We start from the raw sequence: 57,671 nt of genomic DNA on the forward strand, positions 1-57,671 counted from the left end.
GCCCAGCTCGAACATCCAGCCGTCGGGGTTCTTCAGGTAGAAGGAGGTGACGTGGTCGTTGATGTGCCGCCCCAGGGTGACGCCGATGCTCTCAGGCTTTTCCAGGGCCATGTCGTAGGCACGGCCGACGTCGTCGAAGTCGTTGTATTCGAGCATCAGGTGGTAGATCTTCGCCGGCCCGCCGGTGTGGGCCAGGCCGATGGTGTGGTGGCGCGGGTTGCAGTGCAGGAACTCGACCCGGAACGGCGCCTGGGTGTGATCGCTGACCTTGAAACCAAAGAGGTTGCGGTACAGGTGGCTCAGTTCATCGAAGTGTTCGGTGATCAGAGCGACGTGCCCCAGCCCCAGGTCGCCGGTGCGGAAGCCACCCAGCGGACGGCCCGGTACGAACGGGCTGGCCGCATCGCCCAGGCCATGGCAGACCTCGATGCGCACACCGTCCGGGTCGCGGAAGTGGTACATGCCCGCCACGCCGCGCCGGGCAATTTCCTCGGCGCTGCCGTCGGTGGCGGCGTAGCCGGCGGCCTCCAGCACCTGGCGCAGGCGCGTGTGTTCCTCGGCGTTGCTCACTTCAAAGCCCATGCCCATGCTCGCCTCGCCGCTCACCGCCGTCACCAACAAGCGCTGGATCTTCTCGTCGGCGCGCAGGCGCACGCACACCTGCGGCTCGACCACCTCGACCTGCAGGCCGACGTGGTCGCGGGCCTGGTCGATCCAGGCCTGCAGATGCGGCGTTTCGACCACCACATAACTCAATGCGTTAACCATTTGCGGGTTCTCCTGTAGGCAATCCGGGGCAGGCATCACTGCGCCGACATGCCGCCGTCGACCGACAGCGTGGTGCCGGTGACGTACGAGGCCTGTTCAGACAGCAGCCAAAGCACGGCGCGGGTGACTTCCTGCGCCTGGCCGATGCGGTGCATCGGCACGCCGGCGTCGTACATGTGGTCGTCGCCACCGGTGACGCGGTCGTAGCTCGGCGTCTTGATCGGGCCGGGGCAGATGGCGTTGACGCGAATGCCCTGCCGCGCGTAATCGAGCGCCACCGCGCGGGTGGCACCGACGATGCCGTGCTTGGACGCCACGTAGTACGCGGTGTCCGGCATGGCCTTGAGACCGAAGATCGAGGCGTTGTTGACGATGGCCCCGCCGCCGCTCTGCAGCATCGCGGCCGCCTCGTACTTCATCATGTACAGGATGCCCTTGAGGTTGATGTCGATGACCTCGCTCAGGTCCTCGTCGGGCGTGGCGTGAATCGGGTTGAAGTCGCGCTGCAGGCCGGCATTGTTGAAGGCGCCATCCAGGCGTCCATACCGCTGCATGGCCAGGTCCACCAGCGCAGCGCAATCCCCGGCACGGGAGACATCGGTGGCGCGAAACAGCGCCTGGCCTCCCTCGCCGAGTACCTGTTCGAGCAGCGCCTGGCCGGCCTCGGCATTGCGATTGCCGATCACCACCCGCGCGCCTTCGCGCGCCAGGCTCAGCACCACGTCGCGGCCCATGCCGCTGGCCCCGCCGGTGACCAGGATGACTTTGTCACACCAATTCGTTTGCATGCTCATGCTCGCTTCTCCTTGACTCAGGCGGGGCCGATACGACCGAACAGGCTTTCCAGAACCAGGCCGATGGCCAGCAAACGGCGGTCGGAGAAAGCCGGGCCATCCAGCTCGATGCCCACCGGCAGGCCGCTGCGGCTGCCCAGGCCGATGGGCAGCTGGATGCCCGGCAGCCCTGCGCTGGCACCTGGTTCGGTGTTCTGGATCAGCGCCTCGAAGTTGCTCGGCAGGTTGACGTCCGCGCAGGCCACCGGCGCGACCACGCAGGTGGTCGGGAAGATCAGCGCGTCGAGGGCATGGATTTCGAACAGGTCCTGATAACGCTCGCGCAGGACCTCACGGCCAGCGTCACGGGCCGCCTCGTAGATCGGTCTGACGTCCACCAGGGCGTCGCCGGCCGGCATCTTGCGCGGCAGCACCCAGTGTTCGTAGATGGCGCGCACATCGGGGCTGTGCAGCTTCCGTGCAACATCCTCGATGGTCATGGCGTGGCCGTATTCACGCAGGTACTCGACCATGCAGTCGTAGGCCTCAAAGATGACCACCGGGAACCCCACCGGCTCGTTGAGCGTGAGCAAGCCGGCGTCCGCGATCGGCACCAGCGTCACGCCATGCCGCTCGAGGGTTTCCAGCGCCGCCTCCGCACGCTCGCGCACATCCTCATCGAGGCTGGCCCAGCACTCGGCGGGCACGCCAAGGCGCAGCTGCTGCAGCTGCACCGGCGGCAGGGCGTGGTCGTCGGTCACCAGGCCATCGAGCAGCGCCACATCCGCCATGCACAAGCCCATCGGGCCGACGGTGTCGCGGCTGCGGGCAATCGGGATCACCCCACGGTCGCTGTAACGCCCCTGGCTCGGGCGTAACGAGGCGCAACCGTTGAGCGCCGGCGGAATACGCAGCGAGCCGCCGGTATCGGTACCCAAGGCCGCCAGGGCCATGCGCGCGCCCAGCGCCGCGGCGCTGCCAGAGGAGGAGCCGCCAGCGATGCGTGTGCTGTCGTAGGGGTTGCGCACGCCCACGTCCGGGCCGGTGTTGTAGGCGCCGTTGTAGCCGGTGGCGCCAAAGGCCAACTCGTGCATGTTGGTCTTGCCGAGGATGATCGCCCCGGCTTCGCGCAGCTTGTGGACCGTGGGCGCGTCTTCGCTCGGCAGGAAGCCTGCGAAGGCGGGCGAACCGGCGGTGCACGGCAGGCCGGCGCTGTGGATGTTGTCCTTGATCACCACCGGAATGCCGGAAAGCGCCTTTTGCGGCTCGCCACGCGCACGCGCGGCATCGGCGGCGCGTGCTGCGGCCAGGGCGCCCTCGGCGTCGACGGTGACGAAGATGTTCAGCGCGCGCCCCTCGTCAATGCGCTCCAGGCAGGCCTGCACCAGCTCCTCGCTGGTCAGCACACCGTCACGAAACGCCGCCTGGGCTTCGGCGATCGTCAGGTCACTGAGTACCTGACTGGAGAAAGAAGCAAACATGTTCATGGCAGCACTCCTGGGCTCAGTGACTGAACGCCGTGTCCTTGATCGTTTCCGGGCCGGGGAAGGCTGTCTTGCTGTGGGCCAGGCCCAGATCCAGGAGCAGCTCGCATTGCTTGTAGGCAATGACTCCGGGATTGAGCACGGGCACCGGCAGGTTGGCAGCCAGGTAGGCGTGGGACTGGTGCATGGTGGTGGAGCCGAGCACGATGACGTCGGCACCGTCCTCGTCTATGGCGCGCCGGGCAGCCTCCAGCAGCTTGGCGAAGACCACCTCCTCCTTGCCTTGCAGCAGGGCTTCGGTGTCCGGGCGCACGTCGATCGAGCGGATCGAGGCCAGCCGCGACTCCAGGCCGTACTCCTTGAGCGTCTTGCGGTACAGCGGGTACCAGCGCGGCCACATGGTCAGGATGCTGAACCGGTGGCCGAGCATGCAGGCGGTGTGGAATGCGGCGATGCCGGGCGCCAGCACCGGGATCGACAGGCGCGAACGCAGCGCGGCCAGGCCCGAATCGCTGACGGTGTTGATGCAGACCGCGTCGAAGCCCTCCTCCTCGGCCTTGATGCCGGCCTCGATTACCGCCAGCTCCATCAGCGCCATGTCGTAGTAACTGTCGGCCAGGGTCATCACCTGGCCGGCACCGACGAAGCTGACCTCGATGTCCGGCCGCAGCAGCGCGGCGGGCAGCTGCGACTCCACCAACGGGCGGGTGGCCTCACTCATGGGCACCGGAAAGATCATCTTGATGCGTTTGCTCATGGCAGCGTCTCCGCTCACAGGCCCAGCTCGCTACGCGGGCGGCTCAAGGTGTCGATCAGGGCGTAGAGGATCTTCTCGGCGCAGGGCATCAGGTCGGGGATATAGGTCGCCCCCATGCCGCCCAGCCCCTCGGCCACCGGCAGCGGCGCGCCGGTCGCCGGCCACGGCCAACCGATGCGCGCGGTCGGCACGCCGTAACGGCGCAGCGCGGCGCCGTCGGTCTGCCCGGCGAGCATGTCGGGGGTGCCGTGGGGGCGCTGTTCGATGAATTCCCAGCCGCGCTTGCACGACTGGATGATCCAGTTCTCCGGGTCGGTGCTGCCGCCCGGCACGGAGCCGTACTGTTCCCACTCCAGGTCCAGCTCGGGGAAGCGCGCCTCGAGGTCGGCGACGAACTCGGCGAACTGCGCCTTGACGCTGGCCGGGCTGACCCGCGGATTGACCCGCACGTCAAAGAAGATCTCGGTCACCGCGCTGGGGAAGGCCGGGCGCTCGACCTGGCCGCCACGCACGCCGGCGATCCAGCCATGGGGCTGGATCACGCCACTGGTGTTGCGCGCGGTGTAGTCGAGGATCCACTGCTGCAGTTCCTGGATCACCGTGGCCGCCGGCACCACCGAGCTGCGGAAGCCCGGAATGTCATGCGGCACGCCGGCATAGCCCAGGGTGCCCTTGACCTTGAGCTTGAACCAGGCCATGCCCGGCTCCTCGTGATAGACCCAGTTCCACGGCTTCATGATGATCGCAAAGTCCGGGTACATGCCGCGGTTGAGCATGTGGATCACGCCGTTGGACATGCCGGCGTTGCGCGCCCCGATGTCCACCGGCATGCCGCCGTCGGCCACGCCCAGCAGCAGGTCGCCCTTGAGCGGCGCGCCGGATTCGATCAGCGCGGTGGCCACTTCGGTGAGGGTGGCGATCATGCCCTTGGGGTTGGACGATCCCAGGCCGAACACCCAGTCGTCGACCTGCTGCGCGAAGGGCTGCAGGTCAGCCTCCTGGCCGTCGCCGGTGAGGACTTCCTCGCCCGGCGTGCGGTCGAGGTGGGTGTCGATCGGCGCGTACAGCAGCACGCTGGCACCGCCGCCGCTGCCCTTGAACTCGCCCAGCGCATTGCCGGTGATCTCGTTCATCGGGTAGTAGCGCGCCTGCATGCCGATGCCCTGCAGGTGGCGGGTCATGAACTCGCTGGCCTCGCGGGCGGCGCCGGTGGGGCTATGGATGTTGGTCAGTTCGAACAATAGCGTTTGCAGGCGCTGTGGATTGAGGCGGGCGCGTGCCTGCTCGTACCACTGGCTCTGCTCAGGGCTGAACGGTAGCGAAGTCGTGGGTTTCATGGGCGGCTCCTCAATGGCTGGCGACGAACTGTTCGGCGAAGATGTTCTCCGCCCGCACACCCAGCTCGATCAGGCGCTGGGTCGCCGCGTCGATCATCGGTTGCGGGCCGCACAGGTAGGCCACGGTGTCCGGGCTGGTGACGTCGCCTTCACGCAACGCGCTGACCGGGCTGCCCAGATGCAGCCCCTCGGTGGCTTCGCGGTCGACGCAGATGCGCGCCTCCAGGGTCGGCAGCCACTGCTTGCGCAACTCGATGTCGTCCAGGGAGAACAGCGCCTCCGGCACCGCGCAGCCGAAGCTGAGCAGCATCGGCGGTTTGCGCCCACCGCTCTGGCGCAGGGTGTCGATCATCGACAGGATCGGTGCCAGGCCGGTGCCGCCGGCCACGAAGATGTGGGGCGCGCGCTTGTGTTCCTCGCGCAGGAAAAAGGCGCCATAGGGCCCACTCAGGGTCAGCACCTGGTCCACCTCGACCTGGTTTTCCAGGAAGCCGGACATGGCACCGCCCGGCAGCAGGCGGATAAGGAACTCCATCTTCGGCAGGATCGCCTGGGTGCTCGACGGCGAATAGCTGCGCAGCACGCCCAGGCCCGGCACCACGATCTGCATGAACTGGCCGGGGAGAAATTCCATCCACTCGCCATCAGCCAACTCCAGGGTCACGCGCATGACATTGCTGGCGATGCGCTCGACCGAATCGACGAAGGCGTGCACCTCATGGGCGGCGCCGGCCCCCACTTCACTGCCGTAACCGAGGTTGAAGGTGCAGTCGGTATTGGCCTGGGATACGCACAACAGGCGCTGCCCCGCCTCGTACTCACTGCCCAGCAGTGAGGTGCTGGCGCCAGGCTGGGTGACCGCCTCGCCTTCGGCCAGACTGCAAATGCAGCTGGAGCAGCCACCGGAACGGCACTGGTAGAGCACCGGCATCTCGGAGGCGAGCGCGGCATCCAGGATATTGCCGCCCGGGGCGACACCAAAGGTACGGCTGACGCCATCGGAGAAGTTCAGGGTGATTTGGTGCAGTTGTTCATTCATGGCTGGATCCACCGAAACAGAAACCTTGCGGGGTGCGCCCGGACAGGCCGCAGCGCCTGTGTGAGCGCTGCGGCAGGGCCTGGCCTTGCCCCGATGTTAGGAAGGGCGAGCCAGCCATCGCGCTCCCTTGGGTTACGCGACTATCCCGGGAGCGCAATTAGTTGCGAGAGGCAACGCGGCAGCTTGCGCAAGACGCGGCGCGGCGCCCGCGCATGGCGGGCAGCGCAGTGCAGACACAGGGGAAAATGCGGTAGCCCCGGAAATGGCCAAAACCATGTCCGGGGCCACGCGTGGCAAGGCGCCTCAGCAGCCGTTCAAGGCGCTCGCGCTCAGGCGAACGCCGGCGGACGCAGGCGATGCCAGTCGCTGAGCTTCTGCACGGCCATGCCGGCACGGCACAGCACCGCCTCGCCGCCCTTGCGGGCAATGAACTGGCCGCCGATCGGCAGGCCGGCCTCGGTCAACCCGAGCGGCAGGCTGAGGCTGGGATGGCCACTGACGTTGAACGGTGCGGTGAACTGGATCAGCCGGCGGTTGGCCTCCGGGTCCAGCGCCAGGTTGGCCAGTTGCTCATGGGTCGGCGCGGCATAGGGCTGCACCGGCGCCAGCACCACGTCCAGCTCATGCAACAGGGCATCCACTTCACCGGTGAAGCGCTGTGCCGCGAGCAGGATGCGCTGGTAGTCCATGCCGCTCAGGGCACGGCCGCCGTCGATCAGGCGACTCAGCGCCGGGCCGTACTCAGCGGCACGCTGCGGATAGGTGCCCGCGTGCGCCACGGCGGTCTGCACGCCGCAGTGCGCCTCCCAGTTGCCGCTCACCTCGCGGGTGTCCGGCATCCGTACGCTGCGCAACTGGCCGCCGCCCTCGTGGACCATCCGCATGATCTGTTGCAGCGCGCGCTGGATCACCGGGTCGACCCCGTCGCTGAGCCAGCGTTCGTCGATGCCAACGCGCAGGCCACGGAAGCTGTCATCGATCCCCGGCACCTCCAGGCAGACGCTCGGCTGCGAGGTGGGGTCGAGCGGGTCGTGACCGGCGATGGTCGACAACAGGAACAGCGTGTCGCGGGCACTGCGGGTGATCGGCCCGACATGATCCAGGCTGGCGGCCATCTCGAAGGCGCCGAAGCGACTGACCCGGCCCCAGGTCGGCTTGAGCCCGGTCAGACCGTTGGCCGCACAGGGAAAGCGGATCGAGCCGCCGGTGTCGCTGCCCAGCGAGGCGTAGCACAGCCCCGCCGCCGTGGCCACGCCGCAGCCGCTGGACGAAGCGCCGGTCCAGTGATCGGCACCCCAGGGATTGACCGGCGGTGCGATGCTCGGATGGTTGATGGCGAAGGCGCCCTCGGTCATCTGCAGCTTGCCGAGCATCACCGTCCCGGCTTCGCGCAGGCGGGCCACCACCGTGGCGTCCTGCTGCGGTACACGGTCGGCGTGCAGCGGCATGCCGGCGGCGGTGACCACCCCGGCGGTGTCGAACAGATCCTTGAGGGCCAAGGGGATGCCATGCAGAGGGCTGTGGCAGACACCCTTGGCCAACGCCTGCTCGGCCTCGCGGGCCTGCGCCAGGGCCAGTTCAGGTGTGACGCGGGCATAGCTGCGCAGCGTGCCATCCAGCGCTTCGATCCGCGCCAGCTGGGCCTCGGTCACCTCGACCGGGGAGAGCTTGCGACTGCGGATCAGCAGCGACAGTTCATGCATTTCCAGGTAGTGAAGATCGCTGGGCAGGCTCATTGATCGACTCCGATAAATCCCAGGGCCAGACGATTGAATTCGTCCGGGCATTCGCTCTGCAGGTGGTGCGCGGCGTTGCCGAAGACGTGCAGATGGCCGTCGCGCAGGCGGTTGAGCATCAGCATCGGCACGTCGACGCTGCCGAACCAGTCGTGCAGTCCCCAGCACAGCAGGGTTGGCGCCTGCACCTGGTGCAGCAGCGGCAGCAGGTTCTCCCACTCGCCCAGGGCTCCCGGAGTACGCAGCAAGCGGATGAAGTCCGGGTTGTTGCTGGCCTCGAAGCGCAGGCGCAGGGTCTCGTCCTCCAGCCGGCTGTCGTCGTGCAGCTCGTAGCGCTGCAGCAGCACCCGCATCTTTTCCAGGCTGGGGCCGTCGCCCGCCAGGTAGTAATCGCTCATCAGGTTGGCGGCGTGCTTGCTGAACAGCGGCAGCGGCGCCAATGCCCCCTGATCGACCGGCTGCGAGCCGATCGCGATCAACCGGCCGACCCGCTGCGGATGCTCCGCCGCCAGACGCAGCGCCACCCCGCCCCCAAAGGACTGGTTGATCAGATGGGCACGGGCGATGCCCAGCGCATCCATGAAACCCAGCAGCTTGCGCGCATGCCAGGTGAACAGCGGCCCGTCCACCGGCACCCTGTCGGAGCCGCCGAACTGGGCGAAATCGAGGAAATAGCATTGCCGATTGGCGGCGAAGGCTGCCGCGCTCAGGCGGAAGTTGCTCCAGGCGGTACTGCCCGGGCCGCCACCGTGGGTGAAGATGACCGGCAGATGCCCGTCATCCTGCCCCAGGAGCTGATAGTGCAGGCGCACGCCATCGACCGAGACGAACCGGCTCGGGCCGGGAGAGATAGACGACATACAGGCTCCAGAAAGCGGAAAGCCAGCGCTCCATGAGGAGCGCTGGCTGGGTGGGAATCACTCTTCGATCTTGCGGACCCTGTAGCCCGGACGATGACCGTCGGCGGTGTCCTTGAAGATCAGGCTGGTGTCCTTGCGCGCACCGGCCACGCCGCGTCCCGGCTTGGCGATGCCGCGGTTCCAGCGCGAGGCCATCTTGCGCCAGGTGATCGGCGACACGTCGGTGGCCACCAGCTGCTCGTTGTCCCAGCCGGTGCCGTCGGAGTAGAAGTTCTGCATGGCTTCGCGGGCGTACAGGTCGCAGTCGTTGAAGCCGTGCAGGCACAGCGGCTCGTACATGTACTTGTAGCGGTAGTCGAATTTCGTGCGGTCTTCTTCGGTCGGGCACACACGCACCAGGATTTCCCAGTACTCGTGGGTGTCGTCGGTGATCGGCACGTACCACTCGTACTGCACGACGTGCTCTTCCGGCCAGTTTTCCACCATCAGCACGCCCGGCAGGACCACCGACGTGCGGTAGAAGCGACCCTTCAGGCCGTCGACCTTCAGACCCAGGGTCTCGTTCTCCAGGATCGGCTTCCACTTGTCGGTGAACAGCCACTGCATCAGGCCCTTCGGCCCGTTCTCGTCCTCGATCACGCTGATGCAGTCGTCGGCGGTCGGCAGGATGCCCAGCGGCAACACCCAGTCCATCGCATGGACGATGGCGTTGTCCTTGTGCACCAGGATGTGGGCGTTGTCGAAGCCGTTCTCGCAGGCGATCCGCCAGTTGCCATAACCGGTACGGTGCATGCCGCGAACCTGCGCGTTGTCGTCCAGCACGCTCGGCGAGGACGGCCACAGCGGGTGCGGGAAGCGATCACTGTTTTCCGGGAAACGGAACGGCAGGTCGTGGGACAGCGGCGGCACGTCCTCGTCGGGGAAGTCGTCTTCACGCACGAAGACGAAGATCATGCCGTTGACCTCATGCACCGGGTAGGTGGTGATACCGGTGGTGCCCACCAGCTTGTCGTCCGGGTTGGCGATGATGGTCACCAGCTCGCCGCTCTGCAGATCGAAGGTGAAGCCGTGGTACCAGCAGGAGATGGTGCTCTTGTTGAAGCACATCGGCTTTTCGGACAGGCGCACGCCACGGTGCAGGCACTGGTCCTTCAGCGCGAAGACCTTGCCGTTGACCCGACGCAGCACGATCGGCACACCGCAGATCTGCAGGCCTTCGACCTGGTCCTCGCCCAACTCGTGGGTGAACAGCGCCGGATACCAGTGGTTGATGAAGCCCCAGGCGGCATCCTTGTAAGGCTGGTACTGGCTCTGGGTCTTGGCGTTGTTGGTGCGGGCATCGCTGATACCGGTTTTAACCACACGCCGGCGGATGGTGGGCTGCTCGGACATTGTTGATCCCTCTGGCTGACTGCATGGCGCCGCCCTATGCGGCGCTGTTGCAGTCATCCTAAAAAGGCTGTTCGAGACTGACGCTCCCTAGACTGTGTGGCTTATCCCGCAAGCGCAGAAAGATGCACGAACCATAGGGGCATTGGCGCGCTCAGCCCATCCTACGAACTTCATCCTGCTAGTCGGGCAATTCGATCGTCAAAGGCAGAGCCGGTGACTCATGACCACAGCGCGGCAATCAACGTGCGAGCGTCTCCGACGGGCTCTCGCCGAAGCGGCGCTTGTAGTCGGTGGTGAAATGCCCGAGGTGGCTGAAGCCCCAGCGGAAGGCGACCGCCGTTACCGTGTCGCTGCCGGGGCTCAGGCGCTGCAGTTCCTCGTTGACGTGGCGCAGGCGAACTTCCTTCAGGTACAGCATCGGCGAGGTGTTGCGGTAGCGACGAAAGCCCGTGAACAGGGAGCGGCTGCTGACGCCCGCGTGCTCGGCCATGTCGACGATGGAGATCGGCTCGTGGGCGTGCTCCTCGATGTAGCGCTCCACGCGCTTGACGAACGAGGGCGCCAGCGAACGGCCGTCGGAACTCAGCTCGCTCGAATAATTGTGGGGGTGATTGGTCAGCAGCAGATTGACCAGACCGGCCTCCATCTGCGCCGTCAGCAAGGGCGACAGTTCATCGTCCACCGACAGGCTGTCGTACACCCAGCTGACCATGCGCAGCCAGCGCGCTCCGGCCTCGGTATCCAGCGGCAGGCTCGACTCGAACTCGATGTTGCTGCGCAGGGTACGACCGAGCAATTGCTGGCAATGCCGCTCGATCAGGCTGCGATCGACACGGATGATCAGCTTCTCCGTGTTCGGCGCATGATTGATCAGGATCGGCGTATGGGCGTTGATCACCGTGCCCATGCGCGAATTGCTCAGAACGCTTTTCTGCCCCTGCTCGATCCGCTCCTCGCCATAGATGGGCATCTGAATCAGCGCAAAGGTATCGAGCACGCCCGGCGTGATGGTGACGGCGCCGCCATAGCTCATGCGGCCGATGCCGATGCCGCCGAAGCGCCGGTAGTACACGCGGGCATCGACCGAGCCACGGCCATCGACACTGCAGAGACGGTTCGCGCAGAAGATCTTCTCACCGATCTGGCGGGCTTCTTCCAGGTCGCGGGTATGGCAAATTTCGTAGCGTGCAAGCACCGCTTCCGGTGGAGTAACCGGACGAAAAGTCAGCTGTTCCATGGGTCTACCTCAGCGGCCGGGCTAGGCAACCCGACCGGGCTATCTCACGATCTTTATGCGATCCGGGGTACATCTCCCCGGATCATTCTTGTTCTGGCAGTCGTTAGCTGAGCCTGGAGTCCCGATTCTCCGACGGGCGCTCCGGTTCAGTGCAAGGCTGGATAAAACCGCCGCTTCGGCGAGCACGTGCCCACTGCGGCCCCTGTACAAGCTCCTGTTTCCTATTCAGGTCCGGGGACTTTCCGAATCAAGCATTTAGCGGGCCAAGACGCTATCTGCCTGCCCTTTTCCCGACGAACATCGGCAGCACGACCTTTGCGTCATGAATGCGCCCATTCGTCGCGAAAAAAATGGCCAGGAACCCCCTCGCAGGCGTCCCTGGCCTTGACTTCCAGTCAGCTTATCGGCGCTCGGCACCGACCATGACGAACATCATGCGTGCCGGAGTGTTACCCGTGTTACGCCATGCGTGTCGGGTACCCATCTGCACCACCACATCACCGGCGTTCAGCACGGTCGGCTCGCCTTCATCCAGGTGCAGGGTCAGCTGTCCCTCGACGAGCACGCCGTAGTCGATGGTGTCGCTGCGGTGGAAACCGGGGGCATCCGCCTCGAACAGCTCCGCCAGCCCCGGCAGGCGAGCGGCCATCTCCTCACCCGCGGCCTGCAGTTGCTCCGGGGTGGGCATACCTGCCGACTCCGGCGGGAAGGTCACCAGCATGGCGCAGGTACCGCCGGCCGCTGGCAGAACCGACTCGATCCGGGCCAGGGGTTCGGGCTGGACAGCGCCCACCAGCGGCTCGGCCTCGGTCTTCCAGAACAGCGCGGCACTGAAGCCCGGGCTGTGCACGAAGGATTCGTCGCCGGCAATTGGGCCGGCGCTGACGATACGGGAACGGCCTGCACCGTCATGCCCGGTCACCACGCAATTGGCGCGCATCGGAAACCTCCTGGCGGTCACCGGTGAAGGATGTGGAAGTTGGTGAAACCATTACCCTGCGCCTGGATCGCCTCCAGCGCTTCGTTGAGCTTCTCCAGGGGATAGGCGCGCGACTCCAGTTGCGACAGATCGAGAATCCCCGACTCCACCATGCTCGCCATCTCTTCGCCCTCGCGGGTGGTGAACCACAGCGAGCCGATGTACTGGAGCTGCGCGCACATGAAGGGGTGCGGATCGATCGGAATCGGACCGGCCACGCCACCGATCTGCACGATGCGGCCGCCACGGCCGACGGCCTGCATGGCATCCACCGACAGCTCGGTCGGCGCCTTGGCGCCCAGGGTATCGAGCATCGAATCAATACCAGCCGGCAGCAGAGCGCGCACTTGCTCATGGATGCTCCTCTCGCCGATGTGGATCGGCACCACGCGGCGCGGATCGAGGGCCTGCAAACGCTCCAGCGCCGCCTGGTCACGGGCGGCCACCAGTACGCGGGCCGCGCCGAACGCCAGGGCCAGCAACGCGGCGCCCACACCCAGGGTGCCGCTGGCGCCGAGAATCAGGATGTTCTGCGACGGGCGCAGGGCGGCCTTGCGGATCGCCGCATAGGCGGTGCCCAGATACCCGAAACGGGTCGCCTCGGCGAAGCTCAGGCAATCCGGCAGACGCACCAGGCTGTGGCCATGGGCCGTCATGTACTGGCCGTAACCGGCATAGGGGTAGCGCTCGAACACCTTCTGCGAGCCGGGGCCAAAACCGAAATAGCCCATGAAGGTGTAGGCCTCGCAGCGCGGCGCATCGCCTTCGCGGCAATGGCGGCATTCGCCGCAACCCACCCCCGGATTCACATAGACCCGGTCGCCAGGCTTGAACGCCGTGACGGCGGAGCCGACGGCGGTAACCGTGCCGGCCGAATCCAGGCCGAAGATCGCCGGCAGCGCGGGCAACGGCAGGAATGGATACCACTCGGGAAAATGCGTGGTGACGTTCTTCAGGTTCGGGATCACACCGGATGCCTCGACCTTCACCAGCACATCGTGCGGCCCGGGTGTGGGCCTGGGCACTTCATCGACCACGAACTTTCCGCCGATCTCATGCAGACGGGCAGCGTGCATCATTGTCATTGTTGTCATCCTCATGCCGACGGTAGCTGGGCCGCCGGGAAATGGACTGCCGTCGGCGCCCATGGCGGGCGCCGAGGCGACGAAGGATCAGCGGCCCGCCGACTGCAAGGTCTGCAGGGAGAAGTTGCTGGCCTTGGCGTCGAAGTTGGTCTTCCAGGCTGCGGTGTCGATCAGCGACAGCGTGGCGTGATTGCGCTGGAAATCGATGACCGCGCTGGCGGTGGTACGGACATCGCCATCGGCGGTGTTGGCGTAGGAATGGAATTCCATGAACTTCCAGAACTCGCCTTTGCGGTTATAGGCCTCGGCGTAGTAGAAACGCGGGTACTTCACATCCATGTACAGCACCTTCTTGCTGTAGGGATGCACCGACGGTGTGATCGCTTCGATCACGTAGACCTCACGCGGCTCGAAGTTGTTGTTGTTCATGTTCCAGTACGGCGCCTTGTCGTCGAGCACCGGGTATTTCTCGGCAAAGCTCTTGCCGTTCGGGTTCCACAGGCCGGTCTTGCTGTTGGCCGCGGCGAGCACCCAGCGTTTTTCCACCAGTTTGTACTCGGGGTACCAGCAGGGACGGGCGTTGAAGGCGTCCAGGTCGTCCTGCAGCTGATCGGAAGAACCCACCGGGTCCATCCAGGCGCCACCGGAGAGGCGGCGAATGCGGCGCACGGCCGGGATGTAGGCCCACACGTCGTTGACCTTTTCCGAGTCGTACATCTGGGTGTAGGTGCCCAGCCCCTTCATGTCGGAAGGCGACTTGAAGTAGAGCAGCTGACGACCACGCTCGCTGCCGTCACCCTCCACGGTACTGTCGCCGGTGAGTCGGCCCTTCATGGTGTAGCGGCTGAACTCCGCCACCGGCTCGGCGTGGACGCCCTTCTTGCCGTCGATCAGCAACTGGGTGAACTGCGGCACCTGGGAGACATCCCCCACCAGTTGGCCGAGGTGCCAGTTCCACATGAGTTTTTCCGCGGCCTGCGGGTCCTTCATATCGATCTCGGGGAACGGCTCACCCGCGCCCCAGTTGTCCACCCGGCAGGCTTCCTTGTTGATGCTGGCCTTGCCCGCGTTGGCCTGGGAGGCCTTGACCCAGCGCGGGTCCAGAGGCACCTCCTTCGAGGCGGCCAGCGGCAGCTTCCAGCCGCTGTTGCGGATGCGCCACTCCATCTTCTCGGTCAGCAGGCTGGCGATGCTGTGTCCCTCGAAGGTGTCGTTCTTGATCTGGTCGATGTTCTCGGCGGAGATCACGGTACCGGCGGGCAGTTCGGCGGCAACGGCCAGGGACGGGATGCTGCCGGCAGCGGCGATCAGGCCGGCCGCCAGGGTGTACCGCAGGGCGAAACGGGATGCGCTCATGATGAGGTCTCCGATGGGGGGTCAGAACAGGTAGGTCAGGCTGGTGTAGACCTGATCGCGGTCGTGGAACACGCCGAACAGGGTGGTGCTGTCGCAGTTGTTCATCTGTCCGGGCACGCACTTGGAGGCGTCCCGGTGGGCGTCATCCCAGAAGGCGTCGTACTCGACCTTCCAGCGCCACTTGCTGGACAGCTCGAAGGTCACCGACGGAATGGCGAAACCGCCGCCATTGCTCAGGTCCGAGCCCAGCACCAGTTGTGGGTGGACGCGCCCGCTGTCGTAGCTGAGGTCGAAGATGGTGGTGGCCAGGACCGAATGCTCCTTGACCTTGCCACCCCAGCCCACGCTGTAGAGCAGCCCGTCATCCTCGTCGAAGTTCTGCACCCATTTGTCGAACAGTTGCACCGAGAAGAACATCGGCTTTTCCGTCCCCAGCAGCTCCTGGGTGAAGGCGAAGTTCTTGTCCATGCGGACCATGGCCGCGATCACGTCCTTGCGGGTGAAGCCGTCGAAGCCGGGGGCAATGAACTGGCTCAGCACGGTCGGGTTGTCCAGCGTGATCTGGTACGGGGCGTCCTTGATGTAGGCCATCTCGGTGCTGAACACCGCGTCGGCCGCATCGGAGTAGCCGCTGGCGGTGAAGCCGAAGATGTCGACGATCGGGTAGATGACTTCGCCGGCCACACCGCGGGTCTGGTCGGTGCCGTGGGTCTCGGCGCCGGACGGCACGTTGGGCAGGCCGATCAGCGCGAGGTTGTTCGAGGCGTTGAGGATCGGCGAGTTGTAGAAGGTCCGGAGGTACGACAGCGAGTAGTTGAGGTCGCCGTACAGGCCGCTCCAGCGCAGGCCGCCGGTGAAGTCCTTGTAATCGCCTTCGTCGTTCTCGAAGTTGTAGGGGTCGATGTTGCGGAAATCGACGCCGGCGTACGGATTGCCCGACCAGCGCCCGCCGTAGATGTCCAGCTCGGTGCCGATGTCGTCCTTGCGATCCAGCCCGGGACGGACGAAGGCCTCCAGGCCACCCTCCAGCTCCGGCACATCGATGTTCATCTTGATGATGTTGTTGGTCTTGCGCAGTTCCTCGTTGGCCGGTTCGAGGAAGTTGCGCCAGGTGAAGTCGAAACCGTGCACCAGGTCGTTGGCGGCGAAGAAGTCGGTCTCGCCCCAGGCCAGCTGCTGCTTGCCGATGCGGAAGGACAGGCGCTCGCCCACCGGGAAGTCGACGTAGAGCTCGCGGATCTGCTCATCGTCGTAGAGCTCCATGATGTCGCCCCGGCCATCCGCTTCGCGGAAGTTGTTGGCGCCCATCTCTTCGAGGTGTTCGAGGAAATCGGTTTCGACCTCGCGGCTGGCCCGCAGCTTGGCGACGACCGAAATGTCTTCCGTGGCCTTCCAGTCCAGGTTGAGGCGAACGGTGCTGCGAGCCATGGACAATTTGCCCTTGTCATCGAAGCCGGGGGTGTCGCCCCAATCCTTGGTGTTCCAGGACAGCTCTTCGCGCAGGTAGCCGTCGTAGTGGAAGCTGTCGTCGGCCAGCGCCGACAGGGCGACGGTGCCCAGTGAAATCGCGAGGGCGAGCTTGTCGATCGACGCACGCCTGAGCGCGGCCGGGATGTGATTCTTGTTCATGGTGTCTCCCAAGGGTGGTGGCAGCGTGGAACTTGCGTTCTTGTTGTTGTCTGGTCTCAAACCGGTTGGAGCGACGCGGAAGCGGAGCCGGCGCCCAGCGGGTCCGGCTCGCCGAAGATGAAGCGCGGGCGGAACACGTAGAGCAGCGACGGCATGACGAAGAGGGCGGAGAAGGCCGACACGCTCAGCCAGATGGCCATCAGCAGGCCCATCTCGGCCTGGAAGCGCAGCGACGACAGCCACCACAGCAGGGTGCTGACGATGAGCACGCTGGCGGTGACGATCACGCCCATGCCCGAGGAATGCAGGGCCAGGCGGATGGCCTCCTCGGCGCTGCGGCCTTCGGCGATTTCCTCCTTCACCCGGTCGGCGATGTAGAAGGCGTAATCCACCCCCAGGCCGATGCCGAGGGCGGCCACCGGCACGGTGTTGATGTTCATGCCGATGCCCTTCCAGGTCATGAAGGCGAAGGTCAGCATGTTGGAAATGATCACCGGCACCATGAACACCATGCCGGCGACGCTGGAGCGGTAGACCAGGGTGCAGAGCACCGCCAGCACCAGCAGGGCCAGGGCGATGGCCTCGATCTGGCTGGACAGGATGATTTCGTTGACCGCCGCCATCACCCCGATCAGGCCACCCGCCAGGTGCCACTGGCCTTCGGCCAGGGGATGGGTGGCGATGAATTCCTTGATCCGCGCCACCGCCGTGCGGATGGTCTCGCCCTGGCGGTCACGGAACATCAGGGTCACCGAACCATTGGCGTACTGATCGTCGGCAAAGCGCGAGATATCCCCCGGCTCGGAGACTGAATCCAGCATGGCCATCAGGCTGCCGTTGATCGCTCCGCTGTCACCCAGCTCCAGGTAGCGCGGATTGCCTTCGCGCAGGCTGCTGTTCACGTTGGGCAGGACGTCGGCGATGGACAGCGAGCCGCCCACTTCCGGCTGCGCCTCGATGAAGCGCTGAAAGCTGTTCATCGCGTGCAGCGCTTCGTTGCCCTTGATCAGGCCGGGACGGCTGTCGTCGCCGAGCACCACGAACATCCGGTCAACGCCTTCGAAGCGGCCGTTGATCGCAGCGGAGTCACGGTTGTAGGGCGACTCCGGCCAGAGGATCGGCGAGCCGGGGTTGGCGTCGCCGATCTTCAGGTTCAGCGAATACAGGCCGGCGCCCACGACTACCAGCAGGCTGGCGCCGAGCACGACGTAACGGGCCCGCGACAGGCAGACCCGCACCGCCAGGTCGAGCACCTTGCGCAGCACCGGCAGGCAATCGATGGGATGCGCCACGCCATGGGGCTTGCGGATGAAGGACAGCATGACCGGCGTGAGGATCACCGCGCTGACCGTCAGCGTCGACACCCAGACCACCGCCAGCACGGTGAGCTTCTGCAGCATCGGGATCGGGCTCAGGGCCACCACCGCCATGCACGCGGCGTCGGCGATCACCCCCAGCATGCCCGGCCGGAAGAGGTCGGCCAGGGCCACCCGCGCCGCGATTCCGGCGGTGTCGGCGCCGGGCGGTAGCAGTTCCAGCTCATCATCGAAGCGATTGACGATCTGCACCGAATGGGAGACCGCCCGCGAGGTGATCAGCATCGCGACCACGATCACCAGCGGCTCGAAATTGATGGCCAGCAGACGGCAGATGCCCAGCGCCCAGATCGCGCTCACCAGGCCCGCCAGCAGCGGCAGCATCAGGCCGCGCCAGGTGCGCAGCAGCACGAAGAGCATCACCAGGGTCACCAGCAGCGCCGCCGCGACCAGCTCGATGGTTTCCGGCAGGTAGTGGCCCACCCAGCCATAGAGGATCGGGTCGCCCACCACGCGGATCTTGACGCTGCCGTCATCCACCTTGGCGATCAGGTCGCGAATCTCCTGGAAGACCTTGGTGTAGTCCACCTGCTGGTCGATGAAGTCCACGGTGATCAGGGTGGCCTGCAGGTCCTTGGACACGTAGGGCCCATAGACCAGCGGGTTGCGCAGCACGGCCTGCTTCAGCTCGGTCATGGCCTCGGCGTTCGCCGGCAGATCCGGCCACATCAGCGGGCGGCTCTCGATGCCGGCCGTGGAGGCGCGGACCTCCTTCAGCTTCTTCGAAGCGAGCGAAGTGATCTGGTACTGGTTGACTGCGGACACCTCACGCAGGCCCAGGGTCACGGTCCGCACCTTGTCCAGCACGGGGGTCTGGAAGATATCCCCCTGCTCCACCTCGAACATGATGGTGACCATGTTCGAGCCGCCGAAGGTGTCCTTGAACTTGTCGTGGGTCTGCACGTACTCGTGGCGCGAGGGCAGCATGTCCTCGAAGACCGTGCGGACCTCGATGTGCAGGGCGAACCAGCTCAGGGCCAGGGTCAGGATAAGGAGTCCGCCCGCCACCCAGGCGCGCCAGCGGATGCACAACTCGGCAATGCGTTCGATCATGTTCTGCTCTCCATTGGAAGGGGCCAGGGACGGGTTCATGGCTGCAGCTCCGACCATTGGCGGCCGTCCCAGCGGCCGATGTCGGCGCCGGCCAGCCAGGTCGCGCCGCCGTTCACCAGGGCGCGGGTGTGCCAGGAGAGGTTGCGTTCATCCAGGGCGCCGCTTTTCCAGTCCTCGCCGTTGCCGGAGACCCAGCGACCCAGGGAGCCGGTGGCGAACCAGCGCTGCTGCTGCGGGTTCCACAGCACATCGAACAGATGCTCGGTCACGCCCAGCTCGACCGTTTCCCAATTGCGGCCGCCATCACGGGTCACCAGCAGGGCGCCTTCGAGACCGACCGCCACGCCGTTCTGGCCATCGCGGAACTGCACCGACATCAGCGAACCGGGAACGGGCGCGGCGATTTCCTCCCAGCTCTGCCCCTGGTCATCGCTGAGCAGGACGCGCCCGAACTCGCCGACCACCACCAGGCGGCCGCCGTCGAGAATGGCCACGTCGTTCCAGGCCACGTCTTCCTCTTCGCGCAGACGCTGCCAGGTCTGGCCGTAATCCCGGCTGACCAGCAGGGCGCCCATTTCGCCCGTGGCGATGGCCAGCCCGCCTGCGGCGACACGCACGCGGTTGAGCTTGTTGGCAACGTCCGAGCGCGGCACGCCTTCGGCGAGCTGCCAGTTCCGTCCCGCGTCCTGGCTATGCAGGATCACCCCGTCGTTGCCCACCGCCACGGCATGCGCGGCATCCCAGATGGCAACGTCTTGCAGCGTCCGGTCAGTCGGCGTGGGCAGGCGGCGAACCTGGCCGTCCGGCGCGATGGCGAGGATTTTGCCGTTCGATCCGCAGGCCCAGACCTCGCCATCGGCGGCCAGGGCCAGGCCGTAGAAATGGTCCCGCCGCTCCAGTGCCGGCGGGGTCACGGTGCCCCCGACCGGCTGCGGCTTGATGAACAGCCCGGCCCAGAGCAGACCGGCGATGATCGACCAGGGCAGCACCGTCATCAGCGCTTTCAGGGCGCGCTGCACGAGGCCCGGGCTCGGTATCCGCTGGGCGGCGGCTTGATCGATGTTGATGAGTTTTGACATGGCTCGGGTCCACAGGGTTGGCGTCGTCTTGTTCTGGTAATGGCGCCGGCAACGCAGGCAACCCCACTCTAGGTACCCCCCGGGACCCGAACTATCCCGACACTGCACGGCTTGTCCCCCAGGCGCAGATTTTCCCGCCGGCCCTGAGCATTCACGGGATGGTTGACCCGCTTCGGACTACCCATGAAGGGGGCGGGGCCTGCCTGCGCACCCGGGGCTCAACTGCTGCACTGGCCCCACCGTAGGGTGCGCTGTGCGCACCGACTGCGGGATCGCCCCCTGCACCTCGCTCCACCCTTGGTGCGCACGGCGCACCCTACCTGAGCAGCTCCGTCGCTCGATTGAGTCGTAACAGGCCGGGACGGGCAGGCCATAGGATGGATGCGCGGGCGCAGCACCGATCGCTGCCCCCGCTCAGAGCCTGAAGCGGTCCACCAGGGCATTCAGGCGACCCGCCAGCGACTGCAGGTCGTGGCTGCGCCGGCGGACCTGGCCGGCACTGCGCGATGCGTTCTCCGCCGAATCGGCGATGGTCACCAGGCTGCGCGACAGCTGCTCGCTGGTTGCCGCCTGCTGGCCGGTCGCCGTGGCGATCTGCTGACTCATCTCGCGCACCTCGCCGATCATCTGCGTGATCCGGTGCAACGCCTCGCTGGCGTCGCGGGCGCTGGCGACGTTGGAGTGCGAGCCCTGCCGGCTCCGCTCCACCATGCCGACCACCGTCTGCGTGCGCTCCTGGATAGCCGCGATGCTGCGGCGCACTTCCTCGGTGGAGTTGTGCGTACGCCGGGCCAGCGCCCGAACCTCGTCGGCCACCACGGCGAATCCCCTGCCCTGCTCGCCGGCGCGGGCCGACTCGATGGCGGCGTTGAGCGCCAGGAGGTTGGTCTGGTCGGCGATTTCGCGGATCACCGCCACCACGCTGCCGATGGTCTGGCTGGTGCCCTCCAGTTGCTCGGTCAGCACAAAGATCTCTTCCAGCAGCGTGGCATTGCGGGTGATCGCCTCGGCAAGGGCGGCCACCGTGCCCTGCCCTCGGGCCACCGCCTGGTCGCCGTCACTGGTGGCGCGGGCCGTCAGGCCGGCATTTCCGGCCACCTCCTCCACCGTGGCCGCCATCTGCTGCATGGCGGCCGCGAGCTGGCCGATCTCGTCGCGCTGCGCATCCACACCGGCCCCGGCGGCCTGGCTCTCCTGCTGGAGCGCCTCGGAGGTTTCGTGAAGCGTCTGGCCGGTGCTCTTGATCTCGGCCACCAGCTCGGCCATGGAACCGATGAAACGATTGAATTCTTGTGCCAACGTCGCCAACTCGTCGCGCCCCTGGACCGGCAGGCGAGCGCGCAGATCGGCTTCGCCCGAGGCCAGTTGCCTGACCGCCAGCACCACGGCGTTCAGCGGCCGCGCCAGGGCCTGGCCGAGCAGCAGGATCAGGATTGCGGCGATCAGCACGGCGGCCGTCCCCAGCAGCAACAGCTTTACCGCCAGGGCCTTGACCCCACCCAGGACCGCTGCGCTGGGCAAGGCCACGCCGAACGACCAGGGCGTTGCCGTATCGCCGATAGCCACCGGCACGGCGAGCATGAAGATTTCCTCCCCCATGGCCGGCGAGACGAAGCGCAGGGTCAGCGGCCGCCCGTTACGCACGGCGTCGATCATGGTCTGCAAGTACTCGCCCATGAAGTCCGCCTCGGTTTCGGCCTCCTTGCGTCCGATCCGGCTCGGGTCGGGGTGTGACACCAGCGTGGTGTCGTTGGCGGTCAAGGCAGCCAGGCCCACGCCCAGCGGGCGCAGTCGGGCCACGCTGGCCTGGAGCTGCTTCGCATCGAGGCCCAGCCCCAGGCTCCCGACCACCCGCCCGTTCTGACGTATCGGAATCAACAGCGGGATAGCCAGGCGCGCGTCGCCGAGCCCCGGCAACGCACGGGGTGGATCGACCCGCTCGCGCTCGACGGCATCGCGCCCCATCAGTTCGGCCAGGGCCTGCCGTTGCTCAAGTGAGGCCGGCAGGGTGCCGCCGCCGTCACGCAGCCAGTAGACCGGCGTGCGCACCTGCCCCTGTGACGGCAGCCACCAGGCGGCACTCACCTGGGGGCTGGTGTGGAGCAGGGTTTCCAGCATCTGGTCGGCGATGCGGCTGTCCACCAGCTCGCCATCGGCCAGCTCCCGGCCAAGCAGCTCCCCCGTGGTGCGCGCCGAATACAGGGCATTGTCGAAGTAGGCACCGATTTCGGCGGCCTGCTGGTGAACGATGGCGTCCACCGCCGTTTCCGCCAGGGCCTCGGTCGAGGCCTTGCTCGATTGGTAGACCAGCAGCACGGTCACCAGATAGACCAGCAGGGTCAGCGGCAAGACGCTGATGAGCAGCTTGTTCTTCAAGGACAGCCTGGCCAGCATGGCGAACTCCTGTAGCGGGCGGCCGGCGGCGCATCCCTGGCCTCCGCGGATTCAATGGCGATGTCGGTGTCGGGCGTGGGTGTCGGGCATTAGTGGGCCCGATCGCCCCTTTCGGGGTGGTGAGTAGGATGTGGTGGAGCGAAGCGATACCCATCAGCGGGGTTCGATGGGTATCGCAAGCTCGCGGAACGCCGCCCGACCCATCCGGCAGAGAGCGTCCTCAGCGCTTGAGCAGGTCCAACGCCACGTCGACGATCATGTCTTCCTGGCCGCCGACCATCCGCCGCCGGCCCAGCTCGACCAGGATGTCCAGGGTCTTCAGCCCGTACTTCGCCGCCGCCACTTCGGCGTGGCGCAGGAAGCTGGAGTAGACGCCGGCATAGCCGAGTCCGAGGGTTTCGCGGTCGACCCGCACGGGGCGGTCCTGCAGCGGGCGCACCAGGTCGTCGGCGGCGTCCATCAGGCGGTAGAGGTCGGTGCCGTGGTGCCAGCCGAGCCGTTCGGCGGCGGCGATGAACACCTCCAGCGGCGCGTTGCCGGCGCCAGCGCCCATACCGGCCAGGCTGGCGTCGATGCGGTCGCAGCCTTCTTCCACAGCGGTGATGGAGTTGGCCACGCCGAGGCTGAGGTTGTGGTGGGCGTGCATGCCGGTCTGGGTCTCCGGCTTCAACACGGCCTTGAACGCACGCATGCGGTCGCGGATGTCCTGCATGTTCATCGCGCCGCCGGAGTCGGCCATGTAGATGCACTGCGCGCCGTAGCTCTCCATCAATTGGCCCTGCCGAGCCAGTTCTGCGGCCGGAATCATGTGGCTCATCATCAGGAAGCCCACGGTGTCCATGCCCAGGCTGCGGGCGTATTCGAGGTGCTGCCTGGACACGTCCGCCTCGGTGCAGTGGGTGGCGATGCGCACCGAACGCGCCCCGGCGTCGTAGGCCGCCTTGAGGTCGTGCACCGTGCCGATGCCGGGCAGCAGCAACACGGTGAGGGTGGCGTGCTCGATGACGTCGCTGGCGGCCTCGATCCACTCCAGATCGGTGTGGGCGCCGAAGCCGTAGTTGAACGACGAGCCTTGCAGGCCGTCGCCGTGGGTGACTTCGATGGAGTCCACCTTCGCCTGGTCGAGGGCGCGGGCGATGGCCTGCACCTGGTCGAGGGAATACTGGTGGCGGATCGCGTGGCTGCCATCGCGCAGGGTCACGTCGGAGATGTAGAGCTTCTTGCCGTTCATGGTCGGTCTCCTCAGGCCTGGAGCATGGACTGCGCCATGCGCTCGGCCGTGGCCAGCGCGGCGGAGGTCATGATGTCGAGGTTGCCGGCGTAGCTCGGCAGGTAATGGGCGGCGCCTTCCACTTCGAGGAAGACCGAGGTCTTCAGCCCGGAGAAGCGGCCGTGGCCGGGGATATTCAGGTCGCGGACCTCGTCGAACTGCACCCGCTGCTTGAGGCGGTAACCGGGCACGTAGGCCTGCACGGCGGCGGCCATCTCCTCGATGCTGGCCGCCACCTTCGCCTGGTCGGCCGCTTCGCTGAGCACGAACACAGTGTCGCGCATCATCAGCGGCGGTTCGGCCGGGTTCATGATGATGATCGCCTTGCCCTTGGCCGCCCCACCGATCACTTCGATGGCTTTGCTGGTGGTCTCGGTGAACTCGTCGATGTTGGCGCGGGTGCCGGGGCCGGCGGACTTCGACGCAATCGACGCAATGATCTCGGCGTAGTGCACCTTGGCCACGCGCGACACCGCCGCCACCATCGGGATGGTGGCCTGGCCGCCGCAGGTGACCATGTTCACGTTGGTTGCCGCCAGGTGCTGTTCCAGATTGACCACCGGCACGCAATACGGACCGATCGCGGCCGGGGTCAGGTCGATCATGCGCAGACCGGGCTTGTGGCCCCGCAGCAAGGCGTCGTTCTGCACGTGGGCGGCGGCACTGGTGGCGTCGAAGACGAAGTCGATGTCCTGGAACACCGGCAGACGGGTCAGGCCCTCGACGCCTTCATGGGTAGTGGCCACGCCCAGTCGTGCTGCGCGGGCCAGACCGTCGGACGCCGGGTCGATCCCGACCATGGCGCCCATTTCAAGGTGCTGCGCGTTGCGCAGCACCTTGATCATCAGGTCGGTGCCGATGTTGCCGGAACCGACGATGGCGACTTTGAGTTTCTTGCTCATGGAAAAGGCTCTCTCTGCTATCACTCGGCGCTGAACTGAACGGCCACCTGGCCGATGCCGTCGATCACCGCTTCGAAGCGGTCGCCGGCCGCCACCGGGGACATCGGTCCCAGGGCGCCGGTGAGGATCAGGTCGCCCGCGCGCAGCGGTTCGCCCAGGCGCGCCATGGTGCGGGCCAGCCAGACGGCGGCATTCAGCGGATGGCCGAGGCATTCGGCGCCGCTGCCGCTGGACACCAGTTCGCCGTTGCGGGTCATGCGCATGGCCGCCTGGCGCAGGTCCAGGCCGTCCAATCGGCGTGCCGGCCCACCGAGCACGAAGTAGCCGCTGGAGGCGTTGTCGGCCACGGTGTCGACGAAGCGGATGTTCCAGCCCTGCACCCGGCTGCCGACGATCTCCAGCGCCGGCAGCACCCAGCCGGTGGCGGCCAGCAGGTCGGCGAAGCCGGTGTCTTCACGCGGCAGGTCGCGGTCGAGGATCAGGGCGATCTCCGCCTCGATCTTCGGCTGTAGCACCCGGCTGAGCGGCACCACCTCGTTGTCGCCGTAGCTCATGTCGGCGAACAGGGTGCCGAAGTCCGGCTGGTCGACGCCCAGCTGCGCCTGCACCTTGGGGTTGGTCAGGCCGATCTTGCGGCCCACCACCCGGCGCCCGGCGGCCACACCGTGGGCGACGTTCAGGCGCTGGATGGCATAGGCGGCCTCGGCATTGGCTTCGCCGATGCGCTCACGCAGCGGGCCGATGGCCTCGCCGCTGGCCTCGGCACCCCGCAGGGCGGCGGCCAGTTGCTCCAGGGAATCTTGGGAAAGGGTCATCGCGCACCTCGGCAATCAGTGGGTGAGGAAGTCCAGCACCAGGCGGTTGAACGTGTCGGCGTGCTCCCACTGCGCCCAGTGGCCGCAGTTGTTGAACACATGGAGTTGGGAATTGGGGATGCCGGCCACCAGGCGCAGGCCGGTGTCCAGCGGCACGAAGCGGTCGTTGCGGCCCCAGATGACCAGGGTCTCGGCCTGGATTTCGCCCAGGCGCGAGCCGAAGTCGGGGAACTGCTTCGGGTAGGCGGCGAGGCTCTTGACGAAGTTTTCCAGGTGGTCGCGGCGGGCCAGCATGTTGTCCAGGCGCGCCTGGAACAGGGCCTCGGTGAGGTCGCGGGTGTCGTAGACGAAGATGTTCATCATCGCCTTCAGGTTGTCGATGGTCGGCTCGCGGTAGAGGCCCTGGAGCAGCTTGATGCCCTCGGTGGGCATCGGCACGAAGGGGCTGGCGCCACCGGTGCCGCCACCCATCAGGACCAGCTTGCCCACCCGCTCCGGCCAGCTCAGGGCAAAGGCCACGGCGCTGTGGCCGCCCATGGAATTGCCGAGGAGGTGCACCCGGTCGAGGTCGAGTTGGTCGACGAGGCCCTTGAGGATGCGGGCGTTGAGGTCGGAACGGGAGCCGGCGCAGACGATGGAGTCGCTTTTGCTCCAGCCCGGGCAGTCCAGCAGGATCACGCGGAAACCGGCGTCCACCAGCGGCTGGATGTTGCGGTTGAAGTTGGCCCAGCCGCTGGCGCCAGGGCCGGAGCCGTGGAGCATGACCACGGTCTGGTCGCCCTGGCCGCAGTCGTTGTAATGGATGTTCAGCTCCAGTTCGCCTTCCCGGATGCGGATGAACTGGCTGGTGGCGGCTTCGGTAATGGCAGTCATGTCGGAATCTCTGAGGAAGGGGTCAGGCAAGCGGTTGCGCAGCGAGCGCGCCGTACCCGGCGATCCACTCCGGAATCGGCCGGTAATAGCGATCGCGGGCCTCATAGGGGCCGAAGGCGGACAGCGCGGCGAAGGCCGCCACCCAGGTCTTCACCTCATGGGTGGATTTGCCGGCCAGCGCCGACAGTTCGGCATTGCCGAGGCCGTCCAGCTCGGCCATGCGGCCGGTGGCGAGGAGATCGAGGAAGTGCTGGTCCCAGTCGGGGTTGAGGGGATGCAGGCTGTTCTGATCTTCGACGAAGTGCCGGGCGGCGTTGATCACCCGCTGCTGTCGCGCCTCGCGCTCATCGGCGGGCAGGTGGCGGCCACTGCCCTTCAGGCGGTCGGCCATCAGCCCTTCGACCCGGGCCAGTTCCGGGACCGGCGGCTGGTGAGACAGGCCACCGGAGCCGAGGAACAGCACGCGCTTTCCGGTGGAACGGGCGAAGCGGCCGATGGCCTCGCCAAGCAAACGGGCCCGCTGAAAACTGGGCAGCGGCACCGCCACCGAATTGATGAAGACCGGAATCACCGGATAGCGCCGCAGACCACCGAGCAGCGCCTCCAGCGGCTGGGCAAAACCGTGGTCGACCTGCATGCGGTAGGACACGGCGGCATCGACACCACCGGCCAGCACCGTCTCGGCACACTGCTCGGCGAGCGCTTGCGGCACGCTGATGACCCCGGCGGCGGTGCCGAAATCGCCAATGGCGTGGGCCGCCATGCCGATGCAGAACGACGGCATCACATCGTAGAAAAAGCCGTTGTAGTGATCCGGGGAAAACAGGATCACCAACTCCGGCGAAAAGCGTTCGATCCGCTCCCGCGCCGTGGCGATCACCCCATCGACCTCGGCCAGCACCTCCGGCGTCGGGTCGAAGTACCCCACCAGCGGGGTATGCGAAAGGCATTGCAGCAGGGCACTCATCGCAGCACCTCCCGGATCGAGGGCGACGCCGGGCACAGGAAGGCTGGATGGGATGAATGACTCATGGGGACGGGCTCCGTAACTGCGTCGGCAGCGCCGGTAACGCCCTTCCTGAAGAGAAGGCGTTCGGGCGGTGGTGGCCCTCGAAGACGGGGGCGGACGCAACGGAGGATATGAAGCTGACGCTCGGCAGGCGCTCCCGTGGCTTACGGCGCTATCCCGAAAGCGCAAAAAAGTAAGCACACCCGCTCTGATTGCTGAATGCGCGGGTGATCGGTTCCCTGCCGTTGCAACTGACTACGACGTGCAACGCGAAGGTCGCCGGTTCATTTCCCCGGCTCCCAAAAATAAACCCCTGAACAACTCAGCGTTTTCCAGGGGTTCTTCTGTGCATGTGTCGGTAGATTGTCAGCCCGCCGCCAACGGCGAGACTCGCTTACGCGTCAACGCTCACACGAGGAAATCGGCACGTAACCACGCTCAGCGATAGTTTTCGATGGTTTCGTCCACATAGCCCTCGGCGCGCATCTGATCCAACGCACGCTGGAGCTTCTGCACCACTTCATCCGGCACCTCTTTGTTCAACGCCAGATAGAGTTCCGAACTCTTGAAGCGCAGAACCGTCTTCAAGCCGGTGATGCCTTCCTGCTTGGCCAGGTAGCGGCCAGCCGGATCACCCACGGCCCAGAGGTCAATTTGGCCGTTCTGCAGCTTCTTGGCGTTTTCCTGGTCGCGCAGCACGGTGATTGGCGTCAAACCTTGCTGGACCAGGAACTCGCCGGTGGCATCGCCCTTGTAGGCACCTACCTTGTACTGCTTCGCTTCGTCCAGGTTGCTCAGGCTGATCTTGCTGTCCCCCTTGGCCAACATGACCCAGTCATCAGAGCTGATCGGGCCCACCCATTTGAACAGCTGCTCGCGTTCTGGCAGTCGGGTCGTGGAAAACACCCCATAGCCGGGTTTCTCCAGTGCCAGCTTGTAGATCCTGTCCCAGGGAAAACGCAGTGTGAGGGTGTAGTTCACCTCGGCGCGCTTGAACATCTCGCGGACAATATCGGCAGCGATGCCATCGATCGTATCGTCCTGCGCAAAGTTCTTGCCGTTGATCGCCATGTTGTACGGCGGGTAGTTTTCCGTGAGCAGGACAACGCTGTAGTCGGAGGCTACTTCTGCGGCGACAGCGGTGGAAAGCAGCAGGCTGCCGGCAAGCGATAAAGCTAAGCGTTTGAACATGTGAGGCTCTCATTGTTATTAGGGGGAAGAGCCCGCGCAGCATAACTGCTCGCTCGTAGGGACGCAGCGCTTTTGGGTTATCCGTCGAATCAGACCCAGCAATCTTCGATCAGACAGAAAAGACAGTAAGGGCACCTTGGCTTCAGGCGAGGCGCGTTTGGCTGCATCGTCGAGCCCGGCCGAGCTCGAGAAGCCCGGATTTGAGCGGTTCCCCGGGCTACATCCAGTGGGGCCAGGGCAAAGATTCAACGTGCAATAAGGGTGGAAATATCTAATTCCATATTCGTTTAAGCCGGGACTTGAAAAGCTCGAGATCGCTTACATATTTCCCGTCGTCAGGGGCCGGAGCTGAGTGCTTCGAGCCTCCTGTCCGAGATCATGTCAGTCAGCCGGAAGGAGGTTTGTCATGTACGAGTCCCTTCTTAATCTGTCGAGCGATCCCATTGCCGAGTTCGAAAGGCTCCAGCGCGAACTGCAACAGGTCCTGGGGCCTGGTCTCGGGCGTCCGGGCAGCATTCGTGCCTTGGCCAGTGGTGCTTTTCCTGCGATCAACGTGGGAAGCACGCCGTCCAGCATGGAAGTCTACGCCTTCGTTCCCGGCGTCGATCCGAACGACCTCGATGTGCAGATTCACCGAGGGTTGTTATCGATATCCGGCGAGCGCCGGCCGGCGCGCAGCACGGAGGAAGGCAACTGCTCCGTGTATGCCAACGAGCGTTATTCCGGACGGTTCAAGCGCACCGTGAGCCTCAACGATGAGGTCGATACCGACAAGGTCGAGGCTCACTATTGCGACGGCGTTCTCCGCATCTCGCTGCTTCGGCGCGAGGCTGCGCAGCCCAGGCGCATAACCATTCAGTAACAGCATCGGTTTGACGGAGGAGTCACCATGAACGACAAGCAAGCGGTCGTGCGCGGCGAGACTGAAACCCAAACGCTGCTGCCGCGTATCGATGTCTTTGAGGATGACAACGGAATCCAGGTGTTCGCGGACCTTCCAGGGGTGCCCAAAGAGCGTCTCGTGGTCAATGTGGAAGGTGACACGCTGGTGCTGGAAGGGGAGATCATGCCGGAGATGTCCAAACAGCTGGAGGCCGTCTATGCCGAAGTCCAGCTCTCGCGCTTCCGGCGAGCCTTCACCTTGAGCACCGAGCTGGATACGACACAGATCGACGCTCAACTGCGGGACGGTGTGCTGAATTTGCGTATTCCCAAGCACCCGCATGCCCAACCGCGGAAGATCGCCGTGAGAAGCGAGTAGGCCCCTGAACTCGAGGAGGTCGATCCCATGGATAAACTAGCTGAGTTCAAGCATGGCCTGGAGGAAACCTGGCATTCGCTGGGTGAGGGTTGGCGCCAGCTTCGCGATCGTGCCAGCGAGGCGCTGACGCGTTTCACGCCCGTCACTCGGAGCAGGAGCGCACCGGAAGATGCCTCCGCGCCACCGGCACTTGCCTCGAACTGGGGATTGCTGGCGGGCGATCTCTATGAGGATGGCGAACAGGTCGTCGTCCGGCTGGAGGTACCCGGAATGGTGAAGGAGGATCTTGAGCTGGAGGTGCAGGGAGACGTTCTGCTCATCCGCGGTGAAAAGCGAGTCGAGCAGGAACGGGGGAATGGGCGCTACCGTGTCCGCCAGTGCACGTTCGGCAGTTTCCGGCGCCGCTTCCAGCTTCCCGCGCCAGTCATTGCCGAGAAGGCCAAGGCCAAGTGCAGCAACGGCGTGCTGCGTATCGAACTGCCCAAGGAAGCGCGTGCGCGTGGCCGGCGCATCGAGGTTCGCTAGGGCCGACACCGCGCCGCCTGGCGATCATCCTGCCGGTTACAGGCAAGGGAAATAGCCTCGTCACCGCGGCTGCCCGCCCGCGACAAACTCGCGGGCGGGCAGTTTTTCAACCGAGGAAGTAGAAGGCGCCAGGACTCACCACTCCGGATTACAGCAGCGTGAGGAGGCAGTCGCTCATGATCCTGGCTTGAGAGGGTGTCAGTGGCGCGACGTCTCCGATGCTGGGACTGCCCCTGGTTGCCATGTCGAAAAGGGGACGGCCCCTGGAGCAGGACCGGCAGTGGATCGAGAAATGGAGCGGTATCCGCCTGGGCTCAGAACCGCGTCGGCCGGATCTGGGCGTCGATGCCACCATCGACAAACAGCTGGGCGCCATGGATGAAGCTGGCTTGCGGGCTGAGCAGGAACGCCGCCACCGCCGCTATTTCACTCGGCTCGGCGTTGCGCCCCAGCGGCGAGACATAGTCGCGGATCGCCTGGCCGAAGCGCGCATCCTGCATACCGGCCTGCAGCAGCGGCGTTTGGGTGGCCCCCGGGGCGATGCTATTGAGGCGCACGCCGACCTGCCCCCACTCCCGCACCCGGCGGCGCACCGCCACGGTCAGGGCATTCTTCGAGGCCGAATAGGCCAGGTAGCCGGCCTGGTCGCCAGCGGCCATCACGTCCTCGCCGACCTTCACCTCATCGCCAGCCTCGAAGGACGCTGCCAGCGGATTGGTCTCCCAGTCGATACCCACCGAGGCGGTGGAGGAAATCACCACCGCCGCCGGCGACTGGCCGCCGCGCAGCAGCGGCAGCAGACCGTCGAGCAGTTCCACGGCACCGAAATAGTTGACCGAGCTGATCAGACGCTCCGGTTTCACCTGCGGTCCCAGACCCGCGCACAGCACCAGGCTGTCGAGGCGACCACCCAGGCGCTCATGCAGCGCCTCCAACACGTGCTGGCGCCCCTCGGGGCTGGACAGATCGCCATTGATGTCGGCATTGCGCAGATCCACCCCCACGACCTCATGGCCGACGGACTGAAGCAACTGACGGGTAGCAGCGCCGATTCCCGACGCGGAACCGGTTATCACAGTAGTAAGCATTGATTGCTCCTGGCGAGGGAAAGGTGCGCGCCCGTCCAGTGCCGGGCGCACCCGGAATCAGGACGCGGCGCCCTGGCTGTTGAGCTGCGGATCACCGGGTTGTCCCAGCACGCAGGAGGTGCCGCCCGGGGTGTACATCATCGCCACGCAGCGATTGCAGGCGGTGCAGATCGAGTCGCGACTCGCACCCGACTGCAGCTTGTTGACATAGTCGTGCTCGGCGATCAGCACGCGCCCCATGGTCACGGCATCGAAGCCCTCGGCCATCAGTTGCTCGATCCCGGCCAGGCTCTTGGCCCCACCCAGGTAGGCCAGCGGCATCTTCACGGCCGCCCGGACCTTGCGGGCATGTTCGAGCAGGTACAGCTCGCGGAACGCCACCTTGGGTTCGATGAGGCTCTGGATGAGCATGCCGGCAGCGACGATCGGGTTGCTGACGGTGACGCGGTTTTCCTTGGGGAAGGTGGAGCCGAAAATGGTGGACGTCGACTCGACGTTCATCCCCGCGCTCAACACCAGCAGGTGCGCGCCGTCACGTTCGAGGATGCGGGCGATGGCGGCGCCGTCCTCGGCGGTGTTGCCGCCCCGCACGCCCTCGGTGATGCTGAATTTGCACACCACCGCCAGGTCCTTGCCCACCGCATCGAGCACCTTGCGCAGCACCAGGCTGGGGAAGCGCAGGCGATTATCCAGGCTGCCGCCATACTGGTCGCGGCGCTTGTTGTACAACGGCGAGATGAACTGGCTGAGCAGATAGCCGTGGCCCATGTGCAGTTCAACCGCATCGAAGCCGGCCTCTCGAGCCAGATGCGCGCCGCGCACGAACTCGTCGGCGACCCGCAGCATGTCGGCCTCGGTCATCGCCTGCTTGCGGAACATGCCGCTGAGCATGCCGACCTTGTTGAAGCCGCCGCTGGCGGACAGTGGGTGCGCGGATTGCCGCGGCGGCAGGAAGGTGAAGCAGCCGCCGTGGGTGATCTGTGCCGACGCCGCAGCGCCATGGCGATGCACGGCGTCGGTGAGCACGCGCAGGTGCGCAAGGTTATCCCGGTCGAGGACGATCTGGTTCTGCAGCGTGCAGCCATCCGGGCTGACGGCGCAGTAGGCCAGCGTGGTCATGCCCACACCACCGGCCGCGATGTCACCATGGAACCTGGCCAGCTGTTTGCTTGGAACGCCGTTGGGGGACATGCCTTCGTTGGTGGCGGACTTGATGAACCGGTTGCGCAGCGTCAGCGGGCCAATGGTCAGCGGGCTGAAGGGAGACGGCGCAATGGCCTGAATGTTGTTGTTCTGCATGGCTAACCCTTTGTTGTTCTAATTGTCAGTGCAGCGGTGACTAAACCAGCAACGCCAGCAGCCTGGCGTGCCCAGGAACCGGCAAGATTGTTCTCCCTCCCTGCCGGTAGCCACTACGTCCAACAGGACTAGAGGCCGGTACAGTGACGACCTGGTCACCAAGGCCTTTGCAGGGCCACAGCCCACCCTTGTCATGCCGCTGGTCCTGATTCTCCCATGATGCGCTTCGCACCCCCGCTATGTGCGTGCGTCCCTGGGCGATCGGTAACTTTTTCCCGAGGTAGGGGTCAGACACTTGTCATGGCACGGGCACCCGGCGTGACACGGCGTACCCCAGGCCGCAGGTGTCAGGCGTGATCGGGATCTGGCCGACCGGACACCCTGGGCAAGCCCGAGCACGGTGTTACTATCCCGGCGCTGGCGCCAGGTCCATGGATCCGGATTTCTGGCCGCTCGATCGATCGTCGGGCGCCTCGCACGACGCGCACGAAAACATCTCCCTCAGACCTTCCCTGGATAACCTCATGGATATGGATTGGCACCAGGCCCTGCAGGAGAGCCTTATCTGGCTCGCAGTCGCCTCGCTCATCACCATCGTCTCCTTCACTGCGGCGGCGGCCCTGGCCGTACGCGGCACCCGTTGGGGGAGACAGTTCTGGCAGATCACCGGCCCCTACCTCAGCCCGAAGCGCAGCTGGCGACCCCTGCTGGCCTTCACCCTGCTGCTGGTGCTGACGCTGTTCTCGGTGCGCATGAACGTGCTGTTCTCGTTCTGGTACAACGGCTTCTACAGCGCCCTGCAGGGGCTGGACCAGAAGGCCTTCTGGTTCCTCCTCGGGGTGTTCTCGATCCTCGCCACCATTCATGTGCTGCGCGCGCTGTTCACCTACTACGTGACCCAGGCCTTCAACATCCACTGGCGGGTCTGGCTGACCGATCGGCTGACCGCTGACTGGATGAAAGGCGATGCCTACTACCGTGGGCAGTTCCTCGCCGAGCCGGTGGACAACCCCGACCAGCGGATCGAACTGGATGTGAGCTCCTTCGTCTCGGGCTCGGTATCCCTCGCCCTCGGCGCCGTCAGCGCGCTGGTGTCGCTGGTGGCCTTCACCGGCATCCTCTGGGGGTTGTCGGCGCCGCTGACGATCTCCGGCGTGGAAATACCCCGGGCGATGGTCTTCGCGGTGTACGTCTACGTGATCGTCGCGACCTGGATCGCCTTCCGCCTCGGTCGCCCGCTGATCCGCCTGAACTTCCTGAACGAGAAGCTCACCGCGAACTTCCGTTACGCCCTGATGCGCCTGCGCGAGTACGCCGAAAACGTCGCCTTCTACCAGGGCTCGGCAATCGAGCGGCAGACCCTGCTCGGGCGGTTCTCCACGCTGATCGGCAACGTCTGGTCGCTGGTCTACCGGAGCCTGAAGTTCGATGGCTTCAACCTCGCCATCAGCCAGGTCGCCGTGGTGTTCCCCTTCATCCTCCAGGCGCCGCGCTTCTTCAGCGGCGCCATCAAGCTGGGGGACGTGATGCAGACCTCCCAGGCCTTCGGCCAGGTGCAGGACTCGCTGTCCTTCTTCCGCGAGTCCTACGATGCCTTCGCCCGGTACCGCGCCACCCTCGACCGTCTCAGCGGTTTCCTCGATGCCAACCAGCAGGCGAGCGATCTGCCCCGCGTGACCACCGTGGATCAGGCCCATGCGCTGGAGATCGCGGGCCTGCAGGTCCTGCGCCCCGATGGCCACCGGCTGATGTCCGACCTCAACTTCAGCCTGAAACCGGGCCAGGCCCTGCTGATCAAAGGGCCGTCGGGCAGCGGCAAGACCACCCTGCTGCGCGCCCTGGCCGGCCTCTGGCCCTACGCCCAAGGCGAAGTGAAACGCCCAGGCGGCACCCAGGCCCTGTTCCTCTGCCAGCGCCCCTACCTGCCGCTGGGTGACCTGCGCACCGCCATCGCCTATCCGAGCTCCAGCGCGCCTGAAGACGAGTCCCGCCTGCAGCAGGCGCTGCGCCAGGTCAGCCTCGCCCACCTGGTGGACCGCCTGGACGTCAGCACCGACTGGTCGCGCATCCTCTCCGTCGGCGAGCAGCAGCGCCTGGCGTTTGCCCGGGTCCTGTTCAACCGGCCGCAGATCGTCTTCCTCGACGAATCCACCTCGGCCATGGACGAAGGCCTGGAGCACGCCCTCTACTCGCTGCTGCGCCATGAAATGCGCGACACCATGCTGGTCAGCGTCGGCCACCGCAGCACCCTGGCGGACTTCCACACCCACCGCCTGGAGGTGGACGGTCAGGGTGCCTGGACCCTGTTCGACCAGCATCCGGCCGTGGAGGCCAGCGCTTCCACCTGAGCCGGTAGCTCGGGCCTCGGTCGCCAGGGACTGGCGCATCCGAAAGGGCCTACCGGCCAACCGCCTTGCCGTCCTACAAAGCGGCTCGATAGCGTCTCGCCCCGTTGCGGCTCCGGCCGCAACCGGGATTAGAACCCCCGAAAACGAAGCCAATAGCAGGAACGGTGGGCAGCCCGCCAGCCCGTCAGATCCGAGGGATCTGTACAGGGTGGTGCTGTCCATCCGGACTTCTCACAGCTGAACTGGGGTTCTAGTCCACCACCATCGTTACTGGTGGCGGCTACTCAGTTCCAAACATGGAGTTAGAACATGAGAGCCATATCCAATCACCCACGCCTGTCCCCCGCCCTCCGCAGCTGCCCGGAGGTGCGCCATGACTGACTACCAGACGCCCACCACCTTCCGCCGCTTTCGCCTGCCCCTGCGTGCCTTGCTGATCGACGACCGCGCCTGGTTTCTCGGCCGTGATCTGGCGAAGCTGGCGGGCTTCCGCCCGGATCTCGACCTTGCGCGAAAGCTCGACCCGAACCAGTTGCGCAGCGAAGTCCTGCGGCTGGAGGAAGGCACCTTCAGCACGGAGCTATTGGTGAATGAGAGCGGCATGCATCAACTGCTGCTGGTGTACTACTACCACCCCGAGCATCGCGGCCTGCGCAGCTGGATAAGCGATGAAGTGGTGCCGGCCCTCGGTCGCCAATCCTCCACAGGCCACCAGCCGCGCCGGCGCCTGATGCAGTGGCAGGGCCATGAGTTGAACCTGATGGAATGGCAGGGCGCGCTCTGGATTCGCTACGAAGACTTGCCGCGCATGCAGGGGCAGAAGCCGGGACGGGACGCACTCGTCGGCAGCCAAATCCCGTAGGTTGTTGCGGGCCATGCGGGTTCGAGCCTGCGTGGCCCATTGCCTCGATACCCCGGAAAAACTGACCCAGATCAAGCCCACGCGAAATCCCGTTTCAGGGCGCGCAAACCTGTCATGAACTGCGAACGACCTGTCACCAAATGCACGGTCGCTCCCCTCCCCCGTCCCTAGATTTCTCCTCGCAGCCTGAGCTGAGGGCCCTGCTCCCCCGCAGCTCGCCCGGCCGAACACCCTTCGCCTGAGGAGAACAACAAGATGCGCGTAGAACAACTCACTTGCAGTATCGGGGCCGAGCTGATCGGCGTGAACCTCGCGGATGCGGCGTACGACGACGGCCTCTTCGCCGAAATCCGCCAGCTCCTGCTCCAGCACAAGGTGCTGTTCCTGCGCGACCACGACATCAGCCGTGCCGAGCACGTGGCCTTTGCCCGCCGGTTCGGCGAGCTGGAAGACCATCCGGTGGCCGGCAGCGACCCGGATCACCCCGGCCTCGTGCGCATCTACAAAGACCCGGACCAACCCAACGACCGCTACGAGAACGCCTGGCACACCGATGCCACCTGGCGTGAAGCCCCGCCCATGGGCTGCGTGCTGCGCTGCGTCGAGTGCCCGCCGGTGGGCGGCGACACCATGTGGGCGAACATGGCCCTGGCCTACGAGAAGCTGCCCGCAGACGTGAAGGAGCGCATCGAAGGCCTGCGCGCCCGCCACAGCATCGAGTGGAGCTTCGGCGCCGCCATGCCCATCGAGAAGCGCCTGGCGCTGAAGGCCATGTACCCGGACCCCGAGCACCCCGTGGTGCGCACCCATCCGGAAACCGGCGAAAAGATCCTCTTCGTCAACGCCTTCACCACCCACTTCACCAACTACCACACGCCCGATCGCGTCCGTTATGGCCAGGACCACTCCATGGGCGGCAGCGACCTGATGCGCTACCTGGTCAGCCAGGCCTACAACCCGGAATACCAGGTCCGCTGGCGCTGGAAGCAGAACAGCATGGCCATCTGGGACAACCGCTCCACCCAGCATTACGCCGTGATGGATTACCCGCCCTGCGTTCGCAAGATGGAACGCGCCGGGATCATCGGCGACAAGCCCTTCTGATCCGCCCGCACCGCACAACAACCACTAGATCGCCGATCCCAGGAGTAACGCATGAACTTCATCGATGGTTCCCTGTTTGTCGAAAACATGGAAAAGCTGGTCATCACCGCCGCCCCGTATGGCCCGGAGTGGATGCCGTCCGATTTCCCGGAAGACATTCCGGTGAGCATGGACGCGCAGATCCAGAAAGCCGTGGACTGCTACAACGCCGGCGCCACCGTGCTGCACGTCCACGTGCGTGAGGAAGACGGCAAGGGCTCCAAGCGCCTGTCCAAGTTCAATGAGCTGCTGGCGGGTATCCGCGAGGCCTGCCCGGAAATGATCCTCCAGGTCGGCGGCTCGATATCCTTCGCCCCGGAAAACGACGGCGACGTCGCCAAGTGGCTGTCCGACGACACCCGCCACATGCTGGCCGAACTGACCCCGACCCCGGATCAGGTGACCATCGCCATCAACACCAACCAGATGAACGTCTGCGAGCAGATGACCGCCGCCGACATTCGCGGCACCTCGCTGGAAGACCCGGTGATGCTCAAGGCCTACCAGGAAATGACCATCCCGGCGGGCCCGGCCTGGGTCGAAGAGCACATTCGCCGGCTCTCGGCCAAGGGCATCCAGACCCACTTCCAGCTGGCCAACATCACCCAGCTCAATACCGTCGAGCGCATGATGCGCCGTGGCGCGTGCAACGTGCCGCTGATCCTCACCTGGGTGGCCATCGGCGGCGGCTTCGACTCGCCGAACCCGTATGACATGGCCAACTTCGTGCGCGCCTGCCCGGATGGTTCGGTACTGACCTTGGAGACCAGCATGCGCAACGTGCTGCCGCTGAACATGATGGCCATCGCCCTCGGCCTCCACGTGCGCTGCGGCATCGAGGACAACATCTGGAACCAGCGCCAGACCGCGAAGATGAGCACCGTCGAGCAGATCGAGCAGCTGGTGCGCATCTCCCGTGAGTTCGGTCGTGAAGTGGCCAACGGCGAGGAAGCTCGCAAGATCTACAAGGTCGGGACTTTCTACAAGGATGCCGACGAGACCCTGGCCAAGAACGGCTTTGCGCCGAACCGCAAACCGGGTCAGGTCGGTTTCACCCAGCACGCCTGACGCCCTCGGCGTCACCTCAATCCAGGACGCCCCGGAGCCACGCTCCGGAGCGTCTTGCGTTAGGTCAGCCCTGGGTCGCCACGTGACGGCCCGCCTGACGGCCGAAGAAGGTGGCGTCCGCCAGCGACATGCCCGAGCTGTAGCCGCCGCCCCAGCGTGGCAGGCCGCAGCTGGTGCGCCCGGCGGCGTAGAGGCCGGCGATGGGCTCGCGCTGCGCGGTCAGCACCTGGCCGGTGGGCAGTGTGTCGAGGCCACCGAAGGTGAAGTGCGGGTAGAAGGCGTAGTCGAAGCGGCAGTCCAGGGCGACGAAGGGCGGCTCGTCCAGCGGCTTGAGCCACTTCGCGGCCTTGTGGAAGAGCGGGTCCTGGCCTTCGGCGGCATGGCGGTTGAAGAAGGCGACACTCTCGGCCAGGGTGCCCGACGGCAGCCCGAGCTCCTGCTCCACCTCTTCCCAGGTTTCGCCGACGGCGGCGATGTCGATTCGGGTGAACTCGGGCGGGCGCTCGAACGTGGCGCTGTCGGCCAGCAGGAACACGCGATTCCCGCCCTGGCGCAGGATGTGGTAGCCGATGCGTCCGTGGTAGCAGTCCTCGTTGATGAAGCGCTGGCCGCGCTCGTTGACGAAGATGCCCTTCACCAGGGACTCCGGTGCGTAGAACGGCAGGCTGACGAAGGCCTCGTCCATGTGGATCGCCGAGCCGCCGACGCTCATGCCCAGCAGAATGCCGCTGCCGTCGTCCCCCGGGGTACCGATCGGGTTTTCGTTGTGCCTCAGCTGCGGAGCATGACGGCGCACCATGTCGCGGTTCATGACGAAGCCGCCGGCGCACAGGATCACGCCCTTGCTGGCGCGGATGAAGCGTGGCTGGCCGTCGTTTCGCGCCACCACGCCGTGGACCTTGCCGTCGTCATCGGCGATCAACGCCAGGACACGGCTGTCGTAATGCACCTCGACGCCGAGTTCGCTGACGCGGGCCGCGAGAATGTCCATCAGCAGGCGGCCACCGCCCCAGCCCTGAAACTGCGGCGTGTGGCCGCGCGGGCAGGGTTTGGCTTCGTTGACGAACGGCCAGGCCTCCTCGCTGCCGGACCAGATCAGGCAGTCGTCGGTCACCGGCTCGACCATCTTTTCCGGCAGGAAGGTGTTCTTGTAGGGCACGCCCTGAGCCACCAGCCAGTGGTAGTGGTCCAGGCTGTTGTCCGCGTAGAGGCGCACCTTGGCTTCGTCGGCATCCGGGCCGCCGGCCATCATCAGGTAGCGATAGAGGTCTTCCGTGTCGTCGTTGAAGCCAGCCTCCCGCTGGGCCGGGGTGCCGCCGCTGCCGCCCATGTAGATCTCGCCCCCGGAGAGCGCGCTGGTGCCGCCGTTGCCGGAGGAGGCTTCGAGCAGCACGACCCGGGCGCCGGCACCGGCGGCTTCGATGGCGGCGGAGGCACCCGCGGCGCCGAAGCCGACAATGACCACGTCGGTTTCGTGGTCCCAGGCGGGGACTTCATTCAGGCGGCAAGGACGGTTCACGGAAAACGGGAATGACATGCAGGCGCTCCTTCTTGTTGTTCTGGCGAATGGACCTGCAGGCCGCAATAAGAACAGGAACGACTGTGACCGGGCGGAATTCTGGAGGTCGCGCGCAAGGTCGGCGCCGCTCCGGCAGGCAGGTGAGCAGCCACCTTACTCGCGGCGTCTCGAACGGCCCTCGTCCGATTGAACTACCAGGCTGTGGGGTTGGCTAAGCGGTGACCCTTCAGAACGAGCGGATGAGCAGCATCCCGCCGCCCGAGTCGGGGCTGGCATCGGAGTAGCCCTTCAGGGCATACAACTGCACCTTCCAGTCGTGGCTGAGGCGCTGCGTCAGGAAGAGGGTGACTTCCTGGATCTCGTCTCCATCGGAGGTCACTTTCTGCCGCCAGTCATAGGCAAAACCCAGGCTGGTTGCAGGCGCGAGACGGGTGACCAGGCCGACCGACGTGTAGATCGGGTCGCGGAAGTCGGTGTCCGAGGGATCGCCGAATTTCTTCCAGCCCAGGGTCGCGAAGCCACTGACCGTGCCGAAGACCTGGGTGACATCGATTTGCCCCGAATAGTCGGTCTTGCCGGTTCCGAGGCAGTGGTCTTCATCGGCGGTCGGCAGTTTCACCTTGCCGATCAGGTCCACCAGCAGGCCCGAGCCGTCGCTGCCGTCGCGCAGCATGTAGTCCGCGCTCGCCACGGTATCGCCGAGCCCTTCCTCGACACTGCCGCAGTCCCCCGCCAAGGGCTCGCCATCCGGGCCCACCGAGGGGTTGGTGATACGCAGGTAGGGAATGGTCAGCTTGTAGATCATGGAGCCGGTTTCGTACTTGCCGATCACCGGGACGTACCAGGTCTCGCTGGTGGTCGGGGTTCCATACTTCCCCCGCGAATAATCAACCCCGGTCGTCGCCGTGAAACCGTCTGCCAACACCGGCAGCGACAGGAGCGCCAGAAGGCACGGAGCGATCACGCGCGTGGTTTGCATGTTTACCTCGTAGCGATCCAGACATCGAAGTCCACGTCACGCTCACTTGCCCCTGGGAGGTTGCCTCCCGGAGCGCGGCGACTGCCTGTTCCCCGGCCAGTCGCCGGGTCACTTCCCCAGCTTAGCTGGCTCTCCGTCATTCGTGATGGACAGGGGCCCGACTCGCCGTGTCGCTGCTAGTTGGGTCCCGAATGGTCTTCCCGCTCTACTCGCTCGGGCCTTTCCGGCCTCCCACTGCTGTCAGGCCGCTCCACCCGTTCAACGCGATCGGGCTTGTCCGACCGTTCGATCCGCTCGATGCGCTCGATCCGCTGGCCGTTCTCGAAGACCTCGATCCGTTCCCGGACTTCCACTCGGTCACCGGATTGGCGCGTTTCTGTCCGGACCCGACGCTCAAGCGTACCGTCAGGAGACACGGTGCTCTGCTCGACCCGTTCCCGCGTCTCGCCGCTGCCACTGCCACTGCTGCCGCTTCCACCATGGTGGGAGTCGTCGTCCGGTCCGGAGTTTCCGCTGCCGCTGTTACTACCGCTGCCGTCCTGGTCGGAGTCATCCGAGCCTGAGCCGTCATGACCGGAACCCTGATGAGCAGTGCTTTCGGCCCGCTCCCGCACGAACTCGATCCGGTGCGCCCGGATGGTCCGGCCACCGTCGAACACGCCGCTCACCCGGATACGCTGGTCGACCGCCAGCTCAGCGGCTTTCCCGCCGGCAAAGGCCGTCTCGCGATCCAGGTGCGCGGTGAACCCGCCGATTTCGATGCGATCCCCTTTCTGCGCCCGCACCAGGCCTTCCACCAGGGCATTGCGCACCCGTCCGGCGAAGGGGATGGAGGGATCGGCGCGGGTCTGGAGGACGCTCAGTCGCTTGCCATCCCAGGTGCCACGGACCAGCACTTCAGTGCTCGGCGACAGCGACTTGCTCAGCGCCAGCCCCTGCAGATCGCCGCCGCGTTCCACCGCGCCGATGGCGCTGACCTGGGTCAGCTTCGGCGCCCGCTCGATCCGAGTGGCCACCACGTCTCCGATGGCATTGCGCAGGCCACTGACCCGCACCGCGTCACCGACGCGCAGGCCTTCTGTCACGCGGGCACCCGCGGCGAGGCGAACCGGCTGCCCCATGACCCGCATCGGGGCGGTGCCCTCAGCCACACCCGTGATCGGGCCTTCATAGGCATGGAGAATCGCGATGCTCCGCGCCTCGAGCCCACGCGGCGACTTGGTCGCCTCAACCGCAACGACCTGACCAATGGCCAGTTGGTTGGTACTGGCGGGCACGCCGTTCTCGCTGAGGGGCGCGTTGTTGTCGAAGTGCACTTCCACGCCATTCACGCAGATGGAACCGAATCCGGTGATGGTGCCGACAATGCCCGTACCACCAATGCCGCCCTCCTCCTGGGCCGGCGCGCCGGTGCCGCCGATACCGCCCGTCGCAACGGCGCCGGTGCCACCCATGCCACCGGGTTCCAGGCACACGGGGGCGGCGCTCAATGCGGTCGGTGCGAGCAACAGCGGACCACAGACGAACGCCAGGAGGCGCAGGAGTCGCGAGGCGGTGTTCATGACGAACGGCCCTTCTTCGGGTCGGGTTCTGCTGGCGGGTTAGGTTCAGTGTAGAAATAAAGGCCGATGGTGATGCGCTTTCTGGCCTCGGGTTCCGGAGCGTCCTTGGCCTCCAGATCGCCAGCCAGCTGGTTGAAGGCGATCAGTAGCTGCATGCCATCGGCCCTGACGGCGTCGCGCAGTCGCTCGACCCCGGAATTGGACAAGCTATCGTAGTGGACACTGCGCTCGAAGAACGGTTCGCCTGATTCGGTGAGGTTGTGGACGGCCGCGCACGCATGGTCGTGGAGGTTGTGCCGGAAGTAGGCGGCCTTCTCGTCGAACCCCTTCTGCGGAACGAACGCCATCGTCTCCAGGTGGACCTGATCCTGGTCGTCGATCCGCACGACGCCGAGGCGAAGCCACTCGTCCAGCACCACGCGGGCACGGATGTCCTTGCTGACCTTGGCGACCAACCCGTCAAAGGAGCGCTCGCCACCGGCGCTGGCCAGGCGCGGCAGTGGCAGCGGACGGCCCGCACGCTCGCAGAACGGCGCGGCGTTGAGCCAGACACTGACCAGTTGAGCACCAAAGGAAACGATCTCCGGCAGGCCGTCCTGCTTGACGGTCGCCTTGGCCCGCAGGCGTTTGACATCCTTGCGATGCACGCCGGTGAGCAGGCTGATCCTGCTGTCGGTAGGCGGTTTGCCGTCGAGGCTGAACTCGTGCTCGGCAACGTCGACGAAGACGCCCTTGAGCAGTTCGGCAAAACCGGAATAAGTCACCCCCTTTCTGAGCATCAACCTCACCAATGGGCGCATGACGTGCAGCAGCGCCGGCAAGAGGGAGGGAGGGAAAGTGGGCAATTGCATTCAAGGCATTCCTGAATAAATGAATACAAGTGCGGAACGCGGAATCAGACCCCTGGGCCATCCGCCCGGAGCCCTGCCCGCTACCGTCTGTCGTTTTGAATCATAGGTGTTCCCGTTTTCATGGGTGCAGGTGGTCTCGCTCGTCAGGATGAAGGTTCCGCCGCCACAAAACCCGGAACCATTCCGGGTCTTGTGGCTTTGCGGATCAGACCAACCGATCAGGCACCGCCGTTGTCGTCGTTGACATCATGGTCCGGACCATCGTCCGCGCCTTGGCCAACACCGTGGGCTTCGCCAACGTCATGGTCAGGGCCGTCATCCGCGCCTTGGCCTGCGCCGTTGTCGTCACCAACGTCATGGTCAGCGCCGTCGTCCGCACCATGGCCTACGCCGTGGGCTTCGCCGACGTCATGGTCGGGGCCGTCATCCGCGCCATGGCCGACACCATGGGCTTCGCCGTCGTCATCGCCGTCGGCATCGTCCCCATCGTTGTCGTGACCACGCCCACTGTGGGCGCTGCCGGGACCACTGTTGTCATGACCGTCTGCGTCGCCATCGTGGCCGGGGCCGCTGTGGCCGCCATCGTGGCCACCGCCGTCACCATCATGACCGCCACCGTGACCGCCACCGTCGCCGCCATGGCCGCCACCGCTGCCACCACCGCCGCTACCACCGCCGCCACCGCTTCCGCCGCCGTGGCCTCCACCACCGCCGCCGCTACCGCCACCACCGTGGCCGCCACCGCCGCCACCACCGCCGCTACCGCCACCGCCACCACCACCGCCACTACCGCCATCCTTTGCGTAGACGCTGGAGAAACTGCTGATGTAGTCCGGTACCAGGACCGTCGAAGCGGATAGGACCCCGCCAATCGCCAGGGCCAACAGACATTTCTTGAGTTGCATGATGAACCTCCGCATGGAGTTGCGTAGTCATCTCCGTATCGAACGCAAGCGTTAGAAAATTCATAACCGCCCCTGGAAGCAATCAACCAGGGAGTTGGCCCTTTACTTGCTGCTTGAAGGGGCAACTGCCTGTTTCGCACGATCCTTGTAAGCCACCAGGTTTCTACGTGGGAAAATTTCCCACGAGCTTCAGACTAGTCCTATGGCACAGAGAGTCAACGACCGACTGTCCGGTAGCAAAAAAGATGATCTGAACGGCAATCCCTGGCAGGCACCTGGCTGACCGCTGGTGCACTGCCCCCCCTTCCGAACGCCCCAATAGTCTGAAACTCCCACCCCGCCTGGGAGTATCGGTCGATGCGCCATTCCCCAGCCTTTCCCCATAGTTGGGGCCTGAACCGAAGAGGGATCAACGGTCAGGCCTCGATGACCGGAAATACTGCGGAGAACGCCATGACTATTACTTTGACAGACAGCCTCACGGTTCTTGATGAGACGGCCGGGTTGCAGAACAGCACCGCTACGGGTAGCGCTCCTCAAGACGCAAACGACACCGAAATTCTGGTAGCGTCCCTGCCCTCGATCTTCTCGACCCTAGGGGCCGGCACCGCAATCGGTGCGGCCTTGAGCGGCTATACCGGTGCTGCGGGCAACACGGGCAGCAATGCATTCACCCTCAGCTCAAGCGTTAGCGATATCGGCTTTGTCGGCCCAAATGGCGCGCCGCTCAATGGGCTGGACAGCGGACTGGATACCCTCGACGGCACCAGCATCCTTCTCTATACGAGTACGACCAACAACAACGTCCTGCTGGGCCGAGCCGGCGTGGACGGCCCGATCGTGTTCGCTGCCTATATCGAAGAAACCGCCACGGGCGGCAAGATCTGGACCGCGCAATACCAACCGCTCGCGCATCCGATCACCACCAACCCCGACGATGCCCTCACTCTGCTGGACAAGGTATTCATCGGAACCAGCCAGGACCTGACGTTCAGCCTGGCCAATGCACCCTCTGGCCAGAACCTCTTCCTGATGTTCACGACGGCGACCCCCAACGTTGTCGGCGGCCGGATCACGGACCCCACCATCATCGCCACCGGCAAGAACCCCGCCGACCAGTCATCGGGCGTCAACATAACGACTGGCGACACGATCAATACCAGCCAGGCGGGTGGCCCGACTACTTTCGGCACCAACAATCAGATGATCACGGAGGAGGAGGGTATCCGCTTTACGTTCGTCACCGGCGCCAGGCAGGACCTGACCATTCCCAACCTGGATCAGAACGAAGCTGATATCGAATCCAACATCGACTTCACCAACGTCTTCAATGCGAGGTCGGCCAGCTTCGATGTTGTGCAGTTGCAGAGTGGCAAGAGTGCTGTCGTAAAGATCAGCGCATTCACGACTGCTGTTGAAACCGGCATCAATTTCGTCAACGGATATGGGAACGATACGAAGGTTGGGATCAGTAATATCGTCGTCAAAAACAGCAGCACCGGGCAGGTGGTAAATGACCCGGGCCTTCTCATCACTATCACTGATGGGATTGCAACCATCTCCGGCGTCAAGGCTGGCTACAGGATCGAATACACCACCACGGCAGATCACAACCGCGTACTCGTCGAGAACGGCGCGGCCCTCAACGCCAAGGGCAACAACCACGCCGATTTCGATATCGGTGGCTTCACGCTGGGCCAGGTCTCTACTGACAAAGTCGAAATCGGCTCGACGTTGGTCTTCGAGGACGACGGGCCGTCAGCGACCGGTGCTGCCGCATCCGGCACCGTCGACGAGGACGGCCTGACCGCTGGCATCCCCGGTGGTACGGGCGACGTCGCTGGCGAGGCGACCGTGGCCAGCGGCAGCGTGACCGGCATCTTCCAGTCCGGCGCCGACGCGCCGTTGACCTACTCGCTGTCGAGCATCACCAGCGGCCTGCCGCAGACACTGACCTCGGGCGGCGTGGCGGTGACCTACAGCGTCCTCGGCAACACGCTCACCGCCTCGGCCGGGTCAGTCTCCGTGTTCACCTTCAGCCTCACCACGGCGGGCGCCTACACCTTCACGCTGCTCAAGCCCCTGGATCACCCGGCCGGCAACGACGAGAACGACATCACCCTCAACCTCGGTTCGCTGCTGCGGGCCACCGATGCCGACGGCGACACGGTGACCGCCGCGCCCGAGAAGCTGGTCATCACCGTCGACGACGACACCCCGACCGCAACCGGCACCGCCGCGAGCGGCACCGTCGACGAGGACGGCCTGACCGCTGGCATCCCCGGTGGTACGGGCGACGTCGCCGGCGAGGCGACCGTGGCCAGCGGCAGCGTGGCCGGCATCTTCCAGTCCGGCGCCGACACGCCGCTGAGCTATACCCTGTCCAGCGACACCAGCGGCTTGCCGGCGCTGAGCTCGGGCGGCACGGCGCTGGTCTACAGCGTCCTGGGCAACACGCTCACCGCCAAGGCTGGCGGGGTCGACGTGTTCACCTTCAGCCTCAGCGCGACAGGTGACTACAGCTTCACGCTGCTCAAGCCGCTGGATCACGCCGCCGGCAACGACGAGAACGACATCACCCTCAACCTCGGTTCGCTGCTGCAGGCCACCGACGCGGACGGCGACACGGTGACCGCCGCGCCCGAGAAGCTGGTGATCACCGTCGACGACGACACCCCGACCGCCACCGGCACCGCCGCGACCGGCACCGTCGACGAGGACGGCCTGACCGGTGGCATCCCTGGTGGTACGGGCGACGTAGTAGGCCAGGACACCGTGGCCAGCGGCAGCGTGACCGGCATCTTCCAGTCCGGCGCCGACACGCCGTTGACCTACTCGCTGTCGAGCATCACCAGCGGCCTGCCGCAGACACTGACCTCGGGCGGCGTGGCGGTGACCTACAGCGTCCTGGGCAACACGCTCACCGCCTCGGCTGGCGGGGTCGACGTGTTCACCTTCAGCCTCACCACGGCGGGTGACTACAGCTTCACGCTGCTCAAGCCGCTGGATCATGCGGCTGGCAACGACGAGAACGACATCACCCTCAACCTCGGGTCACTGCTGCAGGCCACCGACGCTGACGGCGACACGGTGACCTCCGCGCCCGAGAAGCTGGTGATCACCGTCGACGACGACACCCCGACCGCCACCGGCACCGCCGCGACCGGCACCGTCGACGAGGACGGCCTGACCGCTGGCATCCCTGGTGGTACGGGCGACGTAATAGGCCAGGACACCGTGGCCAGCGGCAGCGTGACCGGCATCTTCCAGTCCGGCGCCGACACGCCGCTGAGCTATGCCTTGTCCAGCGACACCAGCGGCTTGCCGGCGCTGAGCTCAGGCGGCACGGCGCTGGTCTACAGCGTCGCGGGCAACACGCTCACCGCCAAGGCCGGCGGGGTCGACGTGTTCACCTTCAGCCTCACCACGGCGGGTGACTACAGCTTCACGCTGCTCAAGCCGCTGGATCACGCCGCTGGCGGCGACGAGAACGACATCACCCTCAACCTCGGTTCGCTGCTGCAGGCCACCGATGCGGACGGCGACACGGTGACCGCCGCGCCCGAGAAGCTGGTGATCACCGTCGACGACGACACCCCGACCGCCACCGGCACCGCCGCGAGCGGTACCGTCGACGAGGACGGCCTGGCCAACGGCATCCCCGGTGGCACCGGCGACGTGGCCGGTGCCGCCACTTCAGCCAGCGGCAGCGTGACCGGCATCTTCCAGTCCGGCGCCGACACGCCGCTGAGCTATGCCTTGTCCAGCGACACCAGCGGCTTGCCGGCGCTGAGCTCGGGCGGCACGGCGCTGGTCTACAGCGTCGCGGGCAACACGCTCACCGCCAAGGCCGGCGGGGTCGACGTGTTCACCTTCAGCCTCACCACGGCGGGTGACTACAGCTTCACGCTGCTCAAGCCGCTGGATCACGCGGCTGGCGGCGACGAGAACGACCTCACCCTCAACCTGGGCTCGCTGCTGCAGGCCACCGATGCGGACGGCGACACGGTGACCGCCGCGCCTGAAAAGCTGGTGATCACCGTCGACGACGACACCCCGACCGCCACCGGCGCCGCCTCGACCGGTACCGTCGACGAGGACGGCCTGGCCAACGGCATCGCCGGTGGCACCGGCGACGTGGCCGGTGCCGCCACTTCGGCCAGCGGCAGCGTGACCGGCATCTTCCAGTCCGGCGCCGACACGCCGCTGAGCTATGCCCTGTCGAGCAACACCAGCGGCTTGCAGGCACTGAGCTCGGGCGGCACAGCGCTGGTCTACAGCGTGGCGGGCAACACCCTCACCGCCAAGGCCGGCGGGGTCGACGTGTTCACCTTCAGCCTCACCGCGGCGGGGGCGTACACCTTCACCCTGCTCAAGCCGCTGGATCATGCGACCGGCAACGACGAGAACGACCTCACCCTCAACCTGGGCTCGCTGCTGCAGGCCACCGACAAGGACGGCGACACGGTGACGGCTGCCCCCGAGCAGTTGGTCATCACCGTCGACGACGACACGCCAACGCTCGCCTTCGGCAATCTGATCGGGACCGGTACCGTCCTTCCGCAACGCGGATACTGGAACATGGCGGCCGGAGCCGACGGGGTGGGTGCGACAGGTCTGGATATCTCCTTGGTGAATGGCCAGTTCACCCTCGTCAGGCCGGACAACACGACCACGACCGGGACCGGCACGCTCAACGAGCTGTCACCCTCACCGGATGCCAATGGCGCGTACCATTTCGGCGGGACCTTGACCGGCGATTTCGACAACAATGCCAGCACGGCGAATACCAGCATCGACTACACGCTGACCGCCTTTGCCAATGGCACCTATGAACTGGATCTGGTGCAAGGTTTCAGTTCGACCATCGTTCTCAGCAGTGCCAACGGCTCGCTCGGTGCAGGTGGCCCTGACCCCGTCCGTACGTTGCTGATCCCGACGCAGAATCCGCCGACCATTCCTTCGCCATCCGAGGAGATTGTCTTCTTTGGCGTCAACGCGGGCACGACCGCAGCCCAGGTGTTGAGCGCCATCGTGCAGGGAGCGCCCGACCTCACAGAAGCACAGATAGAAAGCGGCGGTTTCTCGTTCCTCGGCACCGCGAACATGAACGTCAGCACGGCTGGCATCGGCATCGCCAACAACAACCTGGATGGAAACGGGACGGCCGGCATCAATGCCGGTGACGAGAGTTTCGTCATCAACCCCGAGTCCTTGCTGACGGGCGTGAAAGTGTTCATCGACAACTCGGTGGGGGGCTACACCCCGGCCACGGAGGAGCTGTACTACAGGATCTTCTTCGAGGATGGCTCGAGTTCGGCTCAGACGAAGGTGCTTGCCGCTGACCTGGCCACGGAGGCTGGAAGCCAGAAGTCCTTCCTCGTCCAGTGGGATGGCACCAAGATGATCGACGCTGTTCAGCTCACCATGGGCCTGGGCGTGGTCAAGATCCCGGTGATCCAGTTCATCAAGCAGACCGAGAGCATGGCCAACGATGTCCAGCTGGCATTCAGCGCGACGCTGACGGACAAGGATGGGGATACGGCGACGAGTACTTTTGACGCCAACCTGTTCGCCAACGATCCGAACGACCCGCTCTTCGACTTCAGGCTGGCGGGCACGAGCGGTGAGCGGGATGCCTTCAACGTTGATCTGTCTGGCACCCATAACCAGTTCCAGGTCACCGGGTTCGATGCGGGCCCGAGCCTGCGAGATGCGTTGGTGCTCAATGGCGACCAGAACGCCGTGGTCCAATCGATCGACAACACCGGTGCGGACAGCATCGTCACGATCGACGAGTCCGGCGTGCAAACAACGACCATCACCGTGGTCGGGGTTGACCTCCTGAACACCGACATTGTCATTGGCAGCGCCTGAGACATCGCGTGTATGAAAGGAAGCGGGGGTGGCTAAAAACCACCCCCGTTTTTTTTCAAACGGCCAACGTGGGATCGGAACGTGAATAACCGGCCCTGCCTGTGACGACTCCGATTGCCTGGAGGGAGCGACGAAACCGGCTCCGTAGGGTGCGCCGTGCGCACCAGCGGTTGGACGTTGTGAAGGACATGCCGCCGGAAACGGTGCGCATGGCACACCCTACGATCAGGGCACGTGCGGGAGTGATGCCTCGAATTGGCAGGTGGGCTCGTTCGCCTTGCCCGCGACGCGCCCGCTCAGTCCAGCTTCCCCCAGCTGGAGCCGGGCGGCTCTTCGGTGTTGGTGAGCCCGTGTTTAAGCGCGTACATCACCAGGTCGACGCGGTTAATCAGATTGAGCTTGTGATAGATGTTGCTGAGGTGGTTGTGCACGGTGTGTTCGCTGATGCCCAGGCGTCCGGCAATGCACATGTACTTGGCGGATGGGTTCCCCACGATGGCCCGGATCAGCTCCCGCTCGCGCAGCGTCAACTGCTCGTGCTTCGGGCGGTCCGAACGGCCATTGGCGGGGGCGTGCCCCTTTACGGAAATGCCGGAGATCCCGCCGGCCCAAGCGATATCCAAGCCGTTGTCGCGGTGGTGGACCTTGATGATGGCCTGGGTGATGGACTCCTCCGGGGCTTCCGCCAGCACGACACCGCGCGCACCGGCCTCTATCGCCTCGGTAACGGGCACGGCGTCGTAAAGGCCCTTGAGCACCAGCACTTTGATTTCGGCACTGCGGGTGAGCCCGGCGATGACCGCCAGCGGTTCTAGCGCATCCGGAAAGAAACTGAAGAAGCTGACGTCGGGACGCAGTTGATGGGCAAGCTCCAGCGCATTGGCGTAGGTGGTGGCCTGGCCACTCACCTCCATCCGGGGCTTTCTGGCATTGATCAGGTCTTGGAGGCCCGCGAGAACGACGGGACGGCAATCGATCAACATCACGCGAATGGTTTCTGTACGGGCCGACATTGAGTCCTAGCCCCCCTGAAAAACTAACTTTGGTATTAAGGGTTCGCCGTCTCTGTATAGGTTCCGGGCAGGCAGATTGCCAGCAACGTCAGACATCGAGCGCAGATGGCAGGACAGGCGGCGAATGCCCTTTCCCGACCGTCATTCCGCTCAGGGAGGAAACTGCCTGGACACCGCGCCTGCCGTGGGTTTTAGCGTGCCAGAGCCCTGCCGGCACCTGATCCGCTGACGCCTGACAATTGGCATGCCCGAGATCGGCCCGAAGACGGGTCCGCCCCTTACCCGCCCAGCAGGAACATCGCCTTGGCCAGGAACAGGATGGCCAGCATCTGCACCAGCACACTGACGTGGATCAGCCGTGAACGGGCGGGTGTCATGCGGCCGCTGTGCATCAGGTAAACCACGCCCAGAAAGTGCCCGAGGATGCTCAGCGCCAGGCAGATCTTCAGCACCAGCAAGGTGCCGAAGGTGCTGGCGAAAGGCGCGTGCAAGACCGCCCGGTAATGCCAGGCCAATCCAAGGCCGGCGCCGAAGAGCGCCAGCACCACCCAGTGCATCACCCGCCGCGCCCGCTGCCCGAGCGCCTTCCCCAACTGCGCCCGGGCGTCCGGCTCCAGGGCCCGCGCCGCACGGCTGAGGATCATCACCTCGAAGAACACCCCGCCCACGAAGAACGCCGCCGCTGTCAGGTGCACGAATTTCAGCAACAGATACCCCACACGCCCTCCCCGGCCCGCAGGCCTCCGCTGTTGGCATTCAGGCGGAATCATGCCGGGCGCCGTCCCGCCCGCCATGACGCGGGTCAAGGCACTGCAACTCCACGGGCTCACGACAGGGGCAGCGGGAAAAACAGAGACCCAAGAACGACAAAACCCCCGAGGGTCTTCACCCTCGGGGGGGCTGTGTTCATCCCCGCCGCCGGTCAGGTGCGGAACACGCCCAGGCCGCTCTTCAGGGCCCGCGCCGTATCGCCCAGCTCGGCAGCGGAGCGGTTGATGGCGTCCACATCCTGGCGGGTGTGCTCGAAGGCGTCGCGCATGCCACCCAGGCGCCCGGACATGTCGGCCACGGAGTGCTGGATATGCTCGCTGCTGGCCAGGGCCTGATCGACGGTGGTGCTCACCTGGCTCATCTGCTGCACCAGTGCGTCGAGCGTTTCCAGTGCCTCATCGGCGTCGCCGGCCAGCGCCCGCGAGCGCTCCGCCGTGCTGCCCATGCGCTGGGCGATCTGGCGGATGGCCTGGGTGACCTGGTCGATCACGCGCTGGGCGTCGGCCAGCACACTCTGGGTCTGACCGGCCAGCTTGCGCACTTCGTCCGCGACCACGGCGAAGCCACGGCCGGCCTCGCCTGCACGCGCGGCCTCGATGGCGGCGTTCAGCGCCAGCAGGTTGGTCTGCTCGGAGATGCCGGCAATCATCTGCAGTACCTGGCCGATCTGCTCCGCTTCGCGGCTCAGGCCATCCAGGTCGGACGCCAGTTCGACGTTGGCCGAGGTGCTGCCATGGACATCGCCGATCAGCCGTTGCAGTTCCTGGTGGGCGCGGCTCAGCTCGCCGCTGGCGCGCTCCAGGTTGGCGCGCACCGCCCCCGCCAGGCTGGAGGAATGCCCCGCCGCCTGCTGGATCGACTGGCCGTGCTGATCCACATCCGCCAGTTGATGGGCCGCCTGCTGGATCTGCCGGGTGATGTCGTCGGCACGCTGCAGGAAGGTCTCGGCCAGCTGCTGGTTGCAGTCGGCCATGCCCGAGGCGCCGGACAGGGTCTGCCGCAGGTCCTGCAGCAGGGAGGACAGGCGCGCGCCCATCTGCCCCAGTTCGTCGCCGCTGACCACCACCAGGGAGCGGGACAGGTCGCGGCTGTCGGCAATGTGGTTGAGCTGGCCGGTGAGTTGATGGATGGCGCGCACCAGCATGCGCGTGGCCAGCCAGGACAGCAGCAGACCGAAGCCGAGGGTGACCGCGCCGATCAGCAGCAGGCTGCGCAGGCTGTCGGCGATGGCCTGATCCAGGCTGGCCAGGGTGACGTCCACGCCCACCACGTAGGGCTGGCCGCTGGCGGTGTGCTGCGGCAGGAAGATCGAACGGAAGGTGCCGTAGCTGTCGGTGTATTCATCGAACTGCGGCTGGCCGCTGCGGGCCGCCCGGATCACCGCCGGGCTGGCGTCCTCGTAGTGCTCCAGGTGCTTGGCGTAGCTGTCCCCGGCGATGTCCTCGGTGCTGGCGCCGTCGGAGAGGTAGTAAACCTGGCCGCCGCTGTCGACCATCATGGTGTAGGCGAATTTCAGGTCCACCTCGGCGGCGTACTCGCCCAGGTTGCGCACCTGTTGCAGGTACTCCCCTTCCTTCAGGCCATCGGCGCTGCGGGCGCGGTCCAGGTAGTCACTCCCCAGCAGGCGCGGCACCGCATGGGCGGCCGCCCGCAAACGGTTGTCCATCTGCGCACGGATATCGATGGCTTTGACGTACTGGGCGTAGCTGATGAAGGTCGCGATGCTGATCAGGTTGACCAGGGTGAAAGCCAGCAGAATCTTGGTCTGCAGGCTGACGTTGCGCAGCAGCGGCATGAAGGGGATTCCGTTCGAGGTTCTGGTTCAGCCGCCGTTCTCCGCGGCTTTCCTCTTGTGTCGGAAACTCCGAAGAGAACTTTAGAGGCAGTCGGCCGGCTCCTGGCCTGAGGGGATGGGTGACGTCCTTGTCGCTTGATCGCATTCTGCCACTAGTTGTTCAGGCAACTCCACAGCTCAAAGCAATTCTCTTTCAGGCCGGTGGGAATGCCGGAACGTTTCGGCATCGTCCAGGGTGGTATCGAACAGCGGATCGTCCGGGTCGCGCTCCAATTCCAGGTCGACGCAATCAGGATCGATCAGCCAGCGCGGGAAGTCCGCCTGGCGAAGGGGGTCGTTTCCAGAAAGGCCGCTTCTTCGGTCACTGCCCATGCTGCACCTCATGAGACCAACAAGGTCTGTACCTATTGGAGTCGGCAGAGGATGGCGCCGTTCAAGGCCGTCGGTCGCCAGCCCCCCGGTTGCCGGACACCCGGTCGTCGCGGCCCGCTGAACGGCGAAGGCGCCAGCCTCTTTCGAGGCTGGCGCCCGGAATAAGAAATCGGGGTCGGTGGGAGGGCACCGGCCCCGGTGGACGATGCGGCGATGCGAGCAGGAATCGCAGCCCGGCCACAAGGGGTCTCCGTCTCCCGAACCGGCAAGAGGGAGTGCTAGGGAAAGGTGGCGCCGATGGGGGCCGGAGCCGGGTGGCGGATCAGTGACGGCGATCCGGCCTGACCAGGCCCAGTTTCTCGATTCGGTAACGCAGCATGTCCCGTGTCAGGCCCAGCAGGCGGGCGGACTTGGAGATGTTCCAGTCGGTCCGGTCGAGCATCCTGACGACCCTGTCCCGCTCGACTTCGGGCTCGGCGCCATGGCCATTGCCGCCGTTCCGGGCGTGGAACTGGCCAGAGGAATCGTCCACCAGGGTCGGGCAGATATGCAGCTGCGCGGCGGTCACCAGTTGCCCCTGGGCCAGCAGCACGGTCTGCTCCAGCATGTTGCGCAGCTCGCGTACATTGCCCGGCCAGCTGTAGCTGCGCAGCAGGTGCTCGGCTTCCGTGGAGAACTGCAGCCCCGGCTTGCCGTAGCGTTTGCCGTGCTGCGTGAGGAAATGCCGGGCCAGCAGCAGCACGTCGTCGCCACGGGCATACAGGCGCGGCACGCGGATGGCGATGATGCGCAGGCGGAAGAACAGGTCCCGGCGGAACTTGCCCTGCTGCACCATCTGCTCGAGGTTGCAGTTGGTGGCGCTGATGATGCGCAGGTTGACCCTGCGTTCCTTCACCGAACCGATACGGCGGATGGTGCGGTCCTCCAGCAACTTGAGCAGCTTGGCCTGGAGCTGCAGGTCCAGCTCGCCCACTTCATCGAGGAACAGCGTGCCGCCATCCGCCGCTTCCACCAGGCCGACGCGACGGTCCTTGGCATCGGTAAAGGCCCCCCGCTCGTGGCCGAACAGTTCGGCCTCCAGCAAGTGGGCAGGAATCGAGGCGCAGTTGAACTCGACAAAAGGCCCGCTGGCCCGCGCGCCCTCGAAGTGGAGGGCACGGGCGATCAGCTCCTTGCCGGTGCCGGTCTCGCCCTCGATCAGCACCGCCGGCAGGTTCTCGCCGACCATGCGCTCCTCGGCCGACAGCAACTGGCGCACCAGGGATTTCAGTTCGAGCATGGCCGGCGACTCGCCGATCAGCCCCGCCAGGCCGGCGTCCTGGGCCGCGCGGCTCTGGTAGAAGTCCAGCTTGTGCTCCAGGCGTTGGGCCTCCAGCGCCTTGTCCAGCAACAATTTCAGCTCGGCCAGGACCACGGGCTTGGTCACGTAGTGGAAGGCGCCGGCCTTCATCGCCTGCACGGCGTCCTCGATGTTGCCGTAGCCGGTCATCATGATCGGCTTGATCCGCGGCGCACGAGCGCTCACCTCGCGAATCAGGTCGTGGCCACTCATGCCCGGCAGGGAGTTGTCGGTGAGCAGGACATCGGGAACCTGGTCCTTCAACAGGTCCAGGGCCTCCTCGGCCGAATGGCACACCACGGCCTCGAAGTTCTTGCGTTCGAGGTAGGTCTGGATATTGCCGGCCAGAATCTCGTCGTCTTCGACGATCAGTACGCTGTGTTCCATTTAGAACCGCCCCCCGGCGACCTTGAAGTTGAGGCAGATGCGGGTGCCCTTGCGCTCACGACTGCTCAGGCTGACCTGGCCGCCGAAGCGTTCCATGATGCGTTTCGCCACCACCAGCCCCACGCCCAGGCCGCCTGGCTTGGTGCTGTAGTAGGGCTTGAAGGCCAGGGTTTCCTGCGTGCGGGTCATGCCCTGGCCGGTGTCGGTGATGGCCAGCAGCAGGCGCTTGCCGCTGTCGTCAGGCTTCACCTCGATGCGCAGCAATCCGCCGTTGGGCATGGCCTCGAGGGCGTTGGCGAACAGGTTGCTGAGGACCTGGGCCAGCAGCACCCGGTGACTGATCACCGCCGGCGCCGCTTCGGCCACGAACTCCACCCGCACCCCGGAACGGCGGATCTGCTGGTCGAAGCCGTGCAGCGCCGCGCTGATCACCGCGATCGGTTCCACCGCCTCGGGTTCCCCGGACGGCGGCCGCGCCGAGATCAGCAGCTCGCGCCCCCACGTCGACAGGCGATCCACCTGGCCGATGATGTCGGCGATGTTCTTGCGCGCCGGCGGCGGCACCCTGTCCTGGGCCAGCTCCGCACTGGAACGGATGGCGGCCAGCGGGTTGCGCAGGCCGTGGGCCACGGCGGAGGACATTTCCCCCAGGGCGACGAAGGTTTCATCGGCGACCCGCTGGCTCTGCTGCCGGGCCACCAGGCCCGAGGCGCGCCGCACGCTCCCGTAGAGGCCGACGTAGATCAGCCCGCCGGCAACGCTGGTGGCCAGCCAGATCAGCGCGAAACCGCGCTGGATGCGCAGCACCAGGTCCTGGGGCTCCTTGTAGATTTCCACCACCGAGGCCACGTTCCCGGCATCGTCCAGGAGCGGGATGTAGTTCTCGATGAACAGGGTGCGCGGCGCGCGGATGAACTTCTGCTCGGTGCGGCCAGCGGTGACCTCGTCATAGCTGGAGGCCACCTGGACGGTTGAAGAGAAGGCCTTCTCCAGGTCCTGGTTGCCGGACATGTCCTTGCCCACCAGGGTGGGGTTGGTGGACCAGACGATCACCCGGTCGGCGCCGTAGATATTGGCCAGCAGGGCGTCCGGCAGCATGGAGATGTGGTCGAGGAATTCGCTGCGCGCCTGTTGCCGCGCCTCCAGCATGCTCTGTGGATGGTGGCCGTCCTGGCGGTCATCCAGCAGCTCGCCCATGGTCATGCTCGCCGGCAGCGCCATGTGGCGGACCTCGGTCGAAGCGATGGACTGGATGAACTGTGAACTCAGCATGGCGTCGCGCTCGATACTCTCGGTCACCACGAAACGGGTGGAGATGATCCCCAGGCCGATGGCCACGCTGGCAATCACCCCCAGGCTCGCCAGCGAAAGCCAGCGCTGCAGGTTGAAGGGCGGGGGCGGCGAATCGCCCGTCTTGCCGGTTGCGTACCGATCCCAGATCACCGACAGAGCGCTCATGGAAGCTTTCCTAATGCGTTGCGTGATGGGTTCTACCCGTCGTGCCAACCGGGCGGCCTTGGACAATGGTGTCGGTGCATAAAGCAGGCCGCTTCTGCCAGGCCCACCGGAAAGGCCCGCCGCAGACGGTCTCCCCGGCCTCCTGCCCCTTTCGCCCGCATGGCGGATAGCCCCGGATTCACCCAGCTATGGGGGGGCATCCCCACCTTCGCGGCTGCCGTTGCGCAATGTCCGCCGGAGCCGAGGCCCTTTCGGGCAACGGTCTTGATGGACGATTCAGGCAGGCGGGTGCGCTGGCGGCGCGGAATGGTGGACAACCGGGGGAGGTGAGCGTGGCCCTGCCGAGCGGGATCGGTCAGTCACGGCCGGGGCGGATTCGATTAGGAGAGGTGCGCTGTTCAGGACCGCGCTCGGCAAACGCTTGGCGGTCTGATGGTCACGGCGGTGTGGTTTCCGAGGGGTGAGAATTCAGGCGCGGCACTGTCCCCGTATCTGGGGATTGCCCCCCACTAGCGGGGTCGTTTCGCGTCAGCCAGCAGACGCTTGTAGTGACCCAGCACACTGGGCACATAGCGCTGCGTTTCCGGGTTGGGAGGAATGGCGCGACCGTAGGCGAGTACGGTTCCGGGTCCGGCGTTGTATGCGGCCAGGGCCAGGGTCAGGTTGTTGTCGAACATGTCCATCAGGCTCTTGATGTAGCGCGCCCCGCCCCGGACATTGGCGACCGGGTCGAACACGTCCCGGACGCCCAGATGGCGCGCGGTCTTCGGCATCAATTGCATCAGCCCGGCCGCGCCCATGGGCGAAACCGCCTTCGGGTCGTAGTTGGATTCGGTCTTGATCATCGCGTGCAGG

General features: G+C 65.6%; 45 protein-coding genes (2 of these 45 only partly in view). 8 read left to right on the forward strand and 37 right to left on the reverse strand.

Going from position 1 to position 57,671, the window contains the following annotated elements:
• The 23 genes from TQ98_RS23185 to TQ98_RS23300 all read right to left on the reverse strand — a co-directional run.
• Positions 1–768: the 5' portion of a VOC family protein gene (locus tag TQ98_RS23185; protein ID WP_103103064.1), read on the reverse strand. It extends 192 nt beyond the left edge of the window; the window shows 768 of its 960 coding nt (coding positions 1–768); it begins with the start codon at positions 766–768; its stop codon lies beyond the left edge, outside the window.
• 35 nt (positions 769–803) lie between these two features.
• Complete coding sequence (locus TQ98_RS23190; RefSeq protein ID WP_103103065.1) at positions 804–1,562, reverse strand: glucose 1-dehydrogenase; 759 nt, start codon at positions 1,560–1,562, stop codon at positions 804–806.
• A 17-nt stretch (positions 1,563–1,579) separates the two neighbouring features.
• On the reverse strand, positions 1,580–3,028 hold the full coding sequence (gene iaaH / locus TQ98_RS23195) for an indoleacetamide hydrolase (protein ID WP_044874031.1): 1,449 nt from the start codon (positions 3,026–3,028) through the stop codon (positions 1,580–1,582).
• A 16-nt stretch (positions 3,029–3,044) separates the two neighbouring features.
• The gene (locus tag TQ98_RS23200; RefSeq protein WP_044874030.1) at positions 3,045–3,782 is read right to left on the reverse strand and encodes an aspartate/glutamate racemase family protein; all 738 of its coding nucleotides are present in this window, start codon (positions 3,780–3,782) and stop codon (positions 3,045–3,047) included.
• A 14-nt stretch (positions 3,783–3,796) separates the two neighbouring features.
• On the reverse strand, positions 3,797–5,119 hold the full coding sequence (locus tag TQ98_RS23205; protein ID WP_044874029.1) for an acetylornithine deacetylase: 1,323 nt from the start codon (positions 5,117–5,119) through the stop codon (positions 3,797–3,799).
• A gap of 10 nt (positions 5,120–5,129) precedes the next feature.
• A complete protein-coding gene (locus TQ98_RS23210; RefSeq protein WP_044874028.1) occupies positions 5,130–6,158 on the reverse strand; it encodes an FAD-binding oxidoreductase in 1,029 nt (342 codons plus the stop codon).
• Between the two features lie 329 nt (positions 6,159–6,487).
• Entirely contained in the window at positions 6,488–7,894 is a 1,407-nt protein-coding gene (locus tag TQ98_RS23215) for an amidase (protein ID WP_044874027.1), read from the reverse strand.
• Positions 7,891–8,754: an alpha/beta hydrolase gene (locus TQ98_RS23220; protein ID WP_044874026.1), complete on the reverse strand. Its 864-nt coding sequence runs from the start codon at positions 8,752–8,754 to the stop codon at positions 7,891–7,893. Before TQ98_RS23220 ends, TQ98_RS23215 begins: the two co-directional genes overlap by 4 nt.
• Positions 8,755–8,811: 57 nt before the next feature.
• Positions 8,812–10,146, reverse strand: coding sequence for a Rieske 2Fe-2S domain-containing protein (locus TQ98_RS23225; protein ID WP_044874025.1), 1,335 nt, complete (start codon positions 10,144–10,146; stop codon positions 8,812–8,814).
• A 238-nt stretch (positions 10,147–10,384) separates the two neighbouring features.
• The gene (locus TQ98_RS23230; RefSeq protein WP_044874024.1) at positions 10,385–11,383 is read right to left on the reverse strand and encodes an AraC family transcriptional regulator; all 999 of its coding nucleotides are present in this window, start codon (positions 11,381–11,383) and stop codon (positions 10,385–10,387) included.
• 400 nt (positions 11,384–11,783) lie between these two features.
• Positions 11,784–12,323, reverse strand: a complete 540-nt coding sequence (locus tag TQ98_RS23235; protein WP_044874023.1) for a cupin domain-containing protein — start codon at positions 12,321–12,323, stop codon at positions 11,784–11,786.
• A gap of 17 nt (positions 12,324–12,340) precedes the next feature.
• Positions 12,341–13,447, reverse strand: a complete 1,107-nt coding sequence (locus TQ98_RS23240; RefSeq protein ID WP_082073272.1) for an alcohol dehydrogenase catalytic domain-containing protein — start codon at positions 13,445–13,447, stop codon at positions 12,341–12,343.
• Positions 13,448–13,534: 87 nt separating this feature from the next.
• Positions 13,535–14,803: a DUF1329 domain-containing protein gene (locus tag TQ98_RS23245; protein ID WP_044874022.1), complete on the reverse strand. Its 1,269-nt coding sequence runs from the start codon at positions 14,801–14,803 to the stop codon at positions 13,535–13,537.
• 21 nt (positions 14,804–14,824) lie between these two features.
• Positions 14,825–16,432, reverse strand: a complete 1,608-nt coding sequence (locus TQ98_RS23250) for a DUF1302 family protein (RefSeq protein WP_044874021.1) — start codon at positions 16,430–16,432, stop codon at positions 14,825–14,827.
• Positions 16,433–16,488: 56 nt separating this feature from the next.
• Positions 16,489–18,861, reverse strand: a complete 2,373-nt coding sequence (locus TQ98_RS23255) for an MMPL family transporter (protein WP_044874151.1) — start codon at positions 18,859–18,861, stop codon at positions 16,489–16,491.
• A 35-nt stretch (positions 18,862–18,896) separates the two neighbouring features.
• Positions 18,897–19,940 carry a YCF48-related protein gene (locus TQ98_RS23260; protein WP_044874020.1) on the reverse strand — a complete coding sequence of 348 codons (1,044 nt, stop codon included), beginning with the start codon at positions 19,938–19,940 and terminating at the stop codon, positions 18,897–18,899.
• A gap of 414 nt (positions 19,941–20,354) precedes the next feature.
• A complete protein-coding gene (locus TQ98_RS23265) occupies positions 20,355–22,334 on the reverse strand; it encodes a methyl-accepting chemotaxis protein (protein ID WP_103103066.1) in 1,980 nt (659 codons plus the stop codon).
• A gap of 220 nt (positions 22,335–22,554) precedes the next feature.
• Positions 22,555–23,565 (reverse strand): 4-hydroxy-2-oxovalerate aldolase, encoded by a 1,011-nt coding sequence (dmpG, locus tag TQ98_RS23270; protein WP_044874019.1) that lies wholly within the window; start codon positions 23,563–23,565, stop codon positions 22,555–22,557.
• Positions 23,566–23,576: 11 nt separating this feature from the next.
• Positions 23,577–24,506, reverse strand: coding sequence for an acetaldehyde dehydrogenase (acetylating) (locus TQ98_RS23275; RefSeq protein WP_044874018.1), 930 nt, complete (start codon positions 24,504–24,506; stop codon positions 23,577–23,579).
• Between the two features lie 20 nt (positions 24,507–24,526).
• Positions 24,527–25,321: a 2-keto-4-pentenoate hydratase gene (mhpD, locus tag TQ98_RS23280; RefSeq protein ID WP_044874017.1), complete on the reverse strand. Its 795-nt coding sequence runs from the start codon at positions 25,319–25,321 to the stop codon at positions 24,527–24,529.
• Between the two features lie 15 nt (positions 25,322–25,336).
• Entirely contained in the window at positions 25,337–26,194 is an 858-nt protein-coding gene (locus TQ98_RS23285) for an alpha/beta fold hydrolase (protein ID WP_044874016.1), read from the reverse strand.
• Between the two features lie 22 nt (positions 26,195–26,216).
• Complete coding sequence (mhpB, locus tag TQ98_RS23290) at positions 26,217–27,161, reverse strand: 3-carboxyethylcatechol 2,3-dioxygenase (protein WP_044874015.1); 945 nt, start codon at positions 27,159–27,161, stop codon at positions 26,217–26,219.
• Between the two features lie 480 nt (positions 27,162–27,641).
• Positions 27,642–28,394 carry an ABC transporter substrate-binding protein gene (locus TQ98_RS23300; RefSeq protein WP_044874013.1) on the reverse strand — a complete coding sequence of 251 codons (753 nt, stop codon included), beginning with the start codon at positions 28,392–28,394 and terminating at the stop codon, positions 27,642–27,644.
• A gap of 406 nt (positions 28,395–28,800) precedes the next feature.
• Here TQ98_RS23300 and TQ98_RS23305 point away from each other — a divergent pair, with 406 nt between their 5' ends.
• From TQ98_RS23305 to TQ98_RS23315, 3 genes are read left to right on the forward strand one after another with little or no spacing between them, the layout of a single operon-like run.
• Positions 28,801–29,256, forward strand: a complete 456-nt coding sequence (locus TQ98_RS23305; protein WP_044874012.1) for an Hsp20/alpha crystallin family protein — start codon at positions 28,801–28,803, stop codon at positions 29,254–29,256.
• A 27-nt stretch (positions 29,257–29,283) separates the two neighbouring features.
• Positions 29,284–29,655 (forward strand): Hsp20/alpha crystallin family protein, encoded by a 372-nt coding sequence (locus TQ98_RS23310; RefSeq protein WP_044874011.1) that lies wholly within the window; start codon positions 29,284–29,286, stop codon positions 29,653–29,655.
• Between the two features lie 27 nt (positions 29,656–29,682).
• Positions 29,683–30,180 carry an Hsp20/alpha crystallin family protein gene (locus TQ98_RS23315; RefSeq protein ID WP_044874010.1) on the forward strand — a complete coding sequence of 166 codons (498 nt, stop codon included), beginning with the start codon at positions 29,683–29,685 and terminating at the stop codon, positions 30,178–30,180.
• Between the two features lie 314 nt (positions 30,181–30,494).
• On the opposite strand, the gene TQ98_RS23320 is transcribed toward TQ98_RS23315, so the two are convergent.
• Together TQ98_RS23320 and TQ98_RS23325 are read right to left on the reverse strand one after the other, a co-directional pair.
• On the reverse strand, positions 30,495–31,268 hold the full coding sequence (locus TQ98_RS23320) for an SDR family oxidoreductase (protein WP_044874009.1): 774 nt from the start codon (positions 31,266–31,268) through the stop codon (positions 30,495–30,497).
• Between the two features lie 57 nt (positions 31,269–31,325).
• Complete coding sequence (locus TQ98_RS23325; protein ID WP_044874008.1) at positions 31,326–32,567, reverse strand: NADH:flavin oxidoreductase; 1,242 nt, start codon at positions 32,565–32,567, stop codon at positions 31,326–31,328.
• A 524-nt stretch (positions 32,568–33,091) separates the two neighbouring features.
• Between TQ98_RS23325 and TQ98_RS23330 the strand changes: the two genes are divergently transcribed.
• The 4 genes from TQ98_RS23330 to TQ98_RS23345 all read left to right on the forward strand — a co-directional run bounded on the left by TQ98_RS23330 (position 33,092) and on the right by TQ98_RS23345 (position 37,988).
• Positions 33,092–34,915, forward strand: coding sequence for an ABC transporter ATP-binding protein/permease (locus TQ98_RS23330; protein WP_044874149.1), 1,824 nt, complete (start codon positions 33,092–33,094; stop codon positions 34,913–34,915).
• Between the two features lie 373 nt (positions 34,916–35,288).
• The gene (locus TQ98_RS23335) at positions 35,289–35,777 is read left to right on the forward strand and encodes an antirepressor (protein WP_044874007.1); all 489 of its coding nucleotides are present in this window, start codon (positions 35,289–35,291) and stop codon (positions 35,775–35,777) included.
• 255 nt (positions 35,778–36,032) lie between these two features.
• Complete coding sequence (locus tag TQ98_RS23340) at positions 36,033–36,881, forward strand: TauD/TfdA family dioxygenase (protein ID WP_103103067.1); 849 nt, start codon at positions 36,033–36,035, stop codon at positions 36,879–36,881.
• Positions 36,882–36,932: 51 nt separating this feature from the next.
• Entirely contained in the window at positions 36,933–37,988 is a 1,056-nt protein-coding gene (locus tag TQ98_RS23345; protein ID WP_044874004.1) for a 3-keto-5-aminohexanoate cleavage protein, read from the forward strand.
• Positions 37,989–38,052: 64 nt separating this feature from the next.
• On the opposite strand, the gene TQ98_RS23350 is transcribed toward TQ98_RS23345, so the two are convergent.
• The 5 genes from TQ98_RS23350 to TQ98_RS28185 form a co-directional block, all read right to left on the reverse strand.
• On the reverse strand, positions 38,053–39,525 hold the full coding sequence (locus tag TQ98_RS23350; RefSeq protein WP_044874003.1) for an FAD-dependent oxidoreductase: 1,473 nt from the start codon (positions 39,523–39,525) through the stop codon (positions 38,053–38,055).
• 208 nt (positions 39,526–39,733) lie between these two features.
• Positions 39,734–40,486, reverse strand: a complete 753-nt coding sequence (locus TQ98_RS23355; RefSeq protein WP_044874002.1) for a hypothetical protein — start codon at positions 40,484–40,486, stop codon at positions 39,734–39,736.
• A gap of 176 nt (positions 40,487–40,662) precedes the next feature.
• Positions 40,663–42,048, reverse strand: a complete 1,386-nt coding sequence (locus tag TQ98_RS23360) for a DUF5666 domain-containing protein (RefSeq protein ID WP_044874001.1) — start codon at positions 42,046–42,048, stop codon at positions 40,663–40,665.
• Positions 42,045–42,899, reverse strand: a complete 855-nt coding sequence (locus tag TQ98_RS23365; protein WP_044874000.1) for a DUF6502 family protein — start codon at positions 42,897–42,899, stop codon at positions 42,045–42,047. Before TQ98_RS23365 ends, TQ98_RS23360 begins: the two co-directional genes overlap by 4 nt.
• A 218-nt stretch (positions 42,900–43,117) precedes the next feature.
• Entirely contained in the window at positions 43,118–43,804 is a 687-nt protein-coding gene (locus TQ98_RS28185; RefSeq protein WP_242443172.1) for a hypothetical protein, read from the reverse strand.
• 453 nt (positions 43,805–44,257) lie between these two features.
• On the opposite strand from TQ98_RS28185, the gene TQ98_RS23375 reads away from it, so the two are divergent.
• Positions 44,258–49,681: a hypothetical protein gene (locus tag TQ98_RS23375; RefSeq protein WP_242443173.1), complete on the forward strand. Its 5,424-nt coding sequence runs from the start codon at positions 44,258–44,260 to the stop codon at positions 49,679–49,681.
• A 296-nt stretch (positions 49,682–49,977) separates the two neighbouring features.
• On the opposite strand, the gene TQ98_RS23380 is transcribed toward TQ98_RS23375, so the two are convergent.
• The 7 genes from TQ98_RS23380 to TQ98_RS23410 form a co-directional block, all read right to left on the reverse strand.
• The gene (locus TQ98_RS23380) at positions 49,978–50,694 is read right to left on the reverse strand and encodes a response regulator transcription factor (protein WP_044873996.1); all 717 of its coding nucleotides are present in this window, start codon (positions 50,692–50,694) and stop codon (positions 49,978–49,980) included.
• A gap of 278 nt (positions 50,695–50,972) precedes the next feature.
• The gene (locus TQ98_RS23385; RefSeq protein ID WP_044873995.1) at positions 50,973–51,413 is read right to left on the reverse strand and encodes a membrane protein; all 441 of its coding nucleotides are present in this window, start codon (positions 51,411–51,413) and stop codon (positions 50,973–50,975) included.
• A gap of 203 nt (positions 51,414–51,616) precedes the next feature.
• Positions 51,617–53,260 (reverse strand): methyl-accepting chemotaxis protein, encoded by a 1,644-nt coding sequence (locus tag TQ98_RS23390; RefSeq protein ID WP_044873994.1) that lies wholly within the window; start codon positions 53,258–53,260, stop codon positions 51,617–51,619.
• 177 nt (positions 53,261–53,437) lie between these two features.
• Positions 53,438–53,632 (reverse strand): hypothetical protein, encoded by a 195-nt coding sequence (locus TQ98_RS23395; protein ID WP_044873993.1) that lies wholly within the window; start codon positions 53,630–53,632, stop codon positions 53,438–53,440.
• A 322-nt stretch (positions 53,633–53,954) separates the two neighbouring features.
• Positions 53,955–55,358, reverse strand: coding sequence for a sigma-54 dependent transcriptional regulator (locus TQ98_RS23400; RefSeq protein WP_044873992.1), 1,404 nt, complete (start codon positions 55,356–55,358; stop codon positions 53,955–53,957).
• A complete protein-coding gene (locus TQ98_RS23405; protein ID WP_044873991.1) occupies positions 55,359–56,816 on the reverse strand; it encodes a HAMP domain-containing sensor histidine kinase in 1,458 nt (485 codons plus the stop codon).
• Positions 56,817–57,325: 509 nt separating this feature from the next.
• Positions 57,326–57,671, reverse strand: partial view of a lytic transglycosylase domain-containing protein gene (locus tag TQ98_RS23410; RefSeq protein WP_044873990.1) — the 3' portion only. 305 nt of this gene lie beyond the right edge of the window; only the last 346 of its 651 coding nucleotides appear in the window; the start codon falls outside the window, past its right edge; it ends in the stop codon at positions 57,326–57,328.

The organism is Pseudomonas sp. LFM046, assembly GCF_000949385.2.
Taxonomy (GTDB): domain Bacteria; phylum Pseudomonadota; class Gammaproteobacteria; order Pseudomonadales; family Pseudomonadaceae; genus Metapseudomonas.

Bases quoted from the DNA above. Each gene is read 5' to 3' on its own strand.
- TQ98_RS23215 (WP_044874027.1), bottom strand. From the start codon at position 7,894: ATGAGCCTGCCCAGCGATCTTCACTACCTGGAAATGCATGAACTGTCG.
- TQ98_RS23190 (WP_103103065.1), bottom strand. From the start codon at position 1,562: ATGAGCATGCAAACGAATTGGTGTGACAAAGTCATCCTGGTCACCGGC.
- TQ98_RS23245 (WP_044874022.1), bottom strand. From the start codon at position 14,803: ATGAGCGCATCCCGTTTCGCCCTGCGGTACACCCTGGCGGCCGGCCTG.
- TQ98_RS23200 (WP_044874030.1), bottom strand. From the start codon at position 3,782: ATGAGCAAACGCATCAAGATGATCTTTCCGGTGCCCATGAGTGAGGCC.
- TQ98_RS23345 (WP_044874004.1), top strand. From the start codon at position 36,933: ATGAACTTCATCGATGGTTCCCTGTTTGTCGAAAACATGGAAAAGCTG.
- TQ98_RS23225 (WP_044874025.1), bottom strand. From the start codon at position 10,146: ATGTCCGAGCAGCCCACCATCCGCCGGCGTGTGGTTAAAACCGGTATC.
- TQ98_RS23325 (WP_044874008.1), bottom strand. From the start codon at position 32,567: ATGCAGAACAACAACATTCAGGCCATTGCGCCGTCTCCCTTCAGCCCG.
- TQ98_RS23240 (WP_082073272.1), bottom strand. From the start codon at position 13,447: ATGACAATGATGCACGCTGCCCGTCTGCATGAGATCGGCGGAAAGTTC.
- TQ98_RS23375 (WP_242443173.1), top strand. From the start codon at position 44,258: ATGACTATTACTTTGACAGACAGCCTCACGGTTCTTGATGAGACGGCC.
- TQ98_RS23380 (WP_044873996.1), bottom strand. From the start codon at position 50,694: ATGTCGGCCCGTACAGAAACCATTCGCGTGATGTTGATCGATTGCCGT.
- TQ98_RS23355 (WP_044874002.1), bottom strand. From the start codon at position 40,486: ATGCAAACCACGCGCGTGATCGCTCCGTGCCTTCTGGCGCTCCTGTCG.
- TQ98_RS23275 (WP_044874018.1), bottom strand. From the start codon at position 24,506: ATGAGCAAGAAACTCAAAGTCGCCATCGTCGGTTCCGGCAACATCGGC.
- mhpB (WP_044874015.1), bottom strand. From the start codon at position 27,161: ATGAGTGCCCTGCTGCAATGCCTTTCGCATACCCCGCTGGTGGGGTAC.
- TQ98_RS23310 (WP_044874011.1), top strand. From the start codon at position 29,284: ATGAACGACAAGCAAGCGGTCGTGCGCGGCGAGACTGAAACCCAAACG.
- dmpG (WP_044874019.1), bottom strand. From the start codon at position 23,565: ATGAACGGCAAGAAGCTCTACATCTCCGACGTGACCCTGCGCGATGGC.
- TQ98_RS23360 (WP_044874001.1), bottom strand. From the start codon at position 42,048: ATGAACACCGCCTCGCGACTCCTGCGCCTCCTGGCGTTCGTCTGTGGT.
- TQ98_RS28185 (WP_242443172.1), bottom strand. From the start codon at position 43,804: ATGCAACTCAAGAAATGTCTGTTGGCCCTGGCGATTGGCGGGGTCCTA.
- TQ98_RS23250 (WP_044874021.1), bottom strand. From the start codon at position 16,432: ATGAACAAGAATCACATCCCGGCCGCGCTCAGGCGTGCGTCGATCGAC.
- TQ98_RS23285 (WP_044874016.1), bottom strand. From the start codon at position 26,194: ATGACTGCCATTACCGAAGCCGCCACCAGCCAGTTCATCCGCATCCGG.
- TQ98_RS23260 (WP_044874020.1), bottom strand. From the start codon at position 19,940: ATGTCAAAACTCATCAACATCGATCAAGCCGCCGCCCAGCGGATACCG.
- TQ98_RS23300 (WP_044874013.1), bottom strand. From the start codon at position 28,394: ATGTTCAAACGCTTAGCTTTATCGCTTGCCGGCAGCCTGCTGCTTTCC.
- TQ98_RS23405 (WP_044873991.1), bottom strand. From the start codon at position 56,816: ATGAGCGCTCTGTCGGTGATCTGGGATCGGTACGCAACCGGCAAGACG.
- TQ98_RS23265 (WP_103103066.1), bottom strand. From the start codon at position 22,334: ATGCTGGCCAGGCTGTCCTTGAAGAACAAGCTGCTCATCAGCGTCTTG.
- TQ98_RS23350 (WP_044874003.1), bottom strand. From the start codon at position 39,525: ATGTCATTCCCGTTTTCCGTGAACCGTCCTTGCCGCCTGAATGAAGTC.
- TQ98_RS23395 (WP_044873993.1), bottom strand. From the start codon at position 53,632: ATGGGCAGTGACCGAAGAAGCGGCCTTTCTGGAAACGACCCCCTTCGC.
- TQ98_RS23305 (WP_044874012.1), top strand. From the start codon at position 28,801: ATGTACGAGTCCCTTCTTAATCTGTCGAGCGATCCCATTGCCGAGTTC.
- TQ98_RS23330 (WP_044874149.1), top strand. From the start codon at position 33,092: ATGGATATGGATTGGCACCAGGCCCTGCAGGAGAGCCTTATCTGGCTC.
- TQ98_RS23255 (WP_044874151.1), bottom strand. From the start codon at position 18,861: ATGATCGAACGCATTGCCGAGTTGTGCATCCGCTGGCGCGCCTGGGTG.
- TQ98_RS23205 (WP_044874029.1), bottom strand. From the start codon at position 5,119: ATGAAACCCACGACTTCGCTACCGTTCAGCCCTGAGCAGAGCCAGTGG.
- TQ98_RS23320 (WP_044874009.1), bottom strand. From the start codon at position 31,268: ATGCTTACTACTGTGATAACCGGTTCCGCGTCGGGAATCGGCGCTGCT.
- TQ98_RS23230 (WP_044874024.1), bottom strand. From the start codon at position 11,383: ATGGAACAGCTGACTTTTCGTCCGGTTACTCCACCGGAAGCGGTGCTT.
- TQ98_RS23315 (WP_044874010.1), top strand. From the start codon at position 29,683: ATGGATAAACTAGCTGAGTTCAAGCATGGCCTGGAGGAAACCTGGCAT.
- iaaH (WP_044874031.1), bottom strand. From the start codon at position 3,028: ATGAACATGTTTGCTTCTTTCTCCAGTCAGGTACTCAGTGACCTGACG.
- TQ98_RS23390 (WP_044873994.1), bottom strand. From the start codon at position 53,260: ATGCCGCTGCTGCGCAACGTCAGCCTGCAGACCAAGATTCTGCTGGCT.
- TQ98_RS23365 (WP_044874000.1), bottom strand. From the start codon at position 42,899: ATGCAATTGCCCACTTTCCCTCCCTCCCTCTTGCCGGCGCTGCTGCAC.
- TQ98_RS23400 (WP_044873992.1), bottom strand. From the start codon at position 55,358: ATGGAACACAGCGTACTGATCGTCGAAGACGACGAGATTCTGGCCGGC.
- mhpD (WP_044874017.1), bottom strand. From the start codon at position 25,321: ATGACCCTTTCCCAAGATTCCCTGGAGCAACTGGCCGCCGCCCTGCGG.
- TQ98_RS23340 (WP_103103067.1), top strand. From the start codon at position 36,033: ATGCGCGTAGAACAACTCACTTGCAGTATCGGGGCCGAGCTGATCGGC.
- TQ98_RS23210 (WP_044874028.1), bottom strand. From the start codon at position 6,158: ATGAATGAACAACTGCACCAAATCACCCTGAACTTCTCCGATGGCGTC.
- TQ98_RS23220 (WP_044874026.1), bottom strand. From the start codon at position 8,754: ATGTCGTCTATCTCTCCCGGCCCGAGCCGGTTCGTCTCGGTCGATGGC.
- TQ98_RS23235 (WP_044874023.1), bottom strand. From the start codon at position 12,323: ATGCGCGCCAATTGCGTGGTGACCGGGCATGACGGTGCAGGCCGTTCC.
- TQ98_RS23335 (WP_044874007.1), top strand. From the start codon at position 35,289: ATGACTGACTACCAGACGCCCACCACCTTCCGCCGCTTTCGCCTGCCC.